Source organism: Pseudomonas sp. GW821-FHT09H03, assembly GCF_059415945.1.
Map to the genome: position 1 here is coordinate 1 of NZ_JBWKOF010000025.1, position 55,053 is coordinate 55,053.

Sequence of the window (55,053 nt, forward strand, 5' to 3'; positions counted from 1 at the left end):
ACTGCGCCTTTTCCCCGAATCCATTGCTCCCTCCTGAAAATAGGTCAGAAGGTGTAAACCTTATTCAGGACGGGACATCAGCCACAAAAAAGCCGCCTTCAACATCGAAGGCGGCGCTTTTTACGACCGGTGGGTGTCAGGTCAGACCTTGACGATCCAGCCCGCTGGTGCTTCGACGTCGCCGGTTTGCACCCCGGTCAGCTCTTTGTAGAGCTTCTGGGTGACCGGACCGACTTCGGTTTCGCTGTGGAACACGTGCAGGTGGTCGTTGTAGCTGATGCCACCGATTGGCGTGATCACGGCAGCGGTACCGCAGGCGCCGGCTTCCTTGAAGTCCGCCAGCTTGTCGATGAACACGTCGCCTTCAACCACTTCCAGGCCCAGACGGGACTTGGCCAGTTCGATCAACGACAGGCGGGTGATGCCTGGCAGTACCGACGGCGAGTTCGGGGTTACGAACTTGTTGTCGTGGGTAATCCCGAAGAAGTTGGCCGAACCGACTTCCTCGATTTTCGAGTGGGTCATTGGGTCCAGGTAGATGCAGTCGGCAAAGTGGGCTTTCTTGGCCTGGGAGCCTGGCATCAGGCTGGCGGCGTAGTTGCCACCGACCTTGGCGGCACCGGTGCCTTGTGGCGCGGCGCGGTCATAGCTGGAGATGAGGAAGTTGTGCGGAGTCAGGCCGCCCTTGAAGTAGGCACCGACCGGGATGCAGAAGATCGAGAAGATGAACTCGGGGGCGGTGCGCACGCCGATGTTGTCACCCACGCCGATCACGAACGGGCGCAGGTACAGCGCGCCGCCGGTGCCATAAGGCGGGATGAAGCGCTCGTTGGCGCGGACCACTTCCTTGCACGCTTCGACGAACTGCTCGGTGGACACCTGCGGCATCAGCAGGCGGGCGCAGCTGCGTTGCATGCGCGCGGCGTTCTGATCCGGGCGGAACAGGTTGATCGAGCCGTCCTTGCAGCGGTAGGCCTTCAGGCCTTCAAAGCACTGCTGGCCATAGTGAAGGGCAGTGGAGCCTTCGCTGATGTGCAGCACGTTGTCTTCGGTCAGGGAGCCTTTATCCCACTCACCGTTGCGCCAGTGCGACAGGTAGCGTTTGTCTGTCTTGATGTAGTCAAAACCCAGCTTGTCCCAATTGATGCTTTCGTTACCCATGACACCCTCTATCACTGAACAACCGTCGAAACGGTTCAAGGCTTCTGACATTTTTTTGGATGGGGACAACAATACTTCATTCCGGGCCGGTTTCGCAGCCCGGACTATCGGCTAATCGGCAGAAATAGTGTCGCTCTGGAGAATTCGCGAGCAAGCCCGCTCCCACAGTAGTTTCTGGTGTTTGCAAAATTTGTGTTCACTGCAAATCCCCTGTGGGAGCGGGCTTGCCCGCGAAGAGGCCATCAGCCACGCCACCCATTGTCCTGGATCACAGGTGCAGCGCGTGGCCAAGGGCCCGCAACGCCGCTTCCTGCACTGCCTCGCCGAGCGTCGGATGGGCATGGATGGTGCCGCCGATGTCTTCCAGCCGCGCGCCCATTTCCAGGCTCTGGGCAAACGCCGTGGACAATTCCGACACCCCGACGCCCACCGCCTGCCAGCCGACAATCAGGTGATTGTCCCGACGGGCGACCACTCGCACGAAGCCGCTTTTGGACTCCAGCGTCATCGCCCGGCCATTGGCGGCGAACGGGAAGCTCGAGACGAAGCAGTCCAGCCCCGCAGCCTTGGCGTCGTCCGGGGTCTGGCCGACCACCACCAGTTCCGGGTCGGTAAAGCACACGGCAGCAATGGCGGTCGGGTTGAACTCGCGGGTCTTGCCGCTGATCAGCTCGGCGACCATCTCGCCCTGGGCCATGGCCCGGTGCGCGAGCATCGGCTCACCGCTGAGGTCGCCGATGGCATAGACGTTGCGCATGCTGGTCTGGCAGCGATTGTCGATCTTGATCGACGAACCGTTCATCTGCAGATTCAGCGCTTCAAGGTTCCAGCCCTGGGTGTTGGGCTTGCGCCCGACAGCCACCAGCACCTGATCGGTTTCCAGGTTCAGGGTGTCGCCATTCGGCTCCAATACCTGCAGTGTATTGCTAGAATAATCAAAGTCTTGCACGCTATGTTTCAAGTAAAGCTTCACGCCAAGTTTTTTCAGTTCGTCATGAACCGGTTGGGTCAATTCGGCGTCATAGGCCGGCAGGATGCGCTCCTGCGCCTCGACTACGCTGACCTCGGCGCCTAGCTTGCGATAGGCAATACCCAGTTCCAGGCCGATGTAACCGCCACCCACCACGATCAAGCGTTTGGGCACCGAGGTCGGCGCCAGGGCTTCGGTGGAAGAGATGATCGGCCCGCCAATCGGCAGCATCGGCAGGTTCACGCTCTTCGAACCGGTGGCCAGCACCAGATGCTCGCACTGGATGCGCGTGTCGCCGACCTCGACGGTCTTGCCGTCGATGACCCTGGCCCAGCCCTGTATGACCTGGACCTTGTTCTTCTTCAGCAGCGCCGCAACGCCGGTGGTCAGGCGGTCGACGATGCCGTCCTTCCATTCCACGCTCTTGGTGATATCCAGGCTTGGCGCCGAAACACTGATACCCAGGGCCGAGTGCTGGCTGTGGTGTTGTGTCTGGTGGAACTGCTCGGCCACGTGAATCAGTGCCTTGGACGGAATGCAGCCGATGTTCAGGCAAGTACCGCCCAGGGATTGGCCTTCCACCACAATGGTCGGGATACCCAGCTGGCCGGCACGGATCGCCGTCACATAACCGCCAGGGCCGCCGCCGATGATCAATAGCTTGGTGCTCAGAGACTGCATGCCTTACTCCATGAACAGGGTTGCGGGTTGTTCGAGCAGGCCGCGTACGGCCTGGATGAAGAGCGCCGCGTCCATGCCATCGACCACGCGGTGATCGAAAGAGCTGGAGAGGTTCATCATCTTGCGGACCACGATCTGGCCTTTGATCACCATCGGCCGTTCGACGATCTTGTTGACGCCGACGATGGCCACTTCCGGCAGGTTCAGCACCGGGGTGCTGACGATGCCGCCAAGGGCGCCGAGGCTGGTCAGGGTGATGCTCGAGCCGGACAGTTCGTCGCGGCTGGCCTTGCCATTGCGGGCAGCGGTGGCCAGGCGGGAGATTTCCGCCGCGTTGTCCCACAGGCTGCGGGCCTCGGCATGGCGCACTACTGGCACCATCAAACCGATGTCGGCCTGGGTGGCGATACCCACATGCACCGCGCCGAGGCGGGTGATGACCTGGGCTTCGTCGTCGTAACGGGCGTTGATCTGCGGGAAATCACGCAGGGCAACGACCAGGGCGCGCACCAGGAACGGCAGCAGGGTCAGCTTGCCGCGAGTGGCGCCATGTTTTTCGTTGAGGTGTGCGCGCAACTCTTCCACGGCAGTGACGTCGATTTCTTCGACATAGCTGAAATGCGCGGCGCGCTGGGTGGCGTCCTGCATGCGCTGGGCAATCTTGCGGCGCATGCCGATCACCGGGATCTGTTCTTCGTCGTTACGCTGGGCGTAAGCGGCAGAGGCAGGTGCCGATGCATTCGACTGACCCTGGGCCAGGTAGGCATCGAGGTCGTCGTGCAGCACGCGACCGGCCGGGCCGGTGCCGCGAACCAGACGCAGTTGAATGCCGAGGTCCAGTGCATGCTTGCGCACGGCCGGGGAGGCCAACGGGCGCTCATCGGCTTCGCGGGCTACCATCGGGCCTTGGCAGACGGCGGCTCGTGGTGCTGCAGCAGCGACCGGTTTGCTTTGCACTACGGCTTCAACTTTCGGCGCCGCAACCGGCGCTTCTTTAACCACGGGCGCAGCAGGCTGAGCTGACTCCTTGACGTTGCCCGCGCCTTCGACTTCGATACTGATCAGCACACTGCCGACCGCCATCACTTCGCCAGGCTGGCCGCCCAGGGCAATCACCTTGCCATGAACCGGCGACGGAATATCGACCATCGCCTTGTCGGTCATCACATCGGCGAGCACCTGATCCTCGACGACCATGTCGCCGACCTTGACGTGCCACACCGACAATTCAACTTCTGCGATGCCTTCGCCAATGTCCGGCATCTTGATAACGTGAGTACCCATTCAGACCTCCATGACCCGTTTCAAAGCCGCGCCCACTCGGGACGGACCAGGGAAATACGCCCACTCTTGCGCGTGCGGGTAGGGGGTATCCCAACCGGTGACGCGTTCGATCGGCGCTTCCAGGTGGTGGAAGCAGTGCTCTTGTACCAGTGCAGCCAGTTCCGCACCGAAACCGCAGGTGCGGGTGGCTTCGTGGACGATCACGCAGCGCCCGGTTTTCTTCACCGACTTGGTGATGGTTTCCAGATCCAGCGGCCACAGGCTGCGCAGGTCGATCACTTCGGCATCGATACCGGTCTCTTCCGCGGCGACTTGCGAGACATACACGGTGGTGCCGTAGGTCAGGATGGTCACGGCCTTGCCCGGGCGGGTGATGGCGGCGACGTCCAGCGGCACCGTGTAGTAACCGTCCGGCACTTGTGCGGCAGGGTGTTTCGACCACGGGGTTACCGGGCGATCGTGGTGGCCGTCGAACGGGCCGTTGTACAGGCGTTTTGGCTCAAGGAAGATTACCGGGTCATCGTTTTCGATGGAGGCGATCAGCAGGCCCTTGGCGTCGTAAGGGTTGGACGGCATTACCGTGCGCAGGCCGCAGACCTGGGTGAACATCGCTTCGATGCTCTGGCTGTGGGTCTGGCCGCCATAGATGCCGCCGCCACAAGGCATGCGCAGGGTCATTGGCGCGGTGAATTCACCGGCTGAGCGATAGCGCAGGCGCGCCGCTTCGGAAATGATCTGGTCCGACGCCGGGTACACGTAGTCGGCGAACTGGATCTCGGCCACCGGGCGCAGACCATAGGCGCCCATGCCCACGGCGACGCCGACGATGCCGCTTTCGGAGATCGGTGCGTCGAACACCCGGGAGGTGCCGTATTTGTTCTGCAAGCCTTCGGTGCAACGGAACACGCCGCCGAAGTAGCCCACGTCCTGGCCGAACACCACGACATTGTCATCGCGCTCAAGCATCACATCCATGGCCGAGCGCAGGGCCTGGATCATGGTCATGGTGGTCGTGGTCATGGCGGTTTCCAGCTGGATATTGTTGTTGTGATCGTTCATGTCAGATCCCCAACTCTTGACGCTGGCGCTTCAAGTGCTCCGGCATCTCTTTGTAGACGTCTTCGAACATGGTCGCGGCGCTTGGAATCTGGCCGCCGGCGAGGGTGCCGTACTGTTCGGCTTCTTTCTGCGCGGCAATCACTTCGGCTTCCAGCTCGGCGCTGACGGCGGCGTGTTCCTCTTCGGACCACTGGCCGATTTTCACCAGGTGCTGCTTGAGACGCGCAATCGGATCGCCCAAGGGGAAGTGGCTCCAGTCGTCGGCAGGACGGTATTTCGATGGATCATCGGAGGTCGAGTGCGGGCCGGCGCGGTAGGTGACCCATTCGATCATGGTCGGCCCCAGATTGCGGCGCGCACGTTCAGCAGCCCACGCCGAGGCGGCATAGACCGCGACGAAATCGTTGCCATCGACGCGCAGGGAGGCAATCCCGCAGCCGACGCCACGACCGGCAAAGGTGGTCGCTTCACCGCCGGCAATGGCCTGGAAGGTGGAGATCGCCCACTGGTTGTTGACCACGTTGAGGATCACTGGCGCACGGTAGACGTGGGCGAAGGTGAGGGCGGTGTGGAAGTCGGATTCAGCGGTGGCACCGTCGCCGATCCAGGCGGAGGCGATTTTGGTGTCGCCCTTGATCGCCGAGGCCATGCCCCAGCCCACGCCTTGCACGAACTGGGTGGCAAGGTTGCCGGAAATGGTGAAGAAACCGGAATCCTTGACCGAATACATGATCGGCAGCTGACGTCCCTTGAGCGGATCGCGCTCGTTGGACAGCAGTTGGCAGATCAGGTCTACCAGCGGCACTTCGCGGGCCATCAGGATGCTTTGCTGGCGGTAGGTCGGGAAGCACATGTCGTCGATGTTCAACGCCAGGGCCTGGCCGCTGCCGATGGCTTCTTCGCCAAGGCTCTGCATGTAGAACGACATTTTTTTCTGACGCTGGGCGACCACCATGCGGTTGTCATAGATGCGCGTCTTGAGCATGGCGCGCATGCCTTTGCGCAGGATCTCGCTCGGTACGCCTTCAGCCCACGGACCGAGGGCGTTGCCCTGGTCGTCGAGCACGCGAATCAGGCCCTTGGCCAGATCAGCCGTGTCGGCAGGTTCAACGTCGATGGAAGGTTTGCGCACCGTACCGGCATCGGTCAGACGCAGGTAGGAAAAGTCGGTTTTGCACCCTGGGCGGCCCGAGGGTTCGGGAACGTGCAGGCGCAGCGGTTCATACGCTTGATTCATGGCTTTTTCGCTCGATCTTGTGAATTTCTTGTAGTGAGCTGACCGTCATTCTTCGATAAAAGAAATCTTGTCCTACAACAATCATAGGCCCGGCCAAGAAGAATATTTCTCTCTGTTTCATTGCGCTAAAGATCATTTGCAGATAAAAAATCTGCATAAGCATAAAAAACAGGTGGTTTTATCTCATGCGCAAACTGGACCGTACCGACATCGGCATTCTCAACAGCCTTCAGGAGAATGCGCGCATCACCAACGCCGACCTCGCACGTTCGGTGAACCTGTCGCCGACGCCGTGTTTCAACCGGGTCAAGGCGATGGAAGAATTGGGCCTCATTCGCGAGCAGGTGACGCTGCTGGACGCGGACCTGCTGGGGCTGCATGTCAACGTGTTCATCCACGTCAGCCTGGAGAAGCAGGTAGAGGAGGCGCTGCAGCATTTCGAAGAGGCAATCGCCGATCGCCCGGAAGTCATGGAGTGCTACCTGATGGCCGGCGACCCGGACTACCTGATCCGGGTGCTGGTGCCGACCATCCAGTCCCTGGAGCGCTTCATGATGGACTTTCTGACCAAGGTGCCGGGGGTGGCGAACATCCGCTCGAGCTTTGCACTCAAGCAGGTGCGGTACAAGACGGCGCTGCCTTTGCCGTCTAATGGTTTGACGTTGGGGGCTTGACGTTGGGGACTTGAAGCCAGCATGCCTGATCGTTCCCACGCAGTGGGAACGACAAGTCTTAAAACTGATTGATCGGAATTTTCAGGTAGGTAACGCCATTGTCTTCTGCTGGCGGCAAATTGCCCGCCCGCACATTCACCTGAATCGCCGGTAGCAACAGTGTGGGCATGCCCAGCCCGGCATCGCGCTGGGTGCGCATGGCGACGAAGGCGCCTTCGTCGATGCCGTCACGCACGTGGATGTTGCTTTTGCGCTGCTCGCCGACGGTGCTCATGCAGTGGGACTCACGGCCCTCGGGCGGGTAGTCGTGGCACACGTAGAGGCGCACGCTGGCGGGGAAGGCCAACAGTTTGTGGATTGAAGAGAACATCTGCTGGGCATTGCCGCCGGGAAAGTCGCAACGGGCAGTGCCCACATCCGGCATGAACAGCGTGTCCCCAACCAGAATCACGTCACCGTCGATCAAGTAGGCCATGTCCGCTGGCGTATGGCCGGGCACGTGCAGGGCGGTGGCCTTGAGGTTGCCGATCATGAACGATTCATCGGGTGCGAACAGGTGATCGAACTGCGAGCCGTCGACGCGAAATGACGGCTCCAGATTGAACAGCGCCTTGAACACGTCCTGGACCTTGCTGATCGACTCGCCAATGGCGATTTTGCCGCCAAGCTCCCTGCGCAGGTACGGCGCGGCGGACAGGTGATCAGCATGTGCGTGGGTTTCCAGCAGCCATTGCACCTGCAGTGCATGGGCGCGAATGAACGCGATGATTGTGTCTGCCTGGGTGGTCGCGGTACGCCCGGAAGCGGCGTCGTAGTCGAGCACCGGATCGACGATCGCACACAGACCGCCATCAGTCTCGTAGACCACGTAGCTGTAGGTCGAGGAGGCGGGGTCGAGGAAAGCTTCAATCAGCGCGGGCATGGACACGAACCTGTGCAGGGGAAGAAAAGTGAGTGATGGCTTGCAACACTTTATGTAAAAACATAATGTGTACAGCTTAAGTGACATTGAAGGCATCCTGCAAATGCAATCCGGTCTGACTGAATGTGAAGTCGCTCAACTGCGCGCCTCGGCCTCCAAGGCATGTGCGCTGCTCAAGGCCCTGGCCAACGAGGATCGCCTGTTGATCCTGTGCCAGCTGACCCAGGGTGAGCGCAACGTCGGCGAGCTGGAAAAAATGACCGGCGTGCGTCAACCGACCCTGTCCCAGCAATTGGGCATCCTGCGCGATGAGGGGCTGGTCGCGACCCGTCGTGAAGGCAAGTACATTTTCTACGGTCTCGCCAGTCACGAAGTGATCCAGGTGATGAAGACCCTCTCCGGGCTTTATTGCGGGGCTGTGCTTCAAAGCTGGGTGCAACCTTGATACCGGCCAGCGCAACTCAATAATGTGGGAGCGGGCTTGCTCGCGAAGGCGGCGTGTCATTAGACATATACGTTGGCTGACACACCGCCTTCGCGAGCAAGCCCGCTCCCACAGTTGTTTTTTGTTGAGGCCGGCAAAAATCCTTTCGTGCAACAAAAGGAACAAGCAATGAACGATCAACACTGGGGCCCATCCATCAGTGCAGATATCGTGGTCATCGGCGGTGGCTCGGCGGGTATCGGCCTTGTCGCCAGCCTGCTCAAGCGCAGCCCGCACCTGAGCATCACCGTGATCGAACCCAGCGCCCAACACTTCTATCAGCCGGCCTGGACCCTGGTCGGTGGTGGTGCGTACAACGTCAAAGATACCGTTCGGCCCATGGCGTCAGTGATGCCGCGCGGGGCCAATTGGTTGCAGGCTGCCGTGACGGGCATTGATCCGGACCAGCGCCAACTTACCCTCAGTGACGCGCGCACGGTCAGCTATCAAAACCTGGTCGTCTGCCCCGGCCTGCGCCTGGCCTGGGAGAAAATCGAAGGCCTGGAGGATACCCTCGGCCAACACGGAGTGACCTCCAACTACAGCTATCAGCACGCGACCTACACTTGGGAGCAGGTGCAGAAATTGCGCGGCGGCAAGGTGCTGTTCACCCAGCCCGCCATGCCGATCAAATGTGCGGGCGCGCCACAAAAGGCGCTGTACCTGTCCTGCGATCACTGGAACAGGACCGGTGTGCTGAACAACATTGACGTCGAATTCAATCTTGCCGGCGCGGCGCTGTTCGGTGTGGCGACATTTGTTGCGCCGCTGATGAAGTACATCGATAAATACAAGGCCCGGTTGGCGTTCAACTCGAACCTGGTAAAAGTCGACGGCCCGGCGAAAACCGCGTGGTTCGAAGTCAAGGACGCCGATGGCACGGTCACCCGCCAGGCAAAAATCTTTGATCTGCTGCACGTCGTGCCACCTCAAGTGTCTCCGGACTTCATCGCCCAGAGTCTGCTGGCCGACGCCGCCGGCTGGTGCGAGGTCGATCCTCACAGCCTGCAGCATCCACGTTATCCAGGCGTGTTCGCACTGGGCGATATCTGCGGTACCAGCAATGCCAAAACCGCCGCGGCGGTGCGCAAGCAGATAGTGGTCGTTGCCGAAAACCTGCTGGCCTTGCGCAAGCAACAAGCGCTGCCGCTGAAATACGACGGCTATGGTTCTTGTCCGCTGACGGTGGAGAAGGGCAAGGTGATCCTTGCCGAGTTCGGTTACGCGGGCAAGTTGTTGCCCACCTTTCCCCTCGACCCGACGACCGCGCGCCGCTCGGCGTGGTGGCTAAAGGCGACACTGCTGCCGTGGTTCTACTGGAACGGTATGCTCAAGGGCCGCGAGTGGCTGACGCGCATGTCCAAGGTCGACTGAGAACTCCCTATGTTGCTGGCAAGTCTGTTTGGCGTGGTGATGGGGTTGGTGCTGGGATTGACCGGTGCCGGTGGCGGGATTCTCGCGGTGCCGGCGCTGGTGCTGGGCTTGGGCTGGAGCATGACCCAGGCCGCCCCGGTGGCATTGTTTGCCGTGGGCAGTGCGGCGGCGGTCGGCGCCATTGACGGTTTACGCCATGGCCTGGTGCGCTATCGCGCGGCGTTGCTGATCGCGGCACTGGGTGCGGTGTTTTCCCCGGTGGGCATCTATTTTGCCCATCAGTTGCCGGAAAAAGTCCTGATGATCCTGTTCAGCCTGCTGATGGTCATGGTGGCCTGGCGCATGTTGCGCCGTGAACGCAAGGACGAGGGTCCCAGCGATCATGGCCACGCCAACTGGGGGCAGAAGAACTGCATGCTCGATCAACAAACCGGGCGCTTCTCCTGGACCGCCAAATGCACCGCGACGCTCGCGGCCCTCGGCGCCGTGACCGGGGTAGTGTCGGGGCTGCTCGGTGTTGGTGGTGGCTTTCTCATCGTGCCGGCTTTCAAGCAATTGACCGATGTGCAGATGCGCGGGATCGTCGCCACCTCCCTGATGGTGATCAGCCTGATTTCGGCTATTGGGGTGATCGGTGCGTTCCATGCGGGGGTGCGCATCGACAGTCTGGGGGTAGCCTTTATCGTCTCCAGCATCGTCGGCATGGTCATCGGCCGGCAGCTCTGCGCGCGGGTGCCGGCGCGGGCGTTGCAGGTCGGGTTTGCCAGTGTTTGCCTGGTGGTTGCCGCCTATATGTTGCTGCGCGCCTGAGCCTTACAGCGGCCGATACTGGAGGCTGAAACCCAGTTCGCTGGACTGTCCCTGTTCCAGCAAGCGCAACCCCGGCCGACCCGGCAAATGATGGGCATTGACCGGGTGGCTGACCGGTTCGATACAGAAAAAATCCAGGCCCACCGGGCAATACAGCAGGAAGTAATCACTGCCGGTAGCCTGGCAATTCAGCTCATAACCAAGGTCGGGTTGCTGGATCAGGCACTGGCCATCCCATTCGCAGAACCCATTGTCGACCAGCGTCTCGGGCAGCGCTTTGAGCTGCTGAAAATCCCATTCGGCGGGTAACGCGCTGAGCTGCGTCGGCAGTTTTCTCGCATCGCACAGCCATACCTGAGCGGCCGCAGCCTGCAGACGGGTGTTGGCGCTGCGCGGAAGATAGGGATGCAACCCCAGGCCGTGCCACGCGGCGCGTTCGGCCAGGTGGGTGACGTGCAACTCGATGCTCAGTTTGCCGCCAGCCAGATGGAAAAGCTGTACGGCGCGATAGGCGAAGGGGCTTGAGCTGTCCAGTTGCAGGACCGCTTCATCTGCCGAGTGCGAGACCACCTGCCACGCTTGCTGCCAGGCGCTGCCGTGAATCGGCAGGGGATCGGTGAGGCTGTTGGGCGCCAACGCCTGCCAGCCATCCGGGCATTGGAAGCCGCCATCGGCGATGCGGTTGGACCAGGGTATCAAGGGATAGCAGCCGAGTTTGCCGGGCAGGCCGGTGTTCAGCGCGCGCTCATCGGAGTGTCGGAGCAAGGGCTGCCCGGTGCTGCGCACGGTCCAGTTGACGATGCTGGCGCCGAGTTCAGGGGCGAGGGTGAGGTGGGTGAGTTCGTCTTCGAGTTCGATCAGTGTCAGCGACATGGAGACCTGCTTTCATATTGGTTGTGGCAAGGGAGGATGCGCCTCCCTTGCCTTGAACATCACAACACCAGATGCGGCAACCACAGCGACAGTGCAGGAATGTAGGTCACGGCCATCAGCACCAGGAACAGCACGCCGTAGAACGGCAGCAATGCTTTCACGGTTTTTTCGATACTCACCTTGCCCACTGCCGACCCCACGAACAATACCGCACCCACTGGCGGTGTGATCAATCCGATCCCCAGGTTCACCAGCATGATCATGCCGAACTGCACCGGGTCCACACCGATACCCAGAATCACCGGCATCAGGATCGGCGTCAGGATCAGGATCAGCGGCGCCATGTCCATCACCGTGCCGAGCAACAGCAGCATGACGTTGATGCACATCAGGATCACGTAACGGTTGTCCGACAGGGTCAGGAACATCGTGGTGATCTTCGCCGGGATCTGCATCAGGGTCATGATGTAGCCGAAGCTGGCAGCAAAGCCGATCAGGATCATCACAATCGAAATCGTGCGCACCGTGCGGTGCATCAGTTTCGGCAGTTCGCGCCACTTGTAGTCGCGGTAGATGAACATGGTCACGAAGAACGACCAGAGCACGGCAATCGCCGCCGACTCGGTGGCGGTGAAAATGCCCGACAGAATGCCGCCCAGGATGATGACCATGGCCATCAGGCCCCAGAGCGCTTCGCCGCAGATCTTCAGCGCTTCGCGCATCGGAATGACTTCACCTTTTGGGTAGTCACGCTTTTTGGCGAAGATCAGGCACAGCACCATCAGGCACGCGCTCATCAGCAGGCCCGGCACTACACCGGCCATGAACAGCGAGGCGATCGACACGGTGCCGCCGGCGGCCAGGGAGTAGAGCACCGAGTTGTGACTCGGCGGCGTCAGCAGGGCTTGCACCGAGCCGCTGACAGTGACCGCCGTGGCGAACTCCCGCGGATAGCCGCGACGCTCCATCTCCGGAATCAATACCGAACCGACCGAAGCGGTGTCCGCTACCGAGGAGCCGGAGATCGCGCCGAAGAAGGTCGAGGCCATGATGTTGACCAGGGACAGGCCGCCGCGCACGAAGCCCACCAAGACCCCGGCAAACGCCACCAGACGGCGGGACATGCCGCCCTCGGCCATGATCGCGCCGGCCAGGACGAAGAACGGAATCGCCAGCAAAGAGAACTTGTTCACGCCCCCGGCGACCTGAATCATCAGGGCCTGGAACGGGATGTCGATCCACCATGCGCCGATCAGCGCCGATAGCCCCAGGGCGTAGGCGACCGGCATGCCGATCAGGATCAAAGCGATAAAACTGCCGAGCAGTATCAGAGCGTCCATTTAGGCGGCACCTTCGTTTTCTTCAACGAGGTCGAAACGCACGACCCGACGGTTGCTCTGATCACCGAGCAAGAGTTTTTCCAGGACAAAGATCAAGGTCAGCACGCCGCCAATCGGAATCGGCATGTAGGTGATGCCCACACGCAGGGTTGGCATGGAGCTCATGAACTGGTTCCAGGTGGACAGGCAGAGCTTGGTGCCCCAGATGGCCATGAACAGGCAAATGGTCGCCATCAGCAGCTGGGAGAACACGCTCACGGCCTTGCGCATTTGCGGCGGCATGCGGTCGGTGAGCATCGCCACCGCCATGTGCGCGCCGGCGCGATAACTGGCGGCCGCGCCGATGAAGGTGAAGACCATCATCAGCAGAATGGCCGTTGGCTCCGGCCAGCTGGAGCCGGTGCCGAGGACGTAACGGGCGAAGACGCCCCAGGGGATCATCAGGGAAATGGCCAGGACCGACAGGCCCGCGACCCAGATGCAGGTCATGTAAATCCTGTCGTTGATGCGCAGCAATAGATTCTTCATCGGGTTTCACCGTAACCGGGCGCGCACTGACGTCAATCAACGTCAATGGGCGCCGGGCCTTTCTTCAATGCAGGGAGGGTTACTGGACGGCTTCGATGCGCTTGATCAGATCTGCGTACGGCGCGCCGTATTTTTCGCGGACCGAGGCGGTGGCTTCGTAGAAAGGTTTCTTGTCGACGGTGATGAACTCGACGCCTGCGGCCTTGAGTTTTTCTTCACTGCTGGCCGATTTTGCATCCCAGAGGATGCGCTCCTGGGCCTGGGCGGCCTTGGCGGTTTTCTTCACCAGGGCTTGCTGCTCAGGGGTGAGTTTTTCCCAGGTGATTTTCGACATCACGATCGGCTCGGGCAGGATCAGGTGACCGGTCAGGCTGTAGTACTTGGCGTTCTGGAAGTGGTTATGTTCAAGCAGGGTCGGCGGGTTGTTTTCCGCGCCGTCAATCACACCGGTCTGCAGGGCGCTGAAGATTTCGCCGGTATCCATTGCGATACCGTTGCCGCCCATGGCGTTGATGGTTTCGATGAACATCGGGTTGCCTTGTACGCGAATCTTCATGCCCTTGAGGTCGGCCAGGCTGCGTACCGGTTTCTTGGTGTAGATGTTGCGCGTACCGCCATCCATCCAGGCCAGGGCGACCAGGTTGAATTCGGAGTTGGTGATTTTGTCGAGGATCTCGTCACCGACTTCACCGTCGATGACTTTGCGCATGTGCGCCTGGTCGCGGAACACGAACGGCATGTTGAACACGTTTACGTCCGGCACTACTGGCCCGACGATGCCCAGGCTGACCCGGGCCATCTGGATGGCTCCAACCTGGGCCTGCTCGATCACTTCTTTTTCCGAACCGAGCACACCGCCGGCGAACATCTTGAAGGTCAGTTTGCCGTCGCTGTCGGCCACCAGGGTCTTGCCCAGTTGCTCTTCGGCCACCACGGTCGGGTAACCGGCCGGGTGAATGTCGGCGAATTTGATTTCCAGCGCGTGAGCGGCGCTGCTGAGGGAGAAGGCGAGGGGGAGTGCGGCGGCGAGCAAGGTGCGTTTGAAGTCCATGGGGGTGTCTCCAGTTTTATTGTTTTATTTTTTTTTGTTCAAGGCACAGCGTTGCAGCACAAGCAGTTGCGGTTCAGTTGTTGAAAATGGGCTCAGGCAGGCCCTGTACACCGGGGTTCAGCGCAAACACGCCACCGGCCAGGGACTGCGGGTCATGGTCGTCACCGGGGCGGATCGAGGTCACGAACAGTGTGTCCAGTCGACTGCCGCCGAAGGCGCACATGGTGGGTTTTTTCACCGGGACGGTGAGGGAGCGGTCGAGCTTTCCTTCGGGGGTGAAACGGTGGATCAATCCGGCATCGTTGGCGCAGATCCAGTAGCAGCCCTGGGCATCGACTGCGGCGCCGTCGGGGCGACCACAGTATTGATTCATGTCGACGAAGACCCGGCGATTGGAGGGGGTGCCGGTGTCGATGTCGTAGTCGAAGGCCCAGATCTGCTGGATTGAAGGATGAGAGTCGGACAGATACAGGGTGCGACCGTCAGGGCTGAAGCCCAGGCCATTGGGCACGATGAACCCGCTCAATTGTGCGTCGAGCGGCCCGCGTTGCCCGGCGCTGTAGCGATACAAGGTGCCGTCGACGGCATTGGCTGCCATGTTCAGCACCATGCTGCCGGCCCAGAAACGGCCCTGGCGATCGCAGCGCCCGTCGTTGAGGCGCATGTCGGGGCGGGCATGGTCGACGAGGGCCAGTAACTGACTGTCAATGCTGCCGTCGTGGTGCGGATGCAGGTGGAAGAAACCGCTCTCCATTCCGGCCACCCAGCCACCGTTTTGGTGGCGAGTGATACAGGCGAGCATTTGCGGGGTTGTCCAGGCCTGGACACGACCATCCTCGGCATTCCAGCGTTGCAGCGTGCCAGCGGGAATATCCACCCAGTACAGGGCGTTTTCCTCAGGTACCCAGACCGGACTTTCACCGACCGCATTGCGGGCATCGACAATCAATTCGGCTTGCATGGCGACTCATTCCCTTGGGTTTTTGTTGTGGGGATCAAGTGGTGGGCAAAGGCTCAGTCGCCGAACGGGCCGGCTGCGCAAAAGGCACCGCCCTGATAAAGCCGCGCCGGATCATCGGCTGCCGGCAGTGGCTGCGTCTCGACCTTGCTGCGGAATACCTCGGAAGTATCGTTAGGGGTGTACCCGAGGGCCGTGGCGTAGCGGTTGTCCCACCAGACGTCCTTGTTATCGGAGGCGCCGTAGACAACGGTGTGGCCGACATTCGGCGTGTACAACGCGCGCTCGAGCAATTGAGTCAGGTCGCCGAAGCTCAGCCAGGTGCTCATCATCCGGCGGTTCTGTGGTTCCGGGAACGAGGAGCCGATGCGCACGCTGACGGTTTCGATGCCGTAGCGATCGAAGTAGAAAGTGGCCATGTCTTCGCCGTACGACTTGGACAAGCCGTAGTAGCTGTCCGGGCGGCGAGGGGAGTGGGCGTCAATCACTTCACCCTGCTTGTAGAAGCCGATGACGTGGTTGGAGCTGGCGAAAATCACCCGTTTCACGCCGTGGCGACGCGCGGCTTCGTAGATGTGGAATACGCCGCAGATGTTGGCGCCCAGAATATCTTCAAACGAGTGCTCCGTGGACACGCCGCCGAAGTGCAGGATCGCGTCGACGCCTTCGACCAGGTCATGCACGGCCTGCTTGTCGGCCAGGTCGCAGTTCACGACTTCTTCGCGATCATCAATCGCCGGGGCGATTTCAGCGATGTCCGACAGGCGGATGACGTTGGCGTAAGGGCGCAGGCTTTCGCGCAAGACTTTACCGAGGCCACCGGCGGCGCCGGTCAGCAGCAGGCGGTTGAATGGAGTGCGAGTGGTTGCAGTGGTCGTCATGGGAATCCTGGACAAACAGTTGTTGTTATCGAATTGTTGTAGGTTGTCGTATGACTGGCGTGAAGTATCGTTAGGGTTTCCGTTACTTGTCAACGCGACCTTGGTGGTAATTGACGGAGGGTCATCACTGTCCCTGCTGCGCAAAATCTCGGTCCCGTAGGGGCCGGCTTGCTGGGGATGGCGATCGGGTGGACGCCATCGCCAGCAAGCCGGCTCCTGCAGGGGGGGATCCCCGGGGTTTACAACAACGAAATCGGATAGCTGACGAAAATGCGGTTCTCATCGAATTCGTTGGTGCTGAAGTCCTTGCGGATGCTCGCGTTGCGCCATTTCACGTTGAGGTTCTTCAGCGCGCCACTCTGCACGGTGTAGGCCAGTTCCGATTCGCGGCCCCATTCCTTGCCGTCAGTGATGACCCCGGTGTGCACGTTGTCACCGCTGATGTAGCGGTTCATCAGGGTCAGGCCCGGCACGCCGAGGGTGGCAAAGTTGTAGTCGTGGCGCACCTGCCAGGATTTCTCCTTGGCATTGTCGTAGCTGGAGTTGTAGCTATCGTTGGCCAAGGTGCCGCCGCTGGTGCCGTTGACACGCATCCAGACATCGTCGCCGCTGAGTTTTTGCAGGCCGACATAAAAGGTGTTGCCGCCGTACTTGGCCGAGAGCAGGGCAAAGGCGGTTTTGTTGTCGAGGTCGCCAGCCAGGGCACTGCCATCTTCCTTGCCGATGAAATAACCGAGGTTGGCCCCCAAGGTCCAGTCGCCGATTGGCTGGCTGTGGCTCAGGTTGAAGTATTGCTGTTGATAGATGTCGCTGAGTTCGGCATACCACACGCCGATCTGTGTGCGTTTTTCGTTGAAGGCGTACTCGCCGCCGCCGAAGTTGAAACGGTCCGATGTGAAGGCCGCCGATTTACCGTTCATGAACATGTCTTGCATGCTCGCATCGTTGCGCGGACTGTTCTGGCGGAACTGGCCGCCATACAGCGTCAGGCCGCTGATTTCGGTGGAGGTCAACTGACCGCCCTGGAAGGTCTGTGGCAGCGAACGACCGTCGTCGGAACGCAGGACCGGCAGCACCGGCATCCACTCGCCGACCTTCAGTTCGGTTTTCGAAATTTTCCCTTTCAGCGCCACGCCCAGGCGGCCGAAACTGTCAGCCGGGCGGCCATCGCCATGGATCGGCAACAACTGCGTGCCGCCGGTGCCCTTGCCGCCATCGAGCTTGACCGATACCAATCCCAGCACGTCCGCACCAAAGCCTACCGGGCCTTGGGTGTACCCGGATTTGGCGTCGAAAATGAAGTTCTGCGTCCACTCTTCGGCCTTGCCTTGGGGGTAGGCCGGGTTGACGTAGTTGCGATTGATGTAGGCGTTGCGCAGGTTCAGGTTGACCTTGGCGTCATCGGTAAAGCCTTCGGCCTGGCTGCTCATGGGCAGGGCCAGGGCCAGGCCGCTGCAGCCAATCAGGCTCAGGGTATGGCGACGGACGAAGGCAGGACGTGGACTACGGGCGGAGTAATGGCGGACGGGTTTGCTCACTGTGACGCTCCCTTGTAGCTTGTTGTTTTTATTTTTTGTTATACGTCGTCGTACAACATTGGTGGCGATATTTGCGGGAATTCGGCGGGATGTCAATCAGAAGTTATACGATGACTTGTGGAAGTCAGATTGCAATGGTGTTCCTTGCCCAGCGAGCAATCCCTCTTCTGCAGAAGGAGAGCCGTCACCCCGAAACCATCGGTGGCAGGGTACCGAGCAAAGAAACCGCCGCCACCGCGCCCAACCCCAATAGCCACTCCAGGATCACGCTGCTACGCAAGGCGTCATGGCGCGTTTCACAGTCATTGATCCGCAGACGGTTGAACAACGCCAGGCCCAACATTGCGACCACCAACGTGGCCTTGATCAGCAGAATCAAGGCGAACCCGGTGAACAGCGGCGTTGGCCAGAATGTGCCAGTGAGGACACGCACATTGATCATTCCGGTGATCAGCAAACCGGCAACGAGGGCGTAACCGACTCCGCTGAAACGCTGCAAGACCGGGCGGATCGAATACCCGGCAGGTTGCCGCAGGATCAGCACCAGCAGCATCAACCCTCCGAGCCAGGCACTGACACAGAGCAGGTGTATGAGCTGGTTGAGCATCAGTAACCGGCCTTCGTTGCCTTCGAGCATTGCGCCGTGGCCGACCGGGGCGAGCGTAACCAGTAGCAGGCCACCGAGGATGAGGCGCGGGGCAGGGCTGGCCCGCAATGGCGTCCACAACAACACGAGCAACAGCACATTGAAAAACAGATGCCAGCGCCAGACTTGCCCGAAAAAGGTCTTGTCCAGTACCAGGTGCAGTGTCGATGGATCGAGCGCCGCCTCCCAGGCCCCGGCCATGCTGGCGCTGATCAGCAGCAGCCAACCGACGCCACTGACCAGCGCCAGCACGGCCAGCCAGCGGGCGATACGCGCAAGCGGCTGATCCACGGTGGATTCACGGCCTAGCAGCAACGGCCGAAAAAACCAGGAACCGAACAGCAACAACAGCACAATGAAATGCAGGAAGCGACACAGCACCAGCGCGGTTGTCATCGATTATTGGCCAACCGTGAAGCTGTAGGCGCCTTCGCTCTTGTGTGTATCGACCGACACGGCGTGCCATTCGACTTTATAGGCACCCGCCGTCAATGGCGCAGCAGGTGTGACGATCAGTGTCTTCTTGTCGTTGCCTTCAGTGTCGAGATTTTTCACCGGGACGTTGCTACCTTCCTTGCTGATGATGACCTTGGTGAAAGCGGCTTCGACGCCTTCGGAAAACTCCAGGCGCAATTGCGTCGGTGCGGTGACGGTGCTGTCGGCCGCCGGGGTCTGACTCTTCAGATGAGCATGGGCCCACACCGAAGTCACACTGAGCAAGGAACCGAGCAGGGCAGCGGCGGTCAGGGTGTTCTTGAGCAGCATCGAGAGTACCTCACAGGTCAATTGCAAATGCGCCCAGTTTAGCCACAGACGGCGGCGACACGAAGTTTCCTGTTCCCCTGTCGCCGCGATCCAGAGCGGGTGTTAGTCTTGATCAACGCTGTTGCCGGGGAGCCCTCATGGGCAATCACAAGATCGAGATTCGTCGCAGTAACGTCGAAAAAATTCTGCTGGGCGCCGAAAAAGTCTTCGCCGAAAAGGGCTTCGGCGGTACCGCCATGGCGGACATCGCCGCCGAAGTGCAACTGCCGCGCTCCAACCTGCATTACTACTTCAGCACCAAGACCGAACTGTACAGCGCCGTACTGTTCGACCTGCTGGAAGTGTGGAAGCAGGACGCCCTGTGCTTCGAGCTGTTCGACGATCCCCGGGTGGTGCTCAGCAGCTACATCCGCGCCAAGATGAACCATTCGCGCAGCCGGCCTCATGGCTCAAAAGTCTGGGCCAACGAAATCATCCATGGCGCACCGACCCTGGGCACGGCCCTGGACGAAAGCCTGTACGACTGGGCCAAGATGAAAGAAGCGAAGATCCGCCAGTGGGTGGAGGACAAACGCATCCTGGCGGTGGAACCGTCGAGCCTGCTGTACATGATCTGGGCCTCGACCCAGCATTACGCTGACTTTGATCATCAGGTGAATATTCTCAACGATCACCAGCCGCTGTCGGACATGCAGTTCGAGCGAGCGGTGCAGACGGTGACCGGGGTGATTTTGCGGGGGATTGGGTTGGAGCCGTAGTGTGTGAGACTCTCACACGCTTTGGTTTTAGTTAAAATTAGCTGCTTTCGTTCTATTAAGTGCGAATCTCCTGATTTCTACTGAGCCTGTATTGATGCACCACATCGCTCTTGGCGAGCTTTCGGCTAACGTTGACGCGGGCACGCAATTTTCTTCTCTCGGCGTCATTAGATTGTCCGGAGTTTTTATAGTTACTTAAAGCCATCGTATCGGAGTTGTATCTTTCTAGACGCTCATAGCTTGGGCGGAAGTTATTGATTTTTCCTTTTTTCCTAAGTAAGTCAAATTCGTGTGCGATTTTTGTTCGGTTGTTTTTAGTTTGACGATAACGTTCTCGTTCCTTGATTTTTCGTGGGTCTGATTCATCTTTTAAACGGGGTCTATGCCATTCACTTGTTTGCTCGTCTCGCGGGGCGAAGGGTGAGTTTTTTGGTTTATAAAGTGCCGAGGAGGAGCCGGTACTAGGTGGAGTTGATATTGTCAGTGAGGGCGTTCTTGCAATGGTTGCGGGTGTTGCTTCAATTGTTTTACGTGGGGCGACAATAACGGTGTTGCTTCTGTGTCTTACAATCACCGTTTGACGGATCATGCTGTTGCCGGTAGGGTCGCAATAATTTACGGGATCACCTTCGCAGTAGGCATAGGAGTTAATACCTCCTGCATCAAATGGGCTCAGTTCATCCGGGCTGTTGAAACGCATCAAAACCGGATTAAAAGCGCGTGTTCCTTGCCCCAACAAATAATGACCGGTTATCGCATCCCGCGCCTCGCCATTAAACCCCAGCAAGCTGCTCAAACCACTTTCGCCTATTCGATGCCCATAAGCGGTATAAACCATCTGCTGGCGATTCGTTCCTGCAAGAGTTTGCAATACTGAATGCGCTCGATCGGTTGCCAGCAGCATCGTGTCATCAACACCGGAAACGGTCCGATGTTGGGCCAGTGGTTCCTCCCCCTGGCGCAGGATCGTCAGCTGCCCCTGATCCCCCATTTCGGTCACCAGGTCGTCTTCCTGATAGAAACGTTGTGTGCTCCGACCTGCCGAAGTCTCGCCCGTCAGGCGGTCCAGTGGGTCGTAGTGATATTGACGCAGTAACTTCATCAAAGTCATGGGTGCAGTTCCCGTTGGCAGATCGTTTGTTTAAGCCTCGGGCATTTTTGGGGTGTCGTCTACTAGCAGAACTGATAGGTAGGCGCGTCAATCTGTACAAGTGGACCAAGATGAAAGAATCGGAGCTCTGCCGGTGCATGAAGAACTAATGTAACTGTGGCGCAACTGCCATTATTTGCCTCTGATATGTTGGGAGGTTTTAATTTCCTTGTGGTAATTAAAGACACTAAGTTGTTTGATTCGAGCTGACTGCCAGCTTATTGTTTGTTTTAATTTATGGCGCCTTGAACTGGTGTCTTTGGTTTTGGGGAGTCTGCTTAGCTCCTCAGTTGCGTTCCAGTATTTAGATTTCATTTCTTCCGTGGCCACGGTCGTGATGTCATTGGTTTTTTTTATTTCATCGTATCGTAAAGCGTCGTTTATAAGAGTTCTATTTTGTTTTCCACGCACAGACTTAGGTTTGTCGACTCTGCTTGGGTGTTTTTTTACCGGTGGCAAGTCGTATTCAAACGGCTTCGCTGTTGCGAGGTTTGTTTTAGTGGTTTTTTGGTATCGAGAATGGTTTATCGGATTTTTGACAATAACCGAAATCTTATTGTTGATTAGATTCATTCCTGCATCGTAGTGGTGAAAACCCAAAAACCGGATCCATTGCCAATATTTTCCGGTGGGATCGTAGCGGTTGATCGGGTCTCCCCCGCAATACGCATACGGATTTATTCCACCTGAATCAAAAGGACTCAAGTCATCCGGACTGTTGAAACGCATCAAAACCGGATTGAAAGCACGTGTTCCCTGTCCCAACAGATAATGACCGGTTATCGCATCCGGGGCCTCACCATTAAACCCGAGCAAGCTGCTCAAACCACTTTCGCCAGTTCGATGCCCATAAGCGGTATAAACCATTTGCTGGCGATTCGTTCCTGCAAGAGTTTGCAATACTGAATGCGCTCGATCGGTTGCCAGCAGCATCGTGTCATCAACACCGGAAACGGTCCGATGTTGGGCCAGTGGTTCCTCCCCCTGGCGCAGGATCGTCAGCTGCCCCTGATCCCCCATTTCGGTCACCAGGTCGTCTTCCTGATAGAAACGTTGTGTGCTCCGACCTGCCGAAGTCTCGCCCGTCAGGCGGTCCAGTGGGTCGTAGTGATATTGACGCAGTAACTTCATCGAAGTCATGGGTGCAGTTCCCGTTGGCAGATCGTTTGATTGAGCCTCGGGCATTTTGGGGGTGTCGTCTACTATCAGAACTGATAGGTAGGCGAGTCAAGCCTGCACACTGGAGCCTTCCAGCCTACTGTATATGAACTGGGCTTCGACCCAGCATTACGCTGACTTTGATCATCAGGTGAGTATTCTCAACGATCACCAGCCGCTGTCGGATATGCAGTTCGAGCGGGCGGTGCAGACGGTGACCGGGTTGATTTTGCGGGGGATTGGGTTGGAACCAAAGCGAGTGAGTCTCTCACACGCTTTGGTTTTGGTTGAAATAAGCTATTGATGTTCATTTTCGCGGATGCTCCTCGCTTCATCGTATTGCCTGAGTAAATCTTCTTTGATGCGTTGTCGGGCATGTCGGCGCCGCGCGGTAAAATTAGCAATTTTTTTTGGGGTAGGATTAGCAGATTTAATTAGTGCTGTTAATGCTTGGTCAGCAGAAATGTAGTTATCCAGGAGCCTAGCGTGGGCATGGAGTCCTGAAAGTTTTCCTTGTTGCTTAAGTGCGTCATATATGCGTGCGTTTGTTGCTAGCGAGGTGTATTTTTGGCGGCGGTGTTCTTGTACGGGGGTTCGATTGTTTACTTTTGGTGCCGACTTTCTGGTTGCGCCCTCCGATGGCAGTATTTCTAGCAGTTGTGAGCTGCTGGGTTTCAGGGAGGTGGTATCAGGCCGGGTGGATATTGTCGGTGGGGGTGTTCTTGCAGCGCTTGCAGTTGTGGATTCAATTATTGAGGATGGGTTGCTGAAAACGGGGCTGCTTTTGGGGCCAACAATAACCGAAACCTTATTGCTTAGATCTATTGCGCTACTAGATGAATTCCCGCGATTCCAAAATCGTAACCACGTCCACGACTCTCCGGTCGGATCGTAACGGTTGATCGGATCTCCCCCACAATACGCATACGGATTTATTCCACCTGAATCAAAAGGACTCAACTCATCCGGACTGTTGAAACGCATCAAAACCGGATTGAAAGCACGCGTTCCCTGTCCCAACAGATAATGACCGGTTATCACATCAGGGGCCTCACCATTGAACCCCAGCAAGCTGCTCAAACCACTTTCGCCAGTTCGATGCCCATAAGCGGTATAAACCCTCTGCTGGCGATTCGTTCCTGCAAGAGTTTGCAATACTGAATGCGCTCGATCGGTTGCCAGCAGCGTCGTGTCATCAACACCGGAAACGGTCTGATGTTGGGCCAGTGGTTCCTCCCCATGACGCAGGATCGACAGCTGCACCTGATCCCCCATTTCGGTCACCAGGTCGTCTTCCTGATAGAAACGTTGCGTGCTCGCCCGACCAGCCGAAGTCTCGCCCGTCAGACGGTCCAGTGGGTCGTAGTGATATTGACGCAGCAATTTCATCGAAGTCATGGGCGCAGTTCCCTTTGGCAGCTCGTTGGTTTAAGCCTCGGGCATTTTTGGAGAGGCGTCTACTAGCAGAACTGATAGGTGTGAGGCCTTGAGGTCGGCGCTGTAGTTGCTGGCCTCATCGTCGCAACGCCGCCCGGACCAAGTCCGGGCGGCGTTGCGACGATGGCGTCAGTCAAGGCGCCGCTGATTTCACGACGCGACGTGATACGGATTCCTCGGATCATGATTCCAATCCAGAAACGGCTTGCCCGTCGCCACCGGCACCATCTCGATACAGTCCTGCACCGGGCAGGTGATCTGGCACAGATTGCAGCCCACGCACTCGTCATCGATCACTTCATAGGCATGGGTACCGTCGGGTTTCTTCAGGCTGGCAATCGCCTGGTGCGAAGTGTCCTCGCAAGCGATGTGGCAGCGGCCACAACCAATGCACGCCTGCTGGTCAATCCTGGCAATCACCTGATAGTTGATGTCCAGGTACTTCCAGTCCGTGGTGTTGCCCACCGCGCGGCCGGAAAATTCTGAAATGCTGGCGTAACCCTGACTGTCCATCCAGCGCGACAAGCCGTCCTTCATCTCCTCGACGATCCTGAAACCGTGCAACATCGCCGCCGTGCACACCTGCACCGCGCCGCTGCCCAGGGCGATGAATTCCGCGGCATCGCGCCAGTTGCCGATGCCGCCGATCCCGCTGATCGGCAAACCCCGGGTCTGTGGGTCGCGGGCGATTTCGGCGACCATGTTCAAGGCAATCGGCTTGACCGCCGAACCGCAATAGCCGCCATGGGTGCTCTGGCTGCCGACCATGGGGTTGGCGACCATGCGTTCCAGGTTCACGCTGGTGATCGAGTTGATGGTGTTGATCAGCGACACTGCATCGGCGCCGCCACGGTGAGCGGCGCGTGCGGCGACGCGGATGTCGGTGATGTTCGGCGTGAGCTTGACGATCACCGGCAGCGAGCAATAGGTCTTGCACCAGCGGGTGACCTGCTCGACGTACTCCGGCACCTGGCCGACTGCCGCGCCCATGCCTCGTTCCGGCATCCCGTGGGGACAACCGAAGTTCAGTTCGATTCCGTCTGCGCCGGTGGCTTCCACCAGCGGCAGAATGTGTTTCCAGGACTCTTCGACGCAGGGCACCATCAAGGACACGATGAGGGCACGGTCCGGCCAGTCCTTTTTGACCTGGGTTATTTCCCGCAGGTTGATCTCCAGGGAGCGATCGGTGATCAGCTCGATGTTGTTGAAACCCAGCACCTCACGGTTGGCGCCGAAGTGCGCTGAATAGCGCGACGACACGTTCACCGCCGCTGGGTCTTCCCCCAGGGTTTTCCAGACCACGCCACCCCAGCCCGCCTCAAAGGCGCGGACCACGTTGTAGGCTTTGTCGGTCGGCGGCGCCGAGGCCAGCCAGAACGGATTGGGTGCTTTGATGCCGGCGAAGACAATCGACAGATCGGCCATTTATGCAGCCTCCACGTTAAGCATCAGTTGTGCGTTGATTGCTTCGGCGGCACGTTTGCCGTGTTGCACCGCTTGCACGGTGAGGTCCTGGTCGAGGCTGGTGCAGTCACCGCCGGCATATACACCGGGGATACTGGTGCGTAGCTGTTCGTCGACTTCGATGCGCTCGCCCTGACGCTTGAGCTCTCGGGCCAGCGGGTCGGCGAGGGCGCTGTTGTCGAAGGCCTGGCCGATGGCCTTGAAGATGGCGTCGGCGGCCAGTTCGAAAGTTTCGCCAGTGCTCTGCAGGCGCCCCTCGACCAGATGCGTGCGGGCGAAACGCATGCCGCGCACCCGGCCGCTGGCGTCGAGCAGGACTTCCTGGGGTTGGGCCCAGGTCAACAGGCGCACCTGATTGGCCTTGGCAATGTCCTGTTCGTGATCAGTGGCGCCCATGTCCTCGGCGCCCCGGCGGTACACCAGGTTTACGTCGCGGGCACCGAGGCGGGCCATTTGCACGGCCATGTCGATGGCGGTGTTGCCTGCGCCGAGGACGATGCAACGGTCGGCCAGCGGCAGCTGCGTCAGGTCATCGGCCTGACGCAGTTCGCGGATGTAGTCGGTGGCGGCGAGCAGACCCGGCGCGTCTTCGTGAGGCAGACCCAGTTGCTTGCTGGCAGCCAGACCGAGGCCGAGGAACACCGCGTCGAACTGCTGGTGCAGTTCGCTGAGGGTCAGGTTGTCTCCGAGCTTGTGCCCGTGGCGGATTTCGATGCCGCCGATCTGCAGCAGGAAGTCGAGCTCCTTCTGCGCGTAGTCGTCCACCAGTTTGTATTTGGCGATCCCGTATTCGTTGAGGCCACCGGCCTTTTCCCGGGCCTCGAAAATCACCACGTCGTGCCCGTGCATGGCGCTGCGATGGGCGCAGGACAACCCGGCCGGGCCGGCACCGACCACCGCGATGCGTTTACCGGTGGCGGTGGCGCGCTGGAACGGGTGTGTAGCGAAGTGCGCGTTGTCCACGGCGTAGCGTTGCAGCAGACCGATCAGCACCGGAGCGCATTCCTGGGCGTTATTGCGCACGCAAGCCTGCTGGCAGAGGATTTCCGTCGGACAGACCCGGGCACAGCTGCCGCCGAGGATGTTGGCCGAGAGGATTTTCTGCGCCGCGCCCTGCACGTTGTCGTGCTGGATGTTGCGGATGAACGAGGGAATGTCGATCTCGCTTGGACAGGCATTGATGCACGGCGCGTCATAGCAATACAGGCAGCGCGAGGCTTCGAGGTGAGCCTGGCGCTCGTTGAGCGGCGGCGCCAGGTCGCTGAAATGGCCGGCGAGGGCGGCGGCGTTTTCAATGGGATGGGGGAGGTGGGTCAGGGTCTTGATCACGGTTATGGCCTCACGGTGATGGAGGTTCTGCCTCTGTCGGGCATTGGTTGTTGTGGCGTCTGTGATGACGCTATCGCTGGCAAGCCAGCTCCTACAGGGGGCTCGGGTGTTCACAAATCCCGTGAGAGCTGGGCTGCCACAGTTATTTCGATCAACCGGGATCCTTGTGAGAGCAGGCCTGCCCCAGTTATTTCGATCAACCGGGATCCCTGTGGGAGCGTGGCTTGCCCGCGATAGGCCGCAGGCCGCTCTCAGCGTTTAACAGCAACTGGCTGATTCAACTCAGCCCGCTTGCTCAGCAAATCAAACACCGCCGGATAAGCCGGCCGCTCGATATAACGCCCGGCACCGCGCTCGGCCCGCAGGTCGCCATCGGCCCAGACCACACGCCCCTGGCTGATGGTATGGCTGGGCACGCCGCGTACGGTCTTGCCTTCGAAGATGTTGAAGTCGACCTGCTGGTGATGGGTCTTGGCGGAAATGGTTCGCGTACCTTGCGGGTCCCACAGCACCAGGTCGGCATCGGCACCGACGCGGATCGCACCCTTGCGTGGATAAAGGTTGAAGATCTTCGCCGTGTTGGTGGAAGTCAGCGCCACGAAATGCTGCATCGACAGGCGACCGCTGTTCACCCCTTCATCCCACAACACCGCCATACGGTCTTCGATGCCGGCGGTGCCGTTGGGGATCTTGCTGAAGTCGTCGCGACCGGCGGCTTTCTGCTCGGCGCAGAAGCAGCAATGATCGGTTGCGGTGGTGTGCAGGTTGCCCGACTGCAGGCCGTGCCAAAGCGCCTCTTGATGACCGCGCGGACGGAACGGCGGGCTCATCACGTAACCGGCGGCGGTCTGCCAGTCGGGGTGGCGGTAGACACTGTCATCGAGCAGCAGATGCCCGGCCAGCACTTCACCGTAGACCGGCTGGCCCTTGGCCCGGGCGTAGGTGATTTCGTCGAGGGCTTCCTTGGTCGAAACGTGCACCAGGTACAGCGGCGTACCGAGGGTTTCGGCGATGCGGATGGCCCGGCTTGCAGCTTCGCCTTCCACTTGCGAGGGCCGCGACAGTGGATGGGCTTCCGGGCCGGTCATGCCCTGGGCCATCAACTTGCGTTGCAGGTGATAGACCAGTTCGCCGTTTTCCGCATGCACGGTGGGTACCGCGCCCAGCTCCAGGCAGCGTTCGAAACTGGCGACCAGGGTGTCGTCGGCGGCCATGATCGCATTCTTGTAGGCCATGAAATGCTTGAAACTGTTGACGCCATGCTGGCTGACCAGCTCGGCCATCTCTTCGCGAACCTGCTCGCTCCACCAGGTGATGGCGACGTGAAAGCCGTAGTCCGCCGCCGATTTCTCGGCCCAGCCGCGCCATTGGTGGAAGGCTTCGAGCAGGGATTGTTGCGGGTTGGGAATCACGAAATCGATGATCGACGTGGTGCCACCGGCCAGGCCCGCCGCCGTGCCGCTGTAGAAGTCCTCGCTGGCGACGGTGCCCATGAAGGGCAGTTGCATGTGGGTGTGCGGGTCGATGCCGCCGGGCATCAGGAACTGGCCACTGCCGTCGAGTAACTCGGCACCCGTGGGAAGGTCAAGGTTTTCGCCGATGGCTTTGATCACGCCGTCTGCGCAATAAACATCGGCGCGGTAACTTTCATCGTGGGTAATAACGGTGGCGCCACGGATCAACAGAGACATTCCGAGTTCCTCGCAGGCATGACCGGCTTGTGCCGGTTCTAGATGTTTTATAGGTTTGCCATCGTTAGCAGGTTTAATCCTGTCAACGTTGTCAGGAATAGAAGCTAGCTGGTGTTATTGGAATCGGCAAGATTATTTTTTATAAGCTTATATCTGGTTTAACCTGTTGAAAATAAACAACTAAAATCACAAATCCGCAAAATGGTGCATGTCTTCACCATTTTGACGCACTTGACAGGAACCAAATATGGTCAAGATTTCCTATGTGAAATCAGCTGTTTGAAGGTGGTCTATGGTTGCTGCGCAACTTTGAAAAAAACTTCAACGCACCAGATTGAGTCCTGACTGTTCGGACAACTTGCTGGCATTCGGTTTGAGTGGCATGACGAGCAACCGAGGAGTTGATGGCTGAATAAATAAAACTGATAAACATCAGTTGCTTACAAAATGTTTATGGTACTGCCCGATGCGCAAGCGGGGCATCCGGCACGTTTATTGATGCCGCCAGCCCCTGATGTGTAACAACAATCAAAAGAACAGTGGAGCGGCCATGCAACAGATCAGATCGCAAGTGACCGAGCGCGACGGCTTGTTTGAGCTGGAAGCCGGCAGCGATGTACTCGACAGCCCCCGTTACAACCACGACATCGCACCGACCAAGGTGCGCGAACGTACCTGGAATAAATGGCATATCACTGCATTGTGGGTGGGCATGGCGATCTGCGTGCCGACCTACACCTTGGGCGGCGTGCTGACTGCGTACTTCGGCCTGAGCGTGGGTGAAGCGCTGTTGGCGATCCTGTTTGCCAACATCATCGTGTTAATTCCCCTGACCCTCAACGCATTCCCCGGTACCAAGTACGGCATTCCCTTTCCGGTATTGCTGCGTTCTTCCTTTGGCATCCTCGGCTCCAACATACCGTGCCTGATCCGAGCCCTGGTGGCGTGCGGCTGGTTTGGTATTCAGACGATGTTCGGTGGCCTGGCGATTCATCTGTTCCTGGGCTCGGTGTTCGAAGGCTGGAAATCTCTGGGGGGGACCGGTGAGGTCATCGGTTTCATGGTGTTCTGGGTGCTGAACCTATGGGTGGTGATTCGCGGCGCCGAGTCGATCAAGTGGCTGGAAACCCTGTCCGCACCGCTGTTGGTCGCGGTGGGCGTGGGCCTGCTGGTATGGGCGATGCCGAATGTGTCGATGACCGAACTGCTGGCCATCCCGGCCAAGCGTCCCGAAGGCGCCGGTGTCGCCAGCTACTTCGCCGCCGGGCTGACAGCGATGGTCGGTTTCTGGGCCACCTTGTCCCTGAACATCCCGGACTTCAGCCGCTACGCGAAAAGCCAGAAGGACCAGATTGTCGGGCAGATCATCGGCTTGCCGCTGACCATGTTCCTGTTTGCCTCCCTCGGTGTGGTGATGACCGCCGCGTCGGTGAAACTGGTGGGCGTCACCGTCTCCGATCCGGTGACCTTGATCGGCCATATCCAGAGCCCGGTCTGGGTCGCTTTGGCGATGGCGCTGATCATCATCGCCACGCTGTCGACCAATACCGCGGCCAACATCGTCTCGCCGACCAACGATTTCCAGAACATCGCGCCCAAGGCGATCAACCGCACCAAGGCGGTGATCCTCACCGGGCTGGTGGGGTTGGCATTGATGGCCCATGAACTGCTGAAAAAGCTCGGGCTGATCGTTTCGGATCTCAGCCTGGAAACCGTCTATTCCAACTGGCTGCTCGGTTATTCCAGCCTGCTGGGCCCGATCGCGGGGATCATGGTGGTGGATTATTTCCTGATCAAGAAACAGCAGCTTGACCTTGCCGGGCTCTATCGCGATGACGTGTACCCGGCATGGAACTGGAGTGGCTTCATCGCGTTCGGGGTGCCGGTGGTGTTGACGCTGCTGTCGTTGGGCAGCGATGTGTTCAGCTGGTTCTACAGCTACGGCTGGTTTACCGGCTCGGCCCTTGGCGGGGTGATTTATTACGGGTTGAGTGTGATGCGGCCCAGTCCGTCTGTTGCGAAATCTGCGGTATGAGTGATGGCCCCTTCGCGAGCAAGCCCGCTCCCACAGGGGGAACGCATTTCAAATGTGGGAGCGGGCTTGCTCGCGAAAACGGCAGTACAAACACCACCGTATCGTCGGAACAAATCCATAAGAACAGCCAGAGGAAATCATTATGAACGCTGCCCTAGACGTTCTGCAGACCAGCCATCAGCACATCAACCGCGACCGCCTGTGGCAGTCGCTCATGGAACTGGCAAGGCTCGGCGCTACGGTCAAGGGCGGCGTCTGTCGTCTGGCCCTGACCGACCTCGACCGCCAGGCCCGCGACACCTTCGTCAAATGGTGTAAGGAGGCGGGATGCACCGTCAGCATCGATGGCGTCGGCAACATCTTTGCCCGGCGGCCCGGGCGCAACCCGGATCTGCCGCCGGTGATGACCGGCAGCCACATCGACACCCAGCCCACCGGCGGCAAGTTCGACGGCTGCTTCGGCGTACTGGCCGGCGTCGAGGTGCTGCGTACCCTCAATGACCTGGGCGTCGAAACCGAGGCACCGCTGGAAGTGGTGGTCTGGACCAACGAAGAGGGCTCGCGTTTCGCCCCCTGCATGATGGGCTCTGGCGTCTTCGCCGAGAAATTCACCCTGGAAGAAACCCTGGCCAAGGTCGATGCCGAGGGTGTAACCGTCGGCGAAGCCCTGAACGCCATCGGCTATGCCGGCTCACGTAAAGTCAGTGGGCATGCAGTCGGCGCCTACTTCGAAGCCCATATCGAGCAGGGCCCGATTCTGGAAGACGAACACAAGACCATCGGCGTCGTCATGGGGGCACTCGGGCAGAAGTGGTTCGACCTGAAACTGCGTGGCGTCGAAGCCCACGCCGGCCCGACGCCGATGCACCTGCGCAAGGACGCCCTGGTCGGCGCCGCGGTGATCGTCGGCGCCGTGAACCGTGCCGCCCTTGGCCATCAACCCCACGCCTGTGGCACGGTTGGTTGCCTGCAAGCCTATCCCGGGTCTCGCAACGTCATTCCTGGCGAGGTGCGCATGACCCTGGACTTCCGGCATCTGGAACCGGCCCGGCTGGACTCGATGATCGCCGAAGTGCGCCAGGTGATCGAAACCACTTGCGAGGAACACGGCCTGACCTTCGAGCTGACCCCGACCGCCGACTTCCCGCCGCTGTACTTCGACCAGGGCTGCGTCGATGCGGTTCGTGGCGCCGCCCGGGGCCTGGGCCTGTCGCACATGGATATCGTCAGCGGAGCAGGGCACGACGCAATCTTCCTCGCCGAACTCGGCCCGGCCGGGATGATCTTCGTACCGTGTGAAGGCGGCATCAGCCACAACGAAATCGAGAACGCCGCGCCGGATGATCTCGCGGCGGGCTGTGCGGTGTTGTTGCGGGCGATGCTGGCGGCTTCGCAAGCCATTGCCAAGGGGGTATTGGCGGTTTGAATGTCAAAAGATCGTTCGAACGCGGTCAGTCCCTTCGGACGATCTTTGCTTTGACCGACGTTTTACTAGCAGTTCTGATAGTAGGCAAAAACAAAAAAATCTCCGAAGCTATTGCGCTGCTGTATGGACCTTGCACGGAGCTCTGTTAATGGCAACTTCCCAACGTGAAACCCTATTGTGTCGCTACTATTACGATCCCCTTGATCAACAGACAGCTTTCGCCCCATGCCAGCAGGCCAACGTTCAACGCTTTTACTGCAAAAGCCGCTTGGTCACCGAAATTCAACAAGCCGTGCAGCATTGCATTTTCCGGTATGACGATCACCTGTTGGCACAACAGCAATGCCAGGGTGCCAATCTCTCCACCGCCTTGCTGGCAAGCGACCATCAAGGCTCGATATTGAACGCGCTCGACGGGGCTCGCCCTAATCCCATTGCCTATACATCTTACGGCCATCGCCCGTTGGAAAATGGTTTGCTGAGCCTGCTTGGGTTCAATGGCGAGCGAGCGGATCCAGTGACTGGCCATTATCATCTGGGCAATGGCTATCGACAATTCAATCCGGTGTTGATGCGGTTCAATAGTCCGGACAGTTGGAGTCCGTTTGGGCAAGGAGGGCTAAACGCATACGCGTATTGCGAGGGCGATCCGAGGAATCGGGTAGACCCGACGGGGCACGGTCCCATACCCAAGGTTGCTACGCCTATCGTCAAGGCATTAAGAGGAGTACAGAGGAAGGGCAAAGCAATTTCACGACCATTGGCAGGCAGCGATGGACTAACGGAGGGGGCCAGTTCGTCATCCCAGGCAATGAGTGAGCAAACGTTGAAAAAATTAAGTAGAAATAAACTCGAGGCTAAACTAAGGGCTGAAAATAAGAAACTATCATGCGTAATCGTTGCGAAAGAAGCCTCGCAGCCACCCCAGGGTCATTACAATGTTAATGATGATCTTGCCGATTTAAATTTAAGTAAGCAAGCGTATGAGCTCGCAAAAGAAGGTTATGGTTTTACGCGATACCCTGACCCGAACCAACCACATTATTGGATAGACGACCAAAGCAACGTCCTTTTGGACGTTGCACATTTCGACGCAACAATATCTCACGTTAGAAATATTTACGTTCATAGCGCAAGGGGTAGCTATATTGAGACGTATGACCGTCAGATTATAAATCGCGCAAAGTATATTAAAAAATTTACAGGTATCGATCTGATGGATATTCGAAGATAAAACGATTTCATTGAGAGCAGTCCCACATCAGGATGTGCTCTGCACTATCCCAACCCCCCACGGTCGACATCTTCACAGGCAGGCGTGTACGCGCCTTCGTACCTTTGGAGACGCAATGAGCCAGGACGTACTGAGCACCGAAACCAATCGTCGACAGTTGCAGCAGATCATTGCCGGCCTGTCCGACGGGGTGATCGTGCTCGACCCCGAACAGAACATTCTCTGGGCCAATGAAGCGGCGTTGACGATGCATGGCGTCGATCAGGTCGGCGATCTGGGTGCCGACGCCAAGGCCTACGCCAAGCGCTTCGCCCTGCGTTATCGCAACAATCATGTGGTCCCGGCCGATAGCTACCCGATCAACCGCGTGGCGCGTGGCGAGACGTTCAGCGATGTGTTGGTGATGGTGACGTCGGCTGAGGACGAGGAGCGTTGCCGGGTCCATCGCGTACGCAGCATGGTGTTGGCCGATAGCCGTGGCGAGCCGGAATCGCTGGTGTTGATCATGGACGATGTCACCGATTGGGCCAGCGCCGAGCAGCGTTTCGAGAAGACTTTCTCCGCCAACCCGGCACCTGCGGTGATCTGCCGGCTCAGTGATTTGCGCTACATCAAGGTCAACTCCGGATTCCTCGAAATGACCGGTTATGCCCGCGACCAGGTGATCGGCAGTTCCACCTATGAGCTCGATGTACTGGAGCAGGCCGAAAACAAGGACCTGGCCAAACAGCGCTTGCGTGAAGGGACCACCATTCCACAGATGCAGGCCGAACTTCAGTTGCCCGACGGTGGCAGCAAGCAGGTGATCGTCGCCGGTCAGCCACTGGAACTCAATGAAGAAGCCTGCATGCTGTTTTCCTTCGTGGACATGGAACCGCGCCACAAGGCCGAAGTCGCCCTGCGCCAGAGCGAGGAGCGTTTTGCCAAGGCGTTTCGCTTGTCACCGGTGCCAATACTGCTATGCGCTGCCAGTGATCAGGTGGTCCTGGACGTCAATGATGCGTTTCTCGATACCCTCGGTTACCCCAGCGAGGAAGTACTCGGCGAGAGCATCGCGCAGGTTGATTTCGTTGAGGACAAAGGCGCCTGCACGCGCCTGTTCGCAGCGCTGGAGAAGAGCGCAAGCCTGGATCGGGTCGATGTGCGCGTGCGTAAAAAAGACGCCGGGCTGATCGATTGCCAGGTGTCTGCCGATACCGTGAATATTCAGGACAGACCCTGCTATCTGTTGGTGTTGATCGACGTCAGCGAGCGCAAACGCACTGAACTTGAACTGATATCGGCCATCGAGGAGGTGATGAAAGACACCTCGTGGTTCAGCCGCACGCTGATCGAAAAGCTGGCCAATGTGAGAAGCGTCAACACGCCGAGGTTGCCCAGCGTGTCCTTCACCGACCTGACCCCGCGCGAGCGCGACGTATTGGGCCTGATCTGCGAAGGTCTGGCCGACAAGGAAATCGCCGCGCGCCTGAAGCTGGCGCCGAACACGGTTCGCAATCATGTGGCGACGGTCTACTCCAAACTCGACGTGCACAGTCGCAGCGAAGCGATTGTCTGGTCGCGTGAGCGTGGGTTGTTCTCCAGCGAGTGGCGGCCCAAGGGCCAGCGCTGAGGTGCAAATGCACCAGAGAGCAGGGTGCAAATTGATGTTTTGACTGGTGGTAGCGGCTCTTACGCTGGCGGAGTACGACAGGTCTGTGCGCAGCGCCTGCGTGTCGCCATTGAAACAGCTCAAGGAACCGCTACATGAAACAACCCTGTGTCGCATTGCGCCTGACGAGGCCTGTGCAATGATTTCCCTCAGCCAGTTGCGGATGTCGATCGAGCGCAGTTTTTCTCCGCTGGCCTGCGAGTGCAGTGTCTCGGGTGATCATTCATTGACCGTGAAGCTTTACCATCCGCTGTCTGGTCAGGTGGACCTGGTGGTCAGCGGCTTGAACATGGCAGCGCTGCACACAGCAGAGTCGGTGGCTGTCCTGATCGAGGAACTACGTTACGAGCTCACGAGTAACAGTCTGCATCGCCCGGACCCGGTGATGTAAGAAGTGCCAGATTCTGCTGGCGGCGGCCAACGACTGGGCTATAAGGATTGAGGAAATGGTTTTTTGTGACAGGGTCGGGGACTTTGTACGGAGGTTTTGTTGTCACAGAAAAGTGTCGATCACTTATCGCGGGTCAACCTATGAAAAAGTCCGGGAAATGCGTTTTTGCACCGCTCGCACTCTGCGCAGCGATCCTCGGTGGCTGCGCCAGCCCACCACCCCCTCCGCCTCCATTACCGCCGCAGGAAAAAACCTGCGAGACCATGGATAAAACCGATGTGCTGGGCGATGTGCGTGGCGAAAACGGCGAGGTGACCCGAGTCACCACGACTACTCGTTGCGTCACGCAGTAGACCATCCAGTACGCGAAACCCTGTAGGAGCCGGCTTGCTGGCGATTGCGTTGGGTCAGCCGACGGCGGTGTCGCCTGACGAATCGTTATCGCCAGCAAGCCGGCTCCTACCTGTTTGCTCGCAGACGCCTATCAGGACAGGTAGCCGCCATCCACGTTCAGCGACACCCCGGTGGTGTAGCTGGAGGCGTCGCTGGCCAGATAGAGCACTGCGCCCGCCATTTCACTCGGGTCCGCCACGCGCTTGAGCGGAATCTGCTGCAGGGCGGTGTTGAGAATGGCCTCGTTCTTGACCAGCGCCGAGGCGAACTTGGTGTCGGTCAGGCCCGGCAGCAGGGCATTGCAGCGTATGTTGAACTGCGCGCATTCCTTGGCGAAGACCTTGGTCATGTTGATGACTGCAGCCTTGGTCACCGAGTAGATGCCCTGGAAAATGCCCGGCGAGACGCCGTTGATCGAGGCGACGTTGATGATGCTGCCGCCGCCGTTCTCGCGCATCAGTTTGCCGGCTTCGACCGACATGAAGAAGTAGCCGCGAATGTTTACATCGACGGTTTTCTGGAAGGCGCTGAGGTCGGTGTCCAGCACGTTGCAGAACTGCGGATTGGTCGCTGCGTTGTTGACCAGGATATCCAGGCGCCCGAACTGTTCCTTGATGCCGGCGAAAACCTGACTGATCTGCTCCATTTCACCGATGTGGCAGGCGATGGCGGTGGCTTTGCCGCCGGCGGCAATAATCGCGTCGGCGACGTGTTGGCAGCCGTCGAGCTTGCGGCTCGAAACGATGACATGGGCGCCTTGCTGGGCCAGCAGTTTGGCGATGGCCTCACCGATGCCGCGGCTGGCACCGGAGACAAAAGCGATCTTGCCATCGAGGTCGAACAACTGAGTCTTGGACATGGTATTCCCTTATAAAAAGTTTTGTTATCGGGCCACAAGCGTGATCAAAGGCTGGATTTCTGGATGACCTGAAGGCTCATCTGCTCCAGCAATTTGTTCATGTGAATGAACTGTGCGAAGCGCTTGTCCTGGGTCTGACCATGGTAAAAGCGGTAGTAGATCTGTTGCACGATGCCGGCCAGGCGGAACAGGCCATAGGTGTAGTAGAAATCGAAATTGTCGATGCGGATGCCTGAACGTTCGGCGTAGTAATCGACGAACTCGCGGCGAGTCAGCATGCCCGGTGCGTGGCTCGGCTGGCGGCGCATCAGTTGCACGGGGGCCGGGTCATCGGCTTCGATCCAGTAGGCGAGGGTGTTGCCCAGGTCCATCAGCGGATCGCCGAGGGTGGTCAGCTCCCAATCGAGCACGCCGATGATCTGCATCGGGTTATTCGGGTCAAGGATCACGTTGTCGAAGCGGTAATCGTTGTGGACGATGCTGGAGGTCGGGTGATCGGCCGGCATCTTGTCGTTGAGCCAGGCCTTCACCGCGTCCCACTGTGGCGCGTCCGGGGTCAGGGCTTTCTCGTAGCGATCGCTCCAGCCCTTGATCTGCCGCGCCACGTAACCTTCGGGCTTGCCCAGGTCGCCCAGGCCATAGGCGTTGTAGTCGACCTGATGCAATTCCACGAACTTGTCGATGAAGCTCTTGCACAGGGCTTCGGTTTTTGCGGCGTCCAGGCCCAGTTCTGCCGGCAGGTCCGAGCGCAGGATGATGCCGTTGACCCGTTCCATCACGTAGAACTCGGCACCGATCACCGATTCGTCGGTGCAGTGCACATAGGCCTTGGGGCAGTACGGAAAACCGTCGCGCAACTGATTGAGGATGCGGAACTCACGACCCATGTCGTGGGCGGACTTGGCCTTGTGGCCGAAGGGTGGGCGCCGCAGGACGAACTCCTGTTCGGGGTATTCGAGCAGGTAGGTGAGGTTCGACGCCCCCCCCGGGAACTGGCTGATCTGTGGCAGACCACTGAGGCCGGGAATGTGCGCCTTGAGGTACGGATCGATCAGGCTGGCATCGAGTTCTTCGCCGGAGCGGATACGGGTGGACTGGTCAGTAAGCGCCATGCTTATCCCTTCTGCTTATTCTGGAGGCCTCAAACTATTGGCTAATCTAATGCGCACACCCTGCACCCACAACCGTGAATGGCTCTTATAGGTAAGCGTGTTGCCGGCCAATCATTGTTTTTGATACAGCTGTTTGAATTTGTCGTCAATGTACAGCACGGCTTTGCGCCGGCGGCAACAGGATCGGCGTCAGTACCGGTTGGCTGGAGAAGAACGCCACCAGGTTCTTGCCCACCAGTTCGACGGTGCCCTGGGTTGCCTCCGGGGACAGCCCGGCGACATGCGGAGTGAGGATAACGTTGGCCAGCGCCTTGAATGCCTGGGGTACGTGCGGTTCGTTATCGAACACATCCAGTGCGGCCCCGGCGATCCGCCGTTGCTCAAGTGCGGTGATCAGGTCAGCGGTGGCGATAACGCTGGCCCGGGCGATATTGACGATGAATCCGTTGGGGCCAAGGGCGTCCAGCACCTGGCGGTTGATCAGGTGTCTGGTGCCCACGCCACCCGGTGTGGCAACAATGAGAAAATCCGAGGCCCGCGCCAGTTCGGTGGGGGTCGAGCAGAAGGCGTAGGGCACGTCGCTGCGAAGCTGGCGATTGTGGTAGCTCACGCTCATGTCGAAGCCGGCGTCGGCGCGTTTGGCGATCGCCATGCCGACCGCGCCCAGGCCAAGGATGCCCAGGCGCTTGCCGGCGAGGGACGGGCGCATGATTTTTGGCCATTCGCCGCGTCGTACGGCGGCATCGCAGCGCGGCACATCGCGCACCAGTGCCAATAGCAGTGCCATGGCATGGTCGGCGACGGAGGAGGCATTGACCCCGGCGCCGTTGGTGACAGTGATGCCGCGGTCGGCGGCCGCCTGCAGGTCAACGTGTTCGTAACCGGCGCCGATCACGCAAATGATCTTGAGGTTGGGCAGGGCGGCGATTTCATCGGCATACAGCCCCAGGGGGCCGCGAGTCAGCACGGCATCTATCTGGCCGGCGTGGCGCGAGATGGCTTCGGCGCGCTCGGCGGGCGTGGGTGCCAGGATCAGGTGAAAGCCTTGATGTTCGAGAATCGGTAGGTAGTCATTGATGGTTTCAACCAGTACCAGAACAGTTGCGGGCATTGCTCGGCTCCTGTGATCGTCGGCTTGTCAGGTGCAATAGGTCGTTTCAGGGTGCTGATTTCAGAAGTGTTTGGCAATGGTGTCCACCGCCTTGGCGGTGTTCTGTAGTCTGGACTGCTTGCCGGAAGAAGCAAATACAGGTTCGAGGTAGTCGCAAGCTCATTTATGGCTCAAGGCGGACGCGCTTGCTACTCCCCTTTATAAGGAGTGTGAACGACATGGATGCGCACCGGCGGGTTGTTTTCCACCATATCGCGTGGTACTTCTCGAGAGTAGGTGAACTCGGTTTTATTCAATGCTTCCAGGCGCCTGACCACTGTTTTGATGGGGCCGAATTCGGGTACCAGTATGTGGTGTTTTTGATCTCCGGTAACAAAGAAGTAACCGCCACCTCCTTTGTTGTACTTTGAAACTCCCGTGACAGCGTCGAAGAACTCATAGCGATTGGTTTCGAGATCCCAGGTCGATATGCCCACCACTTCGGAATAATCCGCTTTTACGTCAGTTTGAGGCTCGCCTTCTATATAGACTTTGGTTGTCAGCCATCGAGGAGACGATGCCAGCGCCAGTATATCCACGGCGCCAGGGTTTGGTTGTGCAAAGCTGCCTGGCGCACAAAGCAGTGCCGCAAGAAGGAAGCATGTAGATGCAATAGTGTGTTTTTGCATGCGGGCAACTCCTGGGAATGGGGGCGCTATCAATTTGCTTGGTTCGGTGAGTAAAAATATAGGCCGGGAGTAGACGCGATACAATGGTTGGGTATTTGCTTGTAACAGTTCAGTGTCGTTTTAATTTAAGTAGTTTGTTACTTGTAGTTTTTGTCTGTGTTTTTTGTAGGCATATTCGCTGTTTCCAGGTTGGGGTAGTCAATGTTTAATTTCACCCCACCGAGCGCTACCGTTCCCGAGTGGTGTCGCTGGTGTCCAACAAGAAGTCGAGCGTTTGCAGCAAACTGCCAAGGCTCCGTTGAAGGTCTGGCGCAATCTGACAGAAAAGGCTCGATCAGGGCGCGGCGGGTACTATTCTTGTTCGCGCTGGACGATCCAGGCGTTCCAACGCTCAAGAAAGGTCTATTGGTACTGCCGTTCCTCACCTAAGTCTTTGCTTCTGTTCACTAATCCTCCAGAATCGCGCCCCTGTTTCGGCCATGGCGCTGCCTGTCGGGTATTCCGACGCGTCCTGGCCGGGTGGCAAGTGACCGGAATGTGGAGATCCCACCGGATGAATGATCAGGCCAATAGCGTCAACAAACGCTATGTAGCAGCAACACCCGCGACACTTTCGAGCTGGAATCGCCAAGACACCACCTGGATGCTGGGCCTGTTTGGCACGGCAATTGGTGCGGGAACCCTGTTTTTGCCGATCAACGCGGGGCTGGGCGGTTTCTGGCCGCTGCTGATCCTGGCGTTGCTCGCGTTTCCGATGACCTTCTATGCACACCGTGGCCTGACTCGCTTCGTCCTGTCCGGACGCGATGGTGCGGACATTACCGAGGTGGTCGAAGAGCACTTCGGAATCAAGGCCGGCGCGTTGATCACCTTGCTGTACTTCTTCGCGATCTTCCCGATCCTGCTGATCTACAGCGTGGCGTTGACCAATACCGTGGGCAGTTTCCTTGAGCATCAACTGCACATCATGCCGCCCCCGCGCGCCGTGCTGTCGCTGGTGCTGATCCTCGGCCTGCTGGCCGTGGTGCGTTGCGGCGAGCAGATCATCGTCAAGGCCATGAGCCTGATGGTTTATCCGTTCATCGTCGCCTTGCTGTTCCTGGCGGTGTTTTTGATTCCACACTGGAACGGCGGCATCCTGACCACGGCCACCACGCTGCCTGAGCCATCTGCGCTGCTGCGTACCCTGTGGCTGGCGATTCCGGTGATGGTGTTCTCGTTCAACCATTCGCCGATCATTTCGGCGTTCGCGGTCGACCAGAAGCGTCAGTATGGTGAGCATGCCGAAGAGCGCAGCTCGCAGATCCTGTCCCGTGCCCACCTGCTGATGGTGGCGATGGTGCTGTTCTTCGTCTTCAGCTGTGTATTGACCCTGTCGCCGGCACAACTGGCCGAAGCCAAGGCACAGAACCTGTCGATCCTGTCGTACCTGGCCAACCACTTCAGCAACCCGACCATCGCCTTCGCCGCGCCGTTGATTGCCTTTGTGGCCATTTCCAAGTCGTTCCTGGGGCATTACATCGGTGCCAGTGAAGGCCTCAAGGGCCTGATCGTCAAGAGCGGCAAGCGCCCGGCAGCCAAGACCCTGGATCGCATCGTAGCGGCGTTCATGCTGGTGGTGTGCTGGATTGTGGCGACGTTGAACCCGAGCATTCTGGGCATGATCGAAACCCTGGGTGGCCCGGTGATCGCGGCGATCCTGTTCCTGATGCCGATGTACGCCATTCGCAAGGTACCGGCGATGGCGCGTTATCGCGGGCAGGCTTCCAATGTCTTTGTGACAGCGGTGGGGCTGGTGGCTATTTCAGCGTTGATCTACTCCCTGACTGCCTGACCCGCCACGAACTCCCCTTGTGGGAGCGGGCTTGCTCGCGAATGCGGTGAATCAGTCAACCGATGTGTTAAATGACACACCGCATTCGCGAGCAAGCCCGCTCCCACAGGTTTATCGGCGGTAGTTATTCCAGGCATAAAAAAACGCCGCCCATCTCACGATGGGCGGCGTTTTTTATGGCTCTGTAACGTTAGGCTTGAACGACCGGAATGTTGGCGTTCGCAGCAGCTTCACGGAACTCGGCGATCTGGTCGAAGGACAGGTAGCGGTAGACATCGGCCGCCATGCTGTCGATCTTGCCAGCGTATTCCATGTACTCCTCGACGGTCGGCAGGCGACCCAGGATGGAAGCCACGGACGCCAGCTCAGCCGAAGCCAGGTAGACGTTCGCGCCGTCACCCAGACGGTTCGGGAAGTTACGGGTCGAAGTCGACACAACAGTCGAGTTCGGCTCTACACGTGCCTGGTTACCCATGCACAGCGAGCAGCCCGGCATTTCCATGCGCGCGCCAGCCTTGCCGTAGATGCCGTAGTAGCCTTCTTCGGTCAGTTGGTGAGCGTCCATCTTGGTCGGCGGCGACAGCCACAGACGGGTTGGCAGCTGACCCTTGACCTGCTCCAGCAACTTGCCGGCAGCGCGGAAGTGACCGATGTTGGTCATGCACGAACCGATGAACACTTCGTCGATTTTCTCGCCAGCAACGCTGGAGAGCAGGCGAGCGTCGTCCGGGTCGTTCGGCGCGCAGAGCACAGGCTCCTTGATGTCGGCCAGGTCGATCTCGATGATTTCGGCGTATTCAGCGTCTTTGTCAGCTTCCAGCAGCTCAGGGTTGGCCAGCCAGGCTTCCATCGCTTGCGCACGACGTTCCAGGGTACGAGCATCGCCGTAGCCTTCGCCGATCATCCAGCGCAGCAGGGTGATGTTCGACTGCAGGTATTCGGCGATCGATTCTTTGGACAGCTTGATGGTGCAACCGGCAGCCGAACGTTCGGCCGAGGCGTCGGACAGTTCGAAAGCTTGCTCGACGGTCAGCTTGGACAGACCTTCGATCTCCAGGATGCGGCCGGAGAAGGCGTTCTTCTTGCCTTTCTTCTCTACGGTCAGCAAGCCAGACTGGATCGCGTAGTAAGGAATGGCGTGAACCAGGTCACGCAGGGTGACGCCTGGTTGCAGTTCGCCTTTGAAGCGAACCAGGATCGACTCAGGCATGTCCAGTGGCATAACGCCAGTGGCAGCGGCGAACGCGACCAGACCGGAACCGGCCGGGAACGAGATACCGATCGGGAAACGGGTGTGGGAGTCACCACCGGTACCGACGGTGTCCGGCAGCAGCATGCGGTTCAGCCAGCTGTGGATGATGCCGTCGCCCGGACGCAGGGAAACGCCACCGCGGGTCATCATGAAGTCAGGCAGGGTGTGGTGGGTGGTCACGTCGATCGGCTTTGGATAGGCCGCGGTGTGGCAGAAGGACTGCATCACCAGGTCGGCGGAGAAGCCGATGCACGCCAGGTCTTTCAGTTCGTCACGGGTCATTGGACCGGTGGTGTCCTGGGAGCCGACGGTGGTCATCTTCGGTTCGCAGTAGGTGCCCGGACGGATACCCTCTACGCCGCACGCCTTGCCGACCATTTTCTGCGCCAGGGTGTAGCCCTTGGTGCTTTCAGCCGGTGCTTCAGGCTTCTTGAACAGCTCCGAAGGCGGCAGACCCAGCTCGGCGCGAGCCTTCTCGGTCAGGCCACGGCCGATGATCAGCGGAATACGGCCGCCAGCGCGAACTTCGTCCAACAGAACCGGGGTCTTCATTTCGAAGGTGGTCAGGACTTCGTCGGTGCCGTGCTTGCAGACTTTGCCAGCATGCGGGTACAGGTCGATCAGGTCGCCCATGTTCATGCCGGACACATCGAATTCGATCGGCAGGGCGCCGGCGTCTTCCATGGTGTTGTAAAAAATCGGTGCGATCTTGTTGCCGAAGCAGAAACCGCCGGCACGCTTGTTCGGCACGTAAGGAACGTCGTCGCCGAAGAACCACAGTACCGAGTTGGTCGCCGATTTACGCGAGGAACCGGTACCGACCACGTCACCGACGTAGGCGATCGGGAAGCCTTGGCCGCGCATTTCTTCGATCTGCTTCATCGGACCGGTGACGCCTTGTACGTCCGGCACGATGCCGTCGCGAGCCATTTTCAGCATGGCCAGGGCGTGCAGCGGGATGTCTGGACGGGACCAGGCATCAGGAGCAGGGGACAGGTCGTCGGTGTTGGTCTCGCCAGTCACCTTGAACACGCGCAGGCTGATCTTGTCGGCCAGCACCGGGCGCTTCACGAACCACTCGCCGTCAGCCCAGGATTGCAGCACGCCTTGAGCGTGAACATTGCCTTTCTTGGCTTTTTCAGAGACGTCGTGGAAGGTGTCGAACATCAGCAGCGTGTGCTTGAGTTCCTTGGCGGCCACTGGCGCCAGTTCGGCGTCGTCCAGCAGGTCCACCAGAGTCACGATGTTGTAGCCGCCCTGCATGGTGCCGAGCAGTTCAACAGCGCGCTTCTTGTCGATCAGGGGGGATTGAGCTTCGCCCTTGGCGATGGCGGAGAGGAAGCCGGCCTTGACATAGGCTGCTTCGTCCACTCCAGGTGGAACGCGATTGGTGATCAGGTCAACGAGGAAAGCTTCTTCGCCAGCCGGGGGATTTTTCAGCAGCTCAACCAGGCCTGCAGTTTGTTCGGCGTTTAGCGGCTGGGGAACGATACCCAGTGCTGCGCGCTCTTCGATATGTTTGCGGTAGGCTTCAAGCACAGTTATTACCCTCATCAGTGGTCCCAAATGGGTGTCCGGGACGCTCATCCCGAAATTGCCGTACTCATGCGCTGCAGGGCGTTGTGGGCCCATTAGCCAGAATTACCGACAATTCCTTACAGAAGCTGCTTTCAAAGTTTTACGCCTGCAGAACGGGAGCTGATGAGGGTTGGCGCCGAGCTTTTCCCCGCTGGAAAAACCCTTCGCCAACACCGCTCTGAAGGAACGACTGTGCTCGTGACGCTTTGAAAACAGCTTCTAACGGACATTGGCGCCTAAAAAGGCTGGCTGATTCTACGGCAAAAAAATATTAAAGGTAAGTTGCGAGCCTTAATTTTCAGGGGTGATTCATCTTAGACAAAGGGCTAATATGCCGACCTGTTTTGCTTTTGCGCGTTTTTTGCCTACCTATGCCCAACCAGACCATCAAGACCCCCTGCGTCGGCCTCTGCTCCACTGTTTACGGAGATCTGGTGTGTCGTGGCTGCAAGCGTTTCCACCATGAAGTGATTCACTGGAACGGCTACAACGAGGATGAAAAGCGCGCGGTCTGGCTGCGTCTGGAGCAGTTGCTGTCCCAGGTGATGGCCGCCAAGGTGGAGATTTTCGATCCGGCGCAGCTCAGGATGCAGCTGGAACAGCGCAAGATTCGCTTCGTGCCCCATCAGTCGGAATATTGCTGGGCGTACCAGTTGATCGCCCGGGGCGCGCGGGTGATCAATAATCTGGAGGCCTACGGCATGGTATTGCTGCCGGAATTTCGCGACTGGAACCTGCCGGAACTGCGTGATGCCATTGATCGGGAATTTTTCCTGCTGTCCGAAGCACACTACCAGCGGTACATCGCGCCGGGGTTTCTCAAGGACGCCTTGGGCGATTGAAAAGCATCGCCGGCAAGCCGGCTCCTACACAAAATCGCTAACTTCTGCAGGAGCCGGCTTGCCGGCGATAACGATCGACCTGATGCCAGACATTCAATGCTTGTCGGCCAACTCCTCAAGGTGATCCGCCACTTCCGCCGGCTTGAGCACCAGCACATCGCTTTCCAGCTTATCAAGCACCACTTCCGCCGTATTGCCGATCAACGCCCCTGACAGTCCGGTGCGTGCCACGGTGCCGATCACCGTCACCGCCGCTTTCAGCTTGTGCGCCATGAATGGAATCAGCACATCCGCCGGGCCTTCCTCGATATGCAGGCGATCTTCGTCGATGTCGAATTCCGCCTGAAACGCTTTGCACTGCTCGCGGTAGCGCGCCTGAATGGTTTCGCTGAGCTGGAAGGTCGGGTCGGCCGAGGACAGCATCGGCGACGGATGGGCGCTGATCACGTGCAGATGGGCTCTGGCCAGGCTGGCAATGTCGTAGCCGTGATCGATGATGGTGTTGTGCAGATGCCGGTGCTCAAGATCGGTATTGCCGACGTCGACCGCCGCCAGAATCACCCGGTCCTTCCAGGAATCGGCGGTTTTCACCAGCAGTACCGGGGTTGGACAGGAGCGCAGCAGTTTCCAGTCCTCTGGCGTCAGCAGGGCCTTTTTCAACGGACTGTCCGGGAAGTGTTGCTTGACCACCAGGCCGCAGCCTTCGGCTTGCTGCACTTGCACAATGGTTTCGTGCTGGCTTTCGTTCCAGGCCTGTTCCGTGGTGGCGCTGTAACCGTCCTCCAGCAACGTGGCCTTGAGCGCGCCCAGCATTGTGGCGTGGTCATGCCTGCGGTCGCATACCAGCAGGTGCAGGTGCGCCTGGGTGACACCGGCGATCACTTTGGCCCGTTTGAGCGCCAGACTCTCCGGGTGCTCGGGTTCGATGACCACCAGAATGCTGCGAATGGCTTGCATGATCACTATCTCCTGAATATGAAAAAGCACGGCGTTGCACAACTATAGTTGCTGCCCGCCATTGAGCGACTTGATGCATATCAACGGTTGGCGACTGGTGGTCTGTCGGTTGGCCGGTATAATCGACGCCTTTCGTTTCAACCTCTTATCCGTGGGCCCCATGATCCTTCCCGAAATTCACGAATTCCTTGGCTGTCGTACCCCTGACGGCTGGATTCAGGCCGCGCTGGCTGACCAGGAAACACTGCTGATCGACCACAAGAACTGCGAATTCAAGGCCGCCAGCACCGCGTTGAGCCTGATTGCCAAGTATCACTCCCACGTTGACCTGATCAATATGATGTCGCGCCTGGCCCGGGAAGAGCTGGTGCATCACGAGCAGGTCATGCGCCTGATGAAGCGGCGCAAGATCGAGCTGCGCCAGCTGTCCGCCGGGCGCTATGCCTCGGGGCTGCGCAAGGTGGTGCGCAGCCATGAGCCGGTGAAACTGGTGGATACCCTGGTGGTCGGTGCGTTTATCGAAGCCCGCAGCTGCGAGCGTTTCGAGGCGCTGGTACCGCATCTGGACGAAGAACTGGGCAAGTTCTACTTCGGTTTGCTCAAGAGTGAGGCCCGGCATTTCCAGGGTTACCTGAAACTGGCTTACCAGTATGGTGACGCCAAGGATATCGCCCAGGTGATTGACAGGGTGCGCGCCGCCGAGCAGGAGCTGATCGAGACACCGGATGGCGAGTTCCGCTTCCACAGCGGTATACCTGCCGCCGCATAATTCGCATTCGCGAGCAGGCTCGCTTCCACATTGAAAACGCATTTCATCTGTAGGAGCGAGCATGCTCGCGAAGAACGCAAGAACACCTCGGGTTGTCTGACACCCCGCGTTATCGTTGACGTTCATCGCGAGCGTGCTCGCTCCTACAGGGGGTGGGCAGGCGTTGCGATGTTGGGCTTAAGGGCTGGGTTCAGCTTAGAAATCCCACTTGGTGGTCAGCGACACGTTGCGCGGCTCGCCGTAGTAGGTGGTGCCAAAGTTGCCCAGGCCATTGAGGTACTTCTTGTCAAAGACGTTGTTGGCATTGACGGTGAAGCTCAGGTGTTCGTCAAACTCGTAGCGCGTCATCAGGTCGACGAGGGTGTAGCCGCCTTGCTTGAGTGAGGTGGCGCCTTCGACCGGGCTGTAACTCTGACCGTAGAAAGCACTCTGCCAGCTGACACCGCCACCGACGGTGACCTTCTCCAGCGCGCCAGGCAGGCGGTAGGTGGTGAAGGTGCGCACGACGTGTTCCGGCTTGGTGGTCGCCAGCGGGAAACCATAGATGCGCTGCTCGTCCTGGTCACGGGTGCGGGCGTAGGTATAGCCGGCGGACAGGTTCCAGCCATCGGCCACTTCGCCGGCCAGTTCCAGTTCCACACCCTGGGTGGTTGCGCCGGAAATCGCTTTGTAGACGTCCTGGCCGGTGCCATCGGTGGTGAGGTATTGGGCGACGTTGTCCTGTTCGATGCGGAAGAAGGCCAGGCTGGCGTTCACTTTGCCTTCCAGGTACGCCGCTTTCAGGCCGGCCTCGTAGCTGTCGCCTTCCACCGGGTTCAGGGTTTTGCCGCTGGCGTCCTTGTAGATTTGGGGCTGGTAGATATTGGTGTAGCTGGCGTAGACCGAGTAGGTGTCGTCCAGGTCATAGACCACACCGGCATAAGGCGTCACGACTCCGTGTTCCTTGTAGCTCGCATTGGTGTCGCTCAGGCCGGCGTCCGGACGGTAGGTGTAATCCTCGTTGTACTTGAACGTACTCAGGCGGCCGCCGAGGATGAACGACAGATCGTCGGTCGGGTGCAGGCGGGTGGCCAGGTAAATGCCGTTCTGGCTCTGGGTGCGTTCGTATTTGCCGTTTTTCGGGAATTCCTGTTCCGGCAGATTGCCGTTCCAGTCATAAATGCTCCCGGGGACCTCGCCGGTTGCACTGGTGTCGTAGGTGTCGCCGGTCTGGCGCGAGTGGGACGCCATGAAACCTGCGAGCAATTCATGTTCGCGACCGCCCAGGGTGAACGGGCCGCAGACGTTGACGTCTGCGGTGTTCTGCACGCGATGACCTTCCCAGCGGCCCCAGTAAAGAAACATGCCTTCGCCCGTGGCACGGTCCGGGCTGCCCCCGCTGGCTGAAGCCAGGCGGGTATCGTGATCGGTGGTTTTCTGGTCGAGGCTGACCTTGAACTTCCAGTCGTTGGCCAGCGCCTGTTCCAGGGACGCGAAATAGGTGATGTCGTCGTAGTCGCGACGGCTCCAGTCGGCGCCCGGGTTGAAGTGACGGGGGAAGTCGGTGCGGCCGCCGTCAGTGAAATACACCGCGTTGCCCGTCCAGGACGAGCCTCGTGGGGTCGTACTCGACTTGTCGATGCCGAACGTCAGCAGGGTGTCGGGTGTCAGGTCGGCTTCGAGGATGCCGTAGTACAGGTCTTTTTTCTGGCTGTAATGATCCATGTAGGAGTTCTTGTCCGAGTAGGCACCGACGAAGCGCCCACGCACGCTGCCGGACTCGTTCAGCGATCCGGAAATGTCGCCGACGCTGCGGTAGGCGTCCCAGGACCCGACGGTGCCGCTGATCGACGCCTTGAATTCCTTGGTCGGTTTCTTGCGGATCAGGTTGACGGTGGCCGACGGATCGCCCGAACCGGTCAACAGGCCCGTCGCGCCTTTGATGATTTCGATGCGATCGAGGCTGGCGGCGTCGTCGCCATTGTTGGGGTTCTCCCCGTAGACGCCGTCATAGGGGATGTTGATGCCGTCGTACTGGAAGTTGGTGATGGCAAAGCCACGGGCGGAAAACTCGGTGCGATCGCTGTCGTATTTCTGCATCGAGACGCCGGGGGCATTGCGCAGCGCGTCGCTGATGCTCTGTACGCCTTGGTCATCCATTTGCTGACGGGTAATGACGGTGACCGATTGCGGTGTTTCGCGCAGTGACAACGGCAGGCCGGTGGCCGACGATGTCGAGCCGGTGGTGTAGGAATGGGTGCCTTCGGTGGTCGCGCCCAGGCCTTGGGCGGAGATGGTGGTAGCACCCAGTTGCAGCATACCGTCGTCCTTGGCGATCTTTTTATCGGCGCCGCTGTCAGCAGCGTGAGCGGCAGTTGCCAGGCTCAGCAGCGCGGCGGGCAGGGCGAGTGCCAGCGGGCACAAGGCAAAACGAAAACGGACGGCGAGGTGGTGCGACATGGAGATCCCTTTGCATCGAATCGATCGGTAGTTGAAGTGCTTCTGCTGGTTAACCGAACGAAAAATGAAAAGGGGAACTGCGCTGCGAAAATAATTGATAAGTATTCTCAGCGGCTCAAGCCGAGGTGCTCGTGTTGAACTGTTTGAGTGTGATGGGCAGTTGCATGCAGGGTGAATGGGCGGGCCTCATCGCTGGCAAGTCAACTCCCACCGTGTTCGAGTGGTATACAGAATATATGTATACCGCTAAACCTGTGGGAGCTGGCCTGCCAGCGATGGCGGAGTGTCAGTCACCCGTGATGTTGTATGTGCCGGCCTCATCGCCAGCAGGCTAGCTCCCACAATTTGATCTTCAGTGAGCACAAAACTCATGGCCGGCACCTATCCACTGTGGGAGCTGGCTTGCCTGCGAAGAACGATTACGCGGTCTACCGGCCTGGCACCCGCCACAGATACCAGGCGGCCACCGTCCGATACGGGCTCCAAGCCGCGCCGATCTCGATCATTTGCTTGCGTGTCGGCTGCAACTCCAGGCCCTTGAGCCGTCGATACCCCTCACGTACGCCAAAGTCATCGGCCGGTAAAATGTCCGGACGCTCCAGGCTGTAGATCAGAAGCATCTCCACTGTCCAGCGGCCGACACCGCGCAAGGTGATCAAGCGCTCGATCAGCGCTTCATCGTCCATGACCAGCGCCGTGGCGTAATCCGGTACCACGCCGTCCAGCGTCGCCTGGGCAATGCCCTGAATGGTCGCGATCTTGCTCGCGGAAAACCCGCAGCTGCGCAGGCGATCGAAGTCCGTGGCGACAATCTCCTCTGGTCGTGGAAACCCGTGCTGGGGGAACAGCGCCAGCAGCCGGCCGACTATCGCATCGCCAGCCTTGGCATGCAGTTGCTGATAGGCAATCGCCCGTACCAGCGATTCATAGGGATCGCGAGCCGGGTGGGGTTGATGCAGGCACGGGCCGATAGCGTCGATGTGGCGGCGCCAGTCATCGTCGAGGGAGGCCAGAAAGTCACTGGCGGGTAAATAAGGGGCTGGCCTGCTCATCGATTCCTTCTTGAGCCCAAGCGTCAAAACGCCAACTGCCGGGTCATCTGCACCGCCGCGTTTTCCAGCCTGAGCAAAAACGCCTTGCGCGGCTGGCCACCACCGTAACCGGTCAGCGAGCCGTCGGCACCGATTACCCGATGACAAGGTACGACTATCGAAAGCCGGTTGTGCCCATTGGCCAGGCCCACCGCACGACTGGCGCCGGGTTTGCCCAGCGTGGCGGCTATGGCGCCATAGGTAGTGGTGTGGCCATAGGGGATTTTCCCCAGCTCGGCCCAGACCTGGCGGGAGAATTCGCTACCGGGCAGGTGCAAGGCAACGCTGAACTGCTTGAGTTGGCCAGCGAAATACCTGGCAAGCTGTTCTTCGATCTGCTGCAAGTGCTGGTTGTGTCCAGGCGCCACGGCATAGCTATAGCGGTTCTGCAGCTCTTCGACTTCCCGGGTCAGTGCTGGCCGATCGAGAAACTCCAGCAATACCAGGCCACGGCGCTCGGCCATGGCGATCATCGGGCCCAAAGGGGTGGTCAGGCGTGTGAACAGCAAGGCTTCGCTGTTGGCCGCGCGGCCGGGGGTGATGTGAAAGGATTTTTGAAACGCATCGCGAAAACCGCTCAGGGATTCGTAACCCGAATCGAACGCCGCGCTGTCAATCGAGTCGCCCTGTTTGATCCCGCCCAGCGCTATGCCCAGGCGTCGGGTGCGCAGCCAGGCGTGAAAGGTCATGCCGAAATGCTGCTTGAACCAGCGCCGCAGTTTCAGTGGTTCGATGCCTTCGACTTGCAACTGGGCATCGGTCCAGCGCTGCTCGGGGTCGGCGTCTACCGCCTTGAGCAGTTTCTGCACCCAGTGCGGGGCAATGGCCGCGGCGTCCAGCGGTTTGCAGCGCAGGCAGGCGCGGTAGCCCGCCGAAAGGCACTCGTCGGCATGGGCGAAGAACTCGACGTTGTCCGGCTTCGGCGAGCGTGCCGTGCAGCCCGGGCGGCAGAAGATTCCGGTGGTCTTGACCGCAGTAAAGAACACCCCCTCGTAGGCGGTGTCTCGTTCGAGCATGGCGCGAACCATCTCGGCGCGGGGCGGCAGTAACGTGTTTTGTAGGTTCATGGACGCAGCATAGAACGCGTCATGGCCAGCCTCCACCGGAAAATCGACAGGGAATTGCTGGCAACTGCGCGATCGTTCAACCTGGCTTCATAGGTGGGATAAAATTCAGGCCCGACGGGCGAGCAGCAACACCGAAGCCGCCGCCGACAACAACCCGGCGCAACAGCGATTGAACATCCGCTTGCCCGACGGTTTGGCAAACCAGCGGCGCATGTGCAGGCCCATGTAAGCGTACAGACCGATGGCGATCCATTCGAGGATCAGGAACAGTGCGCCCAGCAGCGCAAATTGTGGTGCGATCGCCCGGGTCGAGTCGACGAATTGTGGCAGGAATGCGGTAAAAATCAGGATGGCTTTCGGGTTGCCGGCCGCCACCAGAAACTCTTGTCGGGTCAGCGCCAGCATTCCCACCGGCGCTGCGCTCACCAGGTTTTCTGCGCCGGGGTCAGCGCGCCACAATTGCCAGGCGAGGTAGAACAGGTACGCCGCACCGAGAATCTTGATCCCGTAGAACAGCAATTCCGAGGTTTGCAGCACCACCGCCAGCCCCGCCGAGGCAAGTGCAATCATCAAGGCGAACGCCAGCAAGCGACCCATACCGGCAAGGCAAGCGGTGCGGTAGCCATAGCGGGTCGAGTTGCTGACCGACAGCAGGTTGTTCGGGCCTGGCGCCATGTTCAGGGCGAAGCAGGCCGGGAGAAAGAGGGTGAGGGTGGTGAGGTCCATGATCGGCTCCGGCAGCTGGAGCCATATTTTTACACAGCTGCCGGTTGACCTGACCCGTACAGTGATGGACTCAGGCAGCGTACCAGTACTAGCGAGCGAACTTTTTCGCCCCGACCACGCACAGGATCACGGCCACGGTGACGCCGAGCATGCCAATGCTGACCTGTTCGTGGAGCATCGTCGCGGCCAGGGTCAGGCCGAAAAACGGCTGCAACAGTTGCAACTGCCCGACGGCGGCGATGCCTCCTTGCGCCAGTCCGCGGTACCAGAACACGAATCCGATCAGCATGCTGAACAGTGACACGTAAGCCAGGCTGAACCAGGCCGGGGTGCTGATGTTGGCGAAGGTCGCGGGCATCCGCCACCAGCTGAGTACCGCCATGAGCGGCAACGCCAGCACCAGCGCCCAGCAGATGACCTGCCAGCCGCCGAGCGTCCTGGACAGCTTCGCCCCTTCGGCATAACCCAGGCCGCAGGCCAGGATCGCCAGCAGCATCAGGATGTCGCCCTGGGGCGAGGCGGTCAGCCCCTGGGACAGGGCAAACCCAGCCACCAGCGAACTGCCCAGCACCGAGAAGATCCAGAACGCCGGGCGCGGTCGCTCGCCGCCGCGCAACACGGCGAATACTGCGGTCGCCAAAGGCAGCAGGCCAACGAACACGATGGAGTGGGCGGAGGTGACGTACTGCAGCGCCAGCGCAGTCAGCAGGGGAAAGCCGATCACCACGCCCAGGGCGACAATCGCCAGGGGAAGTAGCTGATGCCGGCCGGGGCGTTTTTCCTTGAACAGCAATAACAGGCAGAGCGCGAGAACGGCAGCGATGGTCGCGCGCGCGACGGTGAGGAACACCGGGTCGAACTCCAGCACCGCCACACGAGTCGCCGGCAGCGAGCCGCTGAAGATCACCACGCCGATCAGGCCATTGATCCAGCCGCTGCTAGTGTTCTGTCGCGTGTGGTTTTGCAGGTTTGAAGTCTGTTCCATGTGGCTCACGCTCATTGTTTGATTGCACTAAAGCCATCCTATGGCTGATTATCGGTACAATCAAAAAATTGTCATGGATACATCCCATGCCGCGCGCTCGATACAAATCTCTGGTTGATGCCTTGGCTGGCGACATCCGCTCAGGGCGCCTGCTGCCCGGCACACGCTTGCCGACTCACCGCGAACTGGCGGCCGCCGAGGGGCTGGCGCTGGTCACGGCAAGCCGGGTCTATGCCGAGCTGGAGGCCATGGGGCTGGTCAGTGGCGAAACCGGGCGCGGGACTTTCGTCAGGGAGACCTCCTTGCCGCCCCAGCACGGGATAGATCAACCCGAGGTCGTGGCCGGAATGATCGACCTCAACTTCAACTATCCGTCGCTGCCGGGTCAGGCCGATCTGTTGCGCGGCGCCTTGCGACAGCTCGCGCTGTCCGGCGACCTTGAAGCCTTGTTGCGCTACCAGCCCCATGCGGGGCGCCAGCATGAGCGGGCCGCTTTCGCGCGTCACCTTGGCAGCCGCGGCCTGACCGTGCAGGCCTCGCAGATGCTGATCGTCAGCGGCGCCCAGCATGGGTTGACCGTGACGATGATGGCGCTGCTACGGCCCGGCGATGTGATCGCTGCCGATGCCTTGACTTACTCGGGATTCAAGGTGCTCGCCGAAGCGCTGCACCTGGAAATGGTGCCGATTCCGGTCACTGCGGATGGACCTGACCTGGAGGCGCTCGAGATGTTGTGCCGCAGTCGTGCGGTACGCGCTGTCTACAGCATGCCGACGCTGCACAACCCATTGGGCTGGGTGATGCCCGCCGGGCAGCGTGAGCGGCTGGTGTCGATTGCGCGCCGGTACGATCTGATTCTCATTGAAGACGGCGCCTATGCTTTTCTCGCGGAAAATCCACCACCACCCCTGGCCGAGCTGGCGCCCGAGCGCACGGTCTACGTGTCCGGCCTGTCAAAAAATGTCGCCACCGGTTTGCGTGTCGGCTTCATTGCAGCACCTGAACATTGGGTCGCGGCCCTGGAACGCACGATTCGCGCGACCACCTGGAACACCCCCGGCGTGCTGACGGCCATCGCCTGCGGATGGATCGATGACGGCACCGTGATCCGCCTGGAGGCGCAAAAACGCGCCGACGCGCAAGCCCGCCAGGCCCTGGCCCGGGAAGTGTTGACGGGCCTGAACACCATCAGCCATCCGTGTTCCTATTTCACCTGGTTGCCGCTGCCGGAAGAGGCGCGGGCGGATCAGATCGCCGTGGCCCTGATGCGCGAGCAGGTATGCGTATCAACCGCCGAGCCCTTCGCGATCTCGGACCACGTTCCCCACGCGTTACGGTTGGCGCTGGGGTCCGTGAGCATGGATGACTTGCGCGATGCGCTGCTGAAAGTCAGGAGGGTGGTCAGCCTGTACGCCTGACAGGGCATTTTTCTTCAATACCTGCGCCAAGCGGCTGTTTACCTTGAGGGCCTGGTTCAACTCGAAGAAAGAAGGTGTGCAATGAGTCTGATGATCTCCATGGCCGCGTTTGCGCTGGCCGCGTCAATTACCCCGGGGCCTGTGAACATTGTCGCGTTGAGTTCCGGTGCGCGATTTGGTTTCAGGGCCAGTCAGCGGCATGTGGCCGGTGCGACCTTGGGGTTTGTCTTGCTGCTGGTACTGATGGGCCTGGGCTTGCATGAGCTTTTGCAGTTATGGCCGGCGCTGACCCTGTGGGTGCAATGGGCGGGCGTGGCCTTTCTGTTGTACATGGCCTTCAAGCTGGCGGCCGACAACGGGCAGTTGCAGACGAAGGAGTCGACGCAGGCGCCGTCGATGCTGTACGGCGCCATCATGCAATGGCTCAACCCCAAAGCCTGGCTGGCCTGCGTGGCCGGCATGGGCGCGTTCGTCGCCGATGGCGAGGCGCGCCTGGTGTGGCAGTTTGCGGCGGTGTATCTGGTGATCTGTTACCTGTCCATCGGCTGTTGGGCCTATGTCGGGACGTTTTTGCGCGGGTACCTGAACAATCCCGCCGGCATGCGCCTGTTCAATCGGGTGATGGCGGGGTTGTTGGCGGTGAGTGCGGTTTATTTGGTATTGCCATAGATGCACTGAAGCGGGGGGGCTCAGCTAGCACCCAGAAACGCCCTACGCACTTATCGGAAATAGCCTATATCCGTGTTTGTCACCCTCGTTAAAACTTGCAAGCGCTTGAACGAGGGTGGCTTTCAGCTTTAGGGCATCCCCCTTGACCGGCGGAGAACCGGGTGCTGTGGGAGCAGTATCTGATGCCCAACATCGCTGGAAAGGTCGACCGAAGTTCGTTCCTGCGCAATCCCGCCAAGTTTGCACGACAAGGAGCGACATACAACATGGCCAGTTTGCTTGCCCGACTGTTTGGCTTACACGAACCGCCCCCGCCTGTAACG

Annotated in this window: 47 protein-coding genes and 1 pseudogene; 16 read left to right on the forward strand and 32 right to left on the reverse strand. The window is 59.3% G+C overall.

Going from position 1 to position 55,053, the window contains the following annotated elements; genetic code table 11:
• Positions 1-141: 141 nt before the first annotated feature.
• The 5 genes from AC07OG_RS25030 to AC07OG_RS25050 all read right to left on the reverse strand — a co-directional run bounded on the left by AC07OG_RS25030 (position 142) and on the right by AC07OG_RS25050 (position 6,392).
• Positions 142-1,161, reverse strand: a complete 1,020-nt coding sequence (locus AC07OG_RS25030; RefSeq protein ID WP_060540429.1) for a branched-chain amino acid aminotransferase — start codon at positions 1,159-1,161, stop codon at positions 142-144.
• A gap of 268 nt (positions 1,162-1,429) precedes the next feature.
• On the reverse strand, positions 1,430-2,812 hold the full coding sequence (gene lpdA / locus AC07OG_RS25035; protein WP_495068388.1) for a dihydrolipoyl dehydrogenase: 1,383 nt from the start codon (positions 2,810-2,812) through the stop codon (positions 1,430-1,432).
• A 3-nt stretch (positions 2,813-2,815) separates the two neighbouring features.
• Positions 2,816-4,096, reverse strand: coding sequence for a dihydrolipoamide acetyltransferase family protein (locus AC07OG_RS25040; RefSeq protein WP_218423883.1), 1,281 nt, complete (start codon positions 4,094-4,096; stop codon positions 2,816-2,818).
• Positions 4,097-5,155 (reverse strand): alpha-ketoacid dehydrogenase subunit beta, encoded by a 1,059-nt coding sequence (locus tag AC07OG_RS25045; protein WP_060540432.1) that lies wholly within the window; start codon positions 5,153-5,155, stop codon positions 4,097-4,099.
• 1 nt (position 5,156) lies between these two features.
• Positions 5,157-6,392: a 3-methyl-2-oxobutanoate dehydrogenase (2-methylpropanoyl-transferring) subunit alpha gene (locus tag AC07OG_RS25050; RefSeq protein ID WP_060540433.1), complete on the reverse strand. Its 1,236-nt coding sequence runs from the start codon at positions 6,390-6,392 to the stop codon at positions 5,157-5,159.
• Positions 6,393-6,577: 185 nt separating this feature from the next.
• Between AC07OG_RS25050 and bkdR the strand changes: the two genes are divergently transcribed.
• Complete coding sequence (gene bkdR, locus AC07OG_RS25055) at positions 6,578-7,066, forward strand: Bkd operon transcriptional regulator BkdR (protein WP_060540435.1); 489 nt, start codon at positions 6,578-6,580, stop codon at positions 7,064-7,066.
• Positions 7,067-7,124: 58 nt separating this feature from the next.
• On the opposite strand, the gene AC07OG_RS25060 is transcribed toward bkdR, so the two are convergent.
• The gene (locus AC07OG_RS25060; protein ID WP_495068389.1) at positions 7,125-7,988 is read right to left on the reverse strand and encodes an MBL fold metallo-hydrolase; all 864 of its coding nucleotides are present in this window, start codon (positions 7,986-7,988) and stop codon (positions 7,125-7,127) included.
• 103 nt (positions 7,989-8,091) lie between these two features.
• On the opposite strand from AC07OG_RS25060, the gene AC07OG_RS25065 reads away from it, so the two are divergent.
• The 3 genes from AC07OG_RS25065 to AC07OG_RS25075 all read left to right on the forward strand — a co-directional run bounded on the left by AC07OG_RS25065 (position 8,092) and on the right by AC07OG_RS25075 (position 10,656).
• Positions 8,092-8,433, forward strand: coding sequence for an ArsR/SmtB family transcription factor (locus tag AC07OG_RS25065; protein ID WP_495068390.1), 342 nt, complete (start codon positions 8,092-8,094; stop codon positions 8,431-8,433).
• A gap of 168 nt (positions 8,434-8,601) precedes the next feature.
• Positions 8,602-9,846 carry an NAD(P)/FAD-dependent oxidoreductase gene (locus AC07OG_RS25070; protein WP_495068391.1) on the forward strand — a complete coding sequence of 415 codons (1,245 nt, stop codon included), beginning with the start codon at positions 8,602-8,604 and terminating at the stop codon, positions 9,844-9,846.
• 9 nt (positions 9,847-9,855) lie between these two features.
• Positions 9,856-10,656, forward strand: a complete 801-nt coding sequence (locus AC07OG_RS25075; RefSeq protein ID WP_060540439.1) for a sulfite exporter TauE/SafE family protein — start codon at positions 9,856-9,858, stop codon at positions 10,654-10,656.
• A 3-nt stretch (positions 10,657-10,659) separates the two neighbouring features.
• Here AC07OG_RS25075 and AC07OG_RS25080 read toward each other — a convergent pair whose 3' ends face one another.
• The 9 genes from AC07OG_RS25080 to copC form a co-directional block, all read right to left on the reverse strand.
• Complete coding sequence (locus AC07OG_RS25080; RefSeq protein WP_495068392.1) at positions 10,660-11,529, reverse strand: aldose 1-epimerase; 870 nt, start codon at positions 11,527-11,529, stop codon at positions 10,660-10,662.
• 59 nt (positions 11,530-11,588) lie between these two features.
• Entirely contained in the window at positions 11,589-12,869 is a 1,281-nt protein-coding gene (locus AC07OG_RS25085) for a TRAP transporter large permease (RefSeq protein WP_060540441.1), read from the reverse strand.
• Positions 12,870-13,397: a TRAP transporter small permease gene (locus AC07OG_RS25090; protein WP_495068393.1), complete on the reverse strand. Its 528-nt coding sequence runs from the start codon at positions 13,395-13,397 to the stop codon at positions 12,870-12,872.
• A 79-nt stretch (positions 13,398-13,476) separates the two neighbouring features.
• Entirely contained in the window at positions 13,477-14,448 is a 972-nt protein-coding gene (locus tag AC07OG_RS25095) for a TRAP transporter substrate-binding protein (RefSeq protein ID WP_218423889.1), read from the reverse strand.
• Between the two features lie 73 nt (positions 14,449-14,521).
• The gene (locus tag AC07OG_RS25100; RefSeq protein WP_218423890.1) at positions 14,522-15,409 is read right to left on the reverse strand and encodes an SMP-30/gluconolactonase/LRE family protein; all 888 of its coding nucleotides are present in this window, start codon (positions 15,407-15,409) and stop codon (positions 14,522-14,524) included.
• Positions 15,410-15,462: 53 nt separating this feature from the next.
• Positions 15,463-16,287 carry an NAD-dependent epimerase/dehydratase family protein gene (locus AC07OG_RS25105; RefSeq protein WP_218423891.1) on the reverse strand — a complete coding sequence of 275 codons (825 nt, stop codon included), beginning with the start codon at positions 16,285-16,287 and terminating at the stop codon, positions 15,463-15,465.
• 239 nt (positions 16,288-16,526) lie between these two features.
• Positions 16,527-17,825, reverse strand: coding sequence for an OprD family porin (locus tag AC07OG_RS25110; protein WP_495068394.1), 1,299 nt, complete (start codon positions 17,823-17,825; stop codon positions 16,527-16,529).
• Positions 17,826-18,009: 184 nt separating this feature from the next.
• Positions 18,010-18,867 (reverse strand): copper homeostasis membrane protein CopD, encoded by an 858-nt coding sequence (gene copD / locus AC07OG_RS25115; RefSeq protein WP_495068395.1) that lies wholly within the window; start codon positions 18,865-18,867, stop codon positions 18,010-18,012.
• 3 nt (positions 18,868-18,870) lie between these two features.
• Positions 18,871-19,236 carry a copper homeostasis periplasmic binding protein CopC gene (gene copC / locus AC07OG_RS25120; RefSeq protein ID WP_495068396.1) on the reverse strand — a complete coding sequence of 122 codons (366 nt, stop codon included), beginning with the start codon at positions 19,234-19,236 and terminating at the stop codon, positions 18,871-18,873.
• A gap of 137 nt (positions 19,237-19,373) precedes the next feature.
• On the opposite strand from copC, the gene AC07OG_RS25125 reads away from it, so the two are divergent.
• Complete coding sequence (locus AC07OG_RS25125; RefSeq protein WP_495068397.1) at positions 19,374-19,994, forward strand: TetR/AcrR family transcriptional regulator; 621 nt, start codon at positions 19,374-19,376, stop codon at positions 19,992-19,994.
• Positions 19,995-20,049: 55 nt separating this feature from the next.
• Here AC07OG_RS25125 and AC07OG_RS25130 read toward each other — a convergent pair whose 3' ends face one another.
• Together AC07OG_RS25130 and AC07OG_RS25135 are read right to left on the reverse strand one after the other, a co-directional pair.
• The gene (locus tag AC07OG_RS25130) at positions 20,050-21,105 is read right to left on the reverse strand and encodes an RHS repeat-associated core domain-containing protein (protein ID WP_495068398.1); all 1,056 of its coding nucleotides are present in this window, start codon (positions 21,103-21,105) and stop codon (positions 20,050-20,052) included.
• 171 nt (positions 21,106-21,276) lie between these two features.
• A complete protein-coding gene (locus tag AC07OG_RS25135) occupies positions 21,277-22,284 on the reverse strand; it encodes an RHS repeat-associated core domain-containing protein (RefSeq protein WP_495068399.1) in 1,008 nt (335 codons plus the stop codon).
• A 97-nt stretch (positions 22,285-22,381) separates the two neighbouring features.
• Between AC07OG_RS25135 and AC07OG_RS25140 the strand changes: the two are divergent.
• Positions 22,382-22,606 (forward strand): annotated as a pseudogene (locus tag AC07OG_RS25140) (TetR family transcriptional regulator C-terminal domain-containing protein); the annotation flags it as partial.
• Here the strand turns inward: AC07OG_RS25140 and AC07OG_RS25145 are convergent.
• The 4 genes from AC07OG_RS25145 to hydA form a co-directional block, all read right to left on the reverse strand.
• Complete coding sequence (locus AC07OG_RS25145) at positions 22,600-23,700, reverse strand: RHS repeat-associated core domain-containing protein (RefSeq protein ID WP_495068400.1); 1,101 nt, start codon at positions 23,698-23,700, stop codon at positions 22,600-22,602. The pseudogene AC07OG_RS25140 and the gene AC07OG_RS25145 overlap by 7 nt on opposite strands.
• A 189-nt stretch (positions 23,701-23,889) precedes the next feature.
• The gene (gene preA, locus AC07OG_RS25150; RefSeq protein WP_060540451.1) at positions 23,890-25,164 is read right to left on the reverse strand and encodes an NAD-dependent dihydropyrimidine dehydrogenase subunit PreA; all 1,275 of its coding nucleotides are present in this window, start codon (positions 25,162-25,164) and stop codon (positions 23,890-23,892) included.
• Positions 25,165-26,532, reverse strand: coding sequence for an NAD(P)-dependent oxidoreductase (locus AC07OG_RS25155; RefSeq protein WP_495068401.1), 1,368 nt, complete (start codon positions 26,530-26,532; stop codon positions 25,165-25,167).
• 251 nt (positions 26,533-26,783) lie between these two features.
• A complete protein-coding gene (gene hydA / locus AC07OG_RS25160; protein ID WP_060540453.1) occupies positions 26,784-28,223 on the reverse strand; it encodes a dihydropyrimidinase in 1,440 nt (479 codons plus the stop codon).
• 550 nt (positions 28,224-28,773) lie between these two features.
• Between hydA and AC07OG_RS25165 the strand changes: the two genes are divergently transcribed.
• The 5 genes from AC07OG_RS25165 to AC07OG_RS25185 all read left to right on the forward strand — a co-directional run bounded on the left by AC07OG_RS25165 (position 28,774) and on the right by AC07OG_RS25185 (position 34,960).
• A complete protein-coding gene (locus AC07OG_RS25165) occupies positions 28,774-30,258 on the forward strand; it encodes an NCS1 family nucleobase:cation symporter-1 (protein ID WP_060540454.1) in 1,485 nt (494 codons plus the stop codon).
• Between the two features lie 142 nt (positions 30,259-30,400).
• Positions 30,401-31,684, forward strand: a complete 1,284-nt coding sequence (locus AC07OG_RS25170; protein ID WP_495068402.1) for a Zn-dependent hydrolase — start codon at positions 30,401-30,403, stop codon at positions 31,682-31,684.
• A gap of 148 nt (positions 31,685-31,832) precedes the next feature.
• Positions 31,833-32,918 (forward strand): RHS repeat-associated core domain-containing protein, encoded by a 1,086-nt coding sequence (locus tag AC07OG_RS25175; protein ID WP_495068403.1) that lies wholly within the window; start codon positions 31,833-31,835, stop codon positions 32,916-32,918.
• Between the two features lie 115 nt (positions 32,919-33,033).
• Complete coding sequence (locus AC07OG_RS25180) at positions 33,034-34,530, forward strand: helix-turn-helix transcriptional regulator (protein ID WP_495068404.1); 1,497 nt, start codon at positions 33,034-33,036, stop codon at positions 34,528-34,530.
• A 178-nt stretch (positions 34,531-34,708) separates the two neighbouring features.
• Positions 34,709-34,960 carry a DUF1652 domain-containing protein gene (locus tag AC07OG_RS25185; RefSeq protein ID WP_060540457.1) on the forward strand — a complete coding sequence of 84 codons (252 nt, stop codon included), beginning with the start codon at positions 34,709-34,711 and terminating at the stop codon, positions 34,958-34,960.
• 484 nt (positions 34,961-35,444) lie between these two features.
• Here AC07OG_RS25185 and AC07OG_RS25190 read toward each other — a convergent pair whose 3' ends face one another.
• The 4 genes from AC07OG_RS25190 to AC07OG_RS25205 form a co-directional block, all read right to left on the reverse strand.
• Positions 35,445-36,212, reverse strand: a complete 768-nt coding sequence (locus AC07OG_RS25190) for an SDR family oxidoreductase (protein WP_060540458.1) — start codon at positions 36,210-36,212, stop codon at positions 35,445-35,447.
• Positions 36,213-36,256: 44 nt separating this feature from the next.
• Positions 36,257-37,324: a phosphotransferase family protein gene (locus AC07OG_RS25195; protein ID WP_218423900.1), complete on the reverse strand. Its 1,068-nt coding sequence runs from the start codon at positions 37,322-37,324 to the stop codon at positions 36,257-36,259.
• 145 nt (positions 37,325-37,469) lie between these two features.
• Positions 37,470-38,435: a 2-hydroxyacid dehydrogenase gene (locus AC07OG_RS25200; RefSeq protein ID WP_495068405.1), complete on the reverse strand. Its 966-nt coding sequence runs from the start codon at positions 38,433-38,435 to the stop codon at positions 37,470-37,472.
• A 188-nt stretch (positions 38,436-38,623) separates the two neighbouring features.
• On the reverse strand, positions 38,624-39,103 hold the full coding sequence (locus AC07OG_RS25205; RefSeq protein WP_060540461.1) for a DUF4822 domain-containing protein: 480 nt from the start codon (positions 39,101-39,103) through the stop codon (positions 38,624-38,626).
• Between the two features lie 553 nt (positions 39,104-39,656).
• On the opposite strand from AC07OG_RS25205, the gene AC07OG_RS25210 reads away from it, so the two are divergent.
• Positions 39,657-40,937: a serine/threonine transporter gene (locus AC07OG_RS25210; protein ID WP_060540462.1), complete on the forward strand. Its 1,281-nt coding sequence runs from the start codon at positions 39,657-39,659 to the stop codon at positions 40,935-40,937.
• A gap of 190 nt (positions 40,938-41,127) precedes the next feature.
• On the opposite strand, the gene acnB is transcribed toward AC07OG_RS25210, so the two are convergent.
• Entirely contained in the window at positions 41,128-43,728 is a 2,601-nt protein-coding gene (gene acnB, locus AC07OG_RS25215) for a bifunctional aconitate hydratase 2/2-methylisocitrate dehydratase (RefSeq protein WP_060540463.1), read from the reverse strand.
• A 410-nt stretch (positions 43,729-44,138) separates the two neighbouring features.
• Between acnB and AC07OG_RS25220 the strand changes: the two genes are divergently transcribed.
• The gene (locus AC07OG_RS25220) at positions 44,139-44,609 is read left to right on the forward strand and encodes a DUF1289 domain-containing protein (RefSeq protein ID WP_060540464.1); all 471 of its coding nucleotides are present in this window, start codon (positions 44,139-44,141) and stop codon (positions 44,607-44,609) included.
• Between the two features lie 93 nt (positions 44,610-44,702).
• On the opposite strand, the gene AC07OG_RS25225 is transcribed toward AC07OG_RS25220, so the two are convergent.
• Complete coding sequence (locus AC07OG_RS25225; RefSeq protein WP_060540465.1) at positions 44,703-45,566, reverse strand: universal stress protein; 864 nt, start codon at positions 45,564-45,566, stop codon at positions 44,703-44,705.
• 160 nt (positions 45,567-45,726) lie between these two features.
• Here AC07OG_RS25225 and AC07OG_RS25230 point away from each other — a divergent pair, with 160 nt between their 5' ends.
• Entirely contained in the window at positions 45,727-46,335 is a 609-nt protein-coding gene (locus AC07OG_RS25230) for a MiaE family protein (protein ID WP_495068406.1), read from the forward strand.
• A gap of 195 nt (positions 46,336-46,530) precedes the next feature.
• Here AC07OG_RS25230 and AC07OG_RS25235 read toward each other — a convergent pair whose 3' ends face one another.
• The 5 genes from AC07OG_RS25235 to AC07OG_RS25255 all read right to left on the reverse strand — a co-directional run bounded on the left by AC07OG_RS25235 (position 46,531) and on the right by AC07OG_RS25255 (position 52,643).
• Positions 46,531-48,774: a TonB-dependent siderophore receptor gene (locus AC07OG_RS25235; RefSeq protein WP_495068407.1), complete on the reverse strand. Its 2,244-nt coding sequence runs from the start codon at positions 48,772-48,774 to the stop codon at positions 46,531-46,533.
• 428 nt (positions 48,775-49,202) lie between these two features.
• A complete protein-coding gene (locus tag AC07OG_RS25240; protein WP_495068408.1) occupies positions 49,203-49,826 on the reverse strand; it encodes a DNA-3-methyladenine glycosylase family protein in 624 nt (207 codons plus the stop codon).
• 23 nt (positions 49,827-49,849) lie between these two features.
• Positions 49,850-50,932: a bifunctional transcriptional activator/DNA repair enzyme AdaA gene (locus AC07OG_RS25245; RefSeq protein ID WP_495068409.1), complete on the reverse strand. Its 1,083-nt coding sequence runs from the start codon at positions 50,930-50,932 to the stop codon at positions 49,850-49,852.
• Positions 50,933-51,037: 105 nt separating this feature from the next.
• The gene (locus AC07OG_RS25250; RefSeq protein ID WP_495068410.1) at positions 51,038-51,658 is read right to left on the reverse strand and encodes a LysE family translocator; all 621 of its coding nucleotides are present in this window, start codon (positions 51,656-51,658) and stop codon (positions 51,038-51,040) included.
• A gap of 88 nt (positions 51,659-51,746) precedes the next feature.
• Entirely contained in the window at positions 51,747-52,643 is an 897-nt protein-coding gene (locus AC07OG_RS25255) for a DMT family transporter (RefSeq protein ID WP_495068411.1), read from the reverse strand.
• A gap of 86 nt (positions 52,644-52,729) precedes the next feature.
• Here AC07OG_RS25255 and AC07OG_RS25260 point away from each other — a divergent pair, with 86 nt between their 5' ends.
• Together AC07OG_RS25260 and AC07OG_RS25265 are read left to right on the forward strand one after the other, a co-directional pair.
• Positions 52,730-54,061 carry an aminotransferase-like domain-containing protein gene (locus AC07OG_RS25260; RefSeq protein WP_495068412.1) on the forward strand — a complete coding sequence of 444 codons (1,332 nt, stop codon included), beginning with the start codon at positions 52,730-52,732 and terminating at the stop codon, positions 54,059-54,061.
• A gap of 81 nt (positions 54,062-54,142) precedes the next feature.
• Positions 54,143-54,730 carry a LysE family translocator gene (locus tag AC07OG_RS25265; protein WP_060540472.1) on the forward strand — a complete coding sequence of 196 codons (588 nt, stop codon included), beginning with the start codon at positions 54,143-54,145 and terminating at the stop codon, positions 54,728-54,730.
• Positions 54,731-55,053 lie beyond the last annotated feature (323 nt).

What these genes read in the sequence shown, in the direction of transcription:
- AC07OG_RS25090 (WP_495068393.1), bottom strand. Translation starts at nt 13,397, where the DNA reads ATGAAGAATCTATTGCTGCGCATCAACGACAGGATTTACATGACCTGC.
- AC07OG_RS25135 (WP_495068399.1), bottom strand. Translation starts at nt 22,284, where the DNA reads ATGACTTCGATGAAGTTACTGCGTCAATATCACTACGACCCACTGGAC.
- AC07OG_RS25030 (WP_060540429.1), bottom strand. Translation starts at nt 1,161, where the DNA reads ATGGGTAACGAAAGCATCAATTGGGACAAGCTGGGTTTTGACTACATC.
- bkdR (WP_060540435.1), top strand. Translation starts at nt 6,578, where the DNA reads ATGCGCAAACTGGACCGTACCGACATCGGCATTCTCAACAGCCTTCAG.
- AC07OG_RS25220 (WP_060540464.1), top strand. Translation starts at nt 44,139, where the DNA reads ATGCCCAACCAGACCATCAAGACCCCCTGCGTCGGCCTCTGCTCCACT.
- AC07OG_RS25260 (WP_495068412.1), top strand. Translation starts at nt 52,730, where the DNA reads ATGCCGCGCGCTCGATACAAATCTCTGGTTGATGCCTTGGCTGGCGAC.
- AC07OG_RS25050 (WP_060540433.1), bottom strand. Translation starts at nt 6,392, where the DNA reads ATGAATCAAGCGTATGAACCGCTGCGCCTGCACGTTCCCGAACCCTCG.
- lpdA (WP_495068388.1), bottom strand. Translation starts at nt 2,812, where the DNA reads ATGCAGTCTCTGAGCACCAAGCTATTGATCATCGGCGGCGGCCCTGGC.
- AC07OG_RS25070 (WP_495068391.1), top strand. Translation starts at nt 8,602, where the DNA reads ATGAACGATCAACACTGGGGCCCATCCATCAGTGCAGATATCGTGGTC.
- AC07OG_RS25085 (WP_060540441.1), bottom strand. Translation starts at nt 12,869, where the DNA reads ATGGACGCTCTGATACTGCTCGGCAGTTTTATCGCTTTGATCCTGATC.
- AC07OG_RS25245 (WP_495068409.1), bottom strand. Translation starts at nt 50,932, where the DNA reads ATGAACCTACAAAACACGTTACTGCCGCCCCGCGCCGAGATGGTTCGC.
- AC07OG_RS25125 (WP_495068397.1), top strand. Translation starts at nt 19,374, where the DNA reads ATGGGCAATCACAAGATCGAGATTCGTCGCAGTAACGTCGAAAAAATT.
- AC07OG_RS25165 (WP_060540454.1), top strand. Translation starts at nt 28,774, where the DNA reads ATGCAACAGATCAGATCGCAAGTGACCGAGCGCGACGGCTTGTTTGAG.
- AC07OG_RS25250 (WP_495068410.1), bottom strand. Translation starts at nt 51,658, where the DNA reads ATGGACCTCACCACCCTCACCCTCTTTCTCCCGGCCTGCTTCGCCCTG.
- AC07OG_RS25075 (WP_060540439.1), top strand. Translation starts at nt 9,856, where the DNA reads ATGTTGCTGGCAAGTCTGTTTGGCGTGGTGATGGGGTTGGTGCTGGGA.
- AC07OG_RS25105 (WP_218423891.1), bottom strand. Translation starts at nt 16,287, where the DNA reads ATGACGACCACTGCAACCACTCGCACTCCATTCAACCGCCTGCTGCTG.
- AC07OG_RS25040 (WP_218423883.1), bottom strand. Translation starts at nt 4,096, where the DNA reads ATGGGTACTCACGTTATCAAGATGCCGGACATTGGCGAAGGCATCGCA.
- AC07OG_RS25205 (WP_060540461.1), bottom strand. Translation starts at nt 39,103, where the DNA reads ATGCAAAAACACACTATTGCATCTACATGCTTCCTTCTTGCGGCACTG.
- AC07OG_RS25065 (WP_495068390.1), top strand. Translation starts at nt 8,092, where the DNA reads ATGCAATCCGGTCTGACTGAATGTGAAGTCGCTCAACTGCGCGCCTCG.
- AC07OG_RS25180 (WP_495068404.1), top strand. Translation starts at nt 33,034, where the DNA reads ATGAGCCAGGACGTACTGAGCACCGAAACCAATCGTCGACAGTTGCAG.
- AC07OG_RS25175 (WP_495068403.1), top strand. Translation starts at nt 31,833, where the DNA reads ATGGCAACTTCCCAACGTGAAACCCTATTGTGTCGCTACTATTACGAT.
- AC07OG_RS25195 (WP_218423900.1), bottom strand. Translation starts at nt 37,324, where the DNA reads ATGGCGCTTACTGACCAGTCCACCCGTATCCGCTCCGGCGAAGAACTC.
- AC07OG_RS25045 (WP_060540432.1), bottom strand. Translation starts at nt 5,155, where the DNA reads ATGAACGATCACAACAACAATATCCAGCTGGAAACCGCCATGACCACG.
- AC07OG_RS25190 (WP_060540458.1), bottom strand. Translation starts at nt 36,212, where the DNA reads ATGTCCAAGACTCAGTTGTTCGACCTCGATGGCAAGATCGCTTTTGTC.
- AC07OG_RS25225 (WP_060540465.1), bottom strand. Translation starts at nt 45,566, where the DNA reads ATGCAAGCCATTCGCAGCATTCTGGTGGTCATCGAACCCGAGCACCCG.
- AC07OG_RS25185 (WP_060540457.1), top strand. Translation starts at nt 34,709, where the DNA reads ATGATTTCCCTCAGCCAGTTGCGGATGTCGATCGAGCGCAGTTTTTCT.
- AC07OG_RS25265 (WP_060540472.1), top strand. Translation starts at nt 54,143, where the DNA reads ATGAGTCTGATGATCTCCATGGCCGCGTTTGCGCTGGCCGCGTCAATT.
- AC07OG_RS25255 (WP_495068411.1), bottom strand. Translation starts at nt 52,643, where the DNA reads ATGGAACAGACTTCAAACCTGCAAAACCACACGCGACAGAACACTAGC.
- AC07OG_RS25130 (WP_495068398.1), bottom strand. Translation starts at nt 21,105, where the DNA reads ATGACTTTGATGAAGTTACTGCGTCAATATCACTACGACCCACTGGAC.
- AC07OG_RS25210 (WP_060540462.1), top strand. Translation starts at nt 39,657, where the DNA reads ATGAATGATCAGGCCAATAGCGTCAACAAACGCTATGTAGCAGCAACA.
- AC07OG_RS25230 (WP_495068406.1), top strand. Translation starts at nt 45,727, where the DNA reads ATGATCCTTCCCGAAATTCACGAATTCCTTGGCTGTCGTACCCCTGAC.
- AC07OG_RS25240 (WP_495068408.1), bottom strand. Translation starts at nt 49,826, where the DNA reads ATGAGCAGGCCAGCCCCTTATTTACCCGCCAGTGACTTTCTGGCCTCC.
- AC07OG_RS25200 (WP_495068405.1), bottom strand. Translation starts at nt 38,435, where the DNA reads ATGCCCGCAACTGTTCTGGTACTGGTTGAAACCATCAATGACTACCTA.
- AC07OG_RS25060 (WP_495068389.1), bottom strand. Translation starts at nt 7,988, where the DNA reads ATGCCCGCGCTGATTGAAGCTTTCCTCGACCCCGCCTCCTCGACCTAC.
- hydA (WP_060540453.1), bottom strand. Translation starts at nt 28,223, where the DNA reads ATGTCTCTGTTGATCCGTGGCGCCACCGTTATTACCCACGATGAAAGT.
- AC07OG_RS25080 (WP_495068392.1), bottom strand. Translation starts at nt 11,529, where the DNA reads ATGTCGCTGACACTGATCGAACTCGAAGACGAACTCACCCACCTCACC.
- copD (WP_495068395.1), bottom strand. Translation starts at nt 18,867, where the DNA reads ATGACAACCGCGCTGGTGCTGTGTCGCTTCCTGCATTTCATTGTGCTG.
- copC (WP_495068396.1), bottom strand. Translation starts at nt 19,236, where the DNA reads ATGCTGCTCAAGAACACCCTGACCGCCGCTGCCCTGCTCGGTTCCTTG.
- AC07OG_RS25145 (WP_495068400.1), bottom strand. Translation starts at nt 23,700, where the DNA reads ATGACTTCGATGAAATTGCTGCGTCAATATCACTACGACCCACTGGAC.
- AC07OG_RS25100 (WP_218423890.1), bottom strand. Translation starts at nt 15,409, where the DNA reads ATGCAAGCCGAATTGATTGTCGATGCCCGCAATGCGGTCGGTGAAAGT.
- AC07OG_RS25170 (WP_495068402.1), top strand. Translation starts at nt 30,401, where the DNA reads ATGAACGCTGCCCTAGACGTTCTGCAGACCAGCCATCAGCACATCAAC.
- preA (WP_060540451.1), bottom strand. Translation starts at nt 25,164, where the DNA reads ATGGCCGATCTGTCGATTGTCTTCGCCGGCATCAAAGCACCCAATCCG.
- AC07OG_RS25235 (WP_495068407.1), bottom strand. Translation starts at nt 48,774, where the DNA reads ATGTCGCACCACCTCGCCGTCCGTTTTCGTTTTGCCTTGTGCCCGCTG.
- AC07OG_RS25095 (WP_218423889.1), bottom strand. Translation starts at nt 14,448, where the DNA reads ATGGACTTCAAACGCACCTTGCTCGCCGCCGCACTCCCCCTCGCCTTC.